Below are 54,718 nucleotides of genomic sequence, written 5' to 3'. Positions count from 1 at the left end.
CGCGACCAAAGAGTACAACGAACACCAGGCGAAGGTGTACTTCGAGGACCACGACGTCAGCCACGTCGGGCTCCGGCCGACGGTCGCGTACGGCCCGTACCGCGAGACGGGCGGCTCGGCGTTCCTCGCGAACATCGTCGAGAAGCCGGCGGTCGGCGAGCCGTTCGCGGTCGAGTACGGCGATCAGGTTATCGACTGGCAGTACGTCGAAGACATCGCCCAGGCGTTCCGGAAGGCGGCGTTCGCCCCCGAGTCGGCGCTCGGTCGGCGCGTCTACAACGTCCGGGGCGAGGTGGCGACGATCCGGGAGGCCGCCGAGACCGTCGAGCGCATCGTGCCCGACGCCGACCTCGAAGTGAGCGACGAGGGCGAACTCCCGTGGACCCAGACGCTCGATATGACCGCCGCACGAGAGGATCTGGGCTACGAGCCCGAGTACGACCTCGAAGCCGGGTTCCGGGAGTACGTCCGCGTGTTGCGCGAGGAGCGCGGGCTGGAGCCGGTGGCGTAGTCTCAGCCGTAAACTCGACCGAGGACCGAGAGCGCCCAGACCGCGACGTGCGCCCCGACGACCGGGACCAGCGACCGGCGGCGGAGATAGACCACGGTGAACACCGCCGCCACGGCCGAGATCTGGACGAGATTCCCGAGCGGCCACGCGACGGCGTGGGCGGCGGTGAAGGCGCCCCACGTCACGACGCCGGCGAGAAGCGGGCTCTCGGCGTACTCTACGAGCCGTTCGATGGGGTACCCCCGGAAGAGGACCTCCTCGACGACGCCGGTCGTGACCGCGCGCACGAGCGCGACCGAGAGGCCGACGCCCGTGGAGAGCGTCCCCGAGTCGCCTCGAACCGGAAGTCCGAGCGCCGTGACGAGCGGGTCGGTGGCCGCGAAGACGAGCATCGCCGCGGCGGCCGCACCCGCGAGCGCGAGCGCGTCTCCCCGCCTCGCGCGGCGGAACCCGACGCTGGCGAGCGACCTGCCCTCGACGCCGACCGCGACCGCGACCACGCCGACCGCGACGGTCCACTGGACGGCCACGGTGACGAGCGGCGGGGCGTTCAGTCCGAGGGCGGTCGACGCCCACGCGTATCCCGGCAGGGCGAGGAGCGAGACACCGAGGGTGGCGAGCGTCACGGGCGGGACCTGTGCGACCTTCGAGAGCGACGTTCGAACGTCGGTTGCCATCGCTTCGACCGTGGGTCGGCGACTACCTAAAGCGGGGACGCGAGTCGCCGGCCCTGCGACCGCCCCGTGTTTTTAAGTGGGACGTCGCGGACGCGGCGGCCGTTGGCCCCGCTCTCGGTCGCGCTCGTCGGACTCTTCGGGCGCAGGCGCGTCGACCGGACAGTTTTTTCCGAGCGTCGACCAACGAACGCGTATGGAGAAAGTCGCGATCGACGCGGTCGACAACGAGCCCAATCCGATGAACGTCCACCGGATGCGAAAGCCCGTCTCGCGCGCGCTCGGCACCGATCACGTCGCGATGAACTACTTCGAGCTCGACGCCGGCGAGTCGTTTTCGGGCGGGCTCCACCGTCACAACGATCAGGAGGAGGTGTTCTACGTCGAGTCGGGCACCGCGACGTTCGACGTCGGGATCGACCGCGAATCGGTCACCGTCGCGGCCGGCGAGCTGATCCGGTTCCGGCCCGGCGAGTTCCAGAAGGGGTACAACGACGGCGAGGCGACCGTCGAGGGGTGGGCGATCGGCGCGCCCGGCCCGACCCACGACTGGGACGCGCTCCAGTCGCGGGCCTACTGCCCCGAGTGCGAGGCCGAACGGACCCACGACGTCGCGCTCGCGGACGGCGCGTTCGAGCTGACCTGTACCGACTGCGGGACCACGCAGGGCTGATCGGGCCGGCCTCCCTGACGGCGTCCTCGCGGGTGAGCCCTCGGCCGCAGTCCGGACACCCGACGTCCGCGAGGAGCGCTATCAGAACGTGTAGCCGTGTTTCTCGGTGATGTGATACGCGCCCGTGCCCCAGATGTAGTTCTCGCCGGGCCACCACGTCCGGGCGTTGTTGAGCCCGCCGACAAGCACGCCCGCGTCGGGGTTCTCGGGGTCGGGGTGGAAGTTCACAGAGCCGCTGTCGCCGTCCGAGAACCCCGACTCGCGACCCCACTTGATCTGGCCGTTCTTGCAGATGGCGCCGTACGCGCAGGTAAGCCCGTCGACGGCCTGAATCTGTCCGGCGGAGTGGCCGGTCTTCACCCCGATCTTCTGGAGAGGTTCGCCCTCGGCCTTTAGATCGGCGAGCCCGGCCCGGGTGAACTGCCCGAGCACCCGACCCGGCGACACGTCCCGAATTCGGTGGAGGGGCTCGAACTCCTCCTCCGGGGTGGCACAGACCAGATCGGCCTTCGGGAACCCCGCCGAGACCGTCCCGATCCGGGTCCGTTCGCCGTCGAGGAGGTAGAACGGCTCGCCCTGATTGTCCGACCCGCCGAAGACGTGGTTCGCCGTCGCAAAGTACGTCGAGCCGTCCGCGGGGTCCCGCAACGCGGGCGCGAGCGTGCCGAACATCTCGCCGTTGCTCACCGCGACGCTCCCCGGGACGCCCGGGTCGGTCGGCGCGCTCGGGTTCGACAGCTCCTCGGGGTCGGTCTTCCGGCTCCGGGAGTCGACGCGGGTCACCTCCACGGGCACCTGATCGATCGCCTCCGGGACCGCACCCCGGGCCTCCTCGGCGGTGACCTCGACCCGGATGGCGGCGTTCGCGCCGCCGTACTCGCCCGGCTCGACCGCCGAGTTCGCCACGCCCTCCGTGGCGATCGCGCCGAGTCGGTCGTGGGCCGCCAACGCCTCCCGGAAGTCGTCGTACCAGTCGGCCGGGACGGTCTTGTGCCGCGGTCGGAGCTCGCCGTCGTCGCGGGTCAGCCCGTAGACGACCGGTACCTCGTCGTCGTCGGCCGCCAGTACGTCCTCGGTCGTCAGAAACAGCGACGACAGCAGGCCGAACCCGAGCGTCCGTAGCGTGTCCATGAACCGCCGTCGCCCCATCGTCGACACCCGCTCGTCGTGGATTCCCCCCGTTCGTGGTGTGCTCTCTGCGTGCATCCCCCGGTCCCCCAACACCGTACACCGGACGGTCACTTCAAACTGCCTGCCGGGCGTTAGGACGGGAAGCCGATGGTGGCGTCGGTCTCGACCGCGCTCGCGGCGTCGAGGGTACAGACCGCCCCGACCCGGTCGTGGTCGACCGCGACGAGCAGGCGGTCGAACGGGAGTTCGTCCACCACCTCGCCGAGCGGGTCGAGCGCCGCGCGGAGGTCGGCGATGTCGGCGTCGTCGGCGGCGGTCACCACGAGCCGGACCGTCTCGCCCGGAATCGGCTCCTCGCGGATCGACCGGACAGCGTGGCTCACGTACGCCATCGGCTCAGAGCGGTTCCCACGTCCGGGGCGAGTCGTTGAGTCGCTCACAGCCGTCCTCGGTCACGACCACGAGGTCCTCGATCCGGACGCCGAACGCCCCGTCGAGGTAGATCCCCGGCTCGACGCTGAACACCATCCCGGGCTCCAGTTCGGCGTCGTTGCCGTCGACGACGTACGGCGCCTCGTGGACGTCGAGCCCCACGCCGTGGCCGGTGCGGTGGACGAACCGATCGCCGTAGCCCGCCTCCTCGATGACCTCGCGGGCGGCCCGATCGACCGCCTCCGCGGGGACGCCGGGCTCGACGGCTTCGACGGCGGCCCGCTGGGCCGCCCGGACCGTCTCGTGGACCGTCTCGTACTCGGCCGGGGACTCGCCGTCGAACACCACGGTCCGGGTCTGGTCGCCCGGGTAGCCGTCGACGTACGCGCCGAAATCGAGGACCACCGGGTCGCCGCGCCGGATCTCGCGGTCGCCGTGACGGTGGTGGGGCTTGGCGCCGTTCGGCCCGGCGCCGACCACGGTCTCGAAGGCGACGCCGTCGCCGCCCCGATCGGCGAGCATGCGGCCGATCTCGTCGGCGAGCGCCGACTCGGTCATCCCGACCGCCTCGGCGCCCAGTTCTCGGACCGCGACGCTGACCTCGTCGGCGAGGGCGGCGGCCCGCCGGAGGGCGTCGAGTTCGGCCTCGTCTTTCCGGATCCGGAGGTCGTCGAACACCTCACTGGCGAGCCCGAACGTCGCGTCCGGAAGCGCGGCCCGGAGGTCCTGTGTGAACCGCGCCCACATGGTGTCGTCGACCAGCAGGCGACCCCCGCGGAGCCCGAGCTCGTCGGCGATCTCCGCGGTCAGTTCGGCGGGGTCCTCGCCGTCGGCCCACAGCCGGACGTCCGGGACCCACGAGGCGTCCCGGATCTGCTCGTCGTACATCTCGGGCGCGAGGAAGACGGGATCGTCGCCGGGTGTCGCCGGGTCGTCCTCGTCGGCGCTCGGCACGAACAGGAACAGGTGGCGCTCCATCGGCTCCTCGCGGAACCCCGCGGCGTAAAAGAGGTTCGCGCTCGGGAACAGGACGGCCGCGTCGGCGCCGACCGCCGCGAGCCGGCGCTGACAGCGTCGGGTGCGGTCTTCGAAGACGTTCATGGCCGGGCGTTGGTCGGGGCCCGGCTTATCAGTACTGCTCGGCTTCGAGCTCTTCGAGGTGCTGTTCGAGGTCGGGGTACGCCTCGACGTCGACGAAGCCGTACTCGCCGCCGCCGTAGAACGTCTCGGGGAGTTCGCGCTCGACGAGCATCGAGTCGGGGTCGGCCTCGACGTGGTTGACCTTGTCCATCGGGACGACTCGGACGGAGTCGGTGCCGTCGAGACAGACCAGCGCGTCCTCCCGGACGAGGACCGCGTCGAATTCGAGGGGGTCGTACTCGTCTACCGCGTAGACGGTCGGTCGTGACGATGCCATGTGCGTGAGGGCGTCGGGAACACGTATAAATCCCGGGCTCGACCGCCGAGACCAACGGTCCGACGACGCGGCCCCGAGAACCTCGAAACCGGTATCGGAGTCCGCGGAGGGTTTATCTATCAAAGTCGCGTACGGTTATAGACTCATGACGGGGCCCATTCGCCAGCGCGAGCGAGAGCAAGCCGCCGAGACCACCGCGGAGGAGTCGGAGGGGGTCGAAACGTGTCCGGAGTGTGAGTCGAAATCGCTCGTGGCCGACGCCGGGGGGAGCGAGGTCGTCTGCGAGGACTGCGGGCTCGTCGTCGAGGAGAACAACGTCGACCGGGGGCCCGAGTGGCGGGCGTTCAACCACTCCGAACGCCAGGAGAAGTCCCGGGTCGGTGCCCCGACCACCAATACGATGCACGACAAGGGGTTGACGACCACCATCGACTGGAAGGACAAAGACGCCTACGGCCGGTCGATCTCCTCGAAAAAGCGGAGTCAGATGCACCGACTCCGAAAGTGGCAAGAGCGCATCCGCACCAAAGACGCCGGCGAGCGCAACCTCCAGTTCGCCCTGAGCGAACTCAATCGGATGTGCTCGGCGCTCGGCGTTCCCCGGTCGGTTCAGGAGGTCGCGTCGGTGATCTACCGGCGCGCGCTCAAGGAGGACCTGATTCGGGGGCGCTCGATCGAGGGCGTCGCGACCGCCGCGCTGTACGCCGCCTGTCGGAAGGAAGGCATCCCGCGAAGCCTCGAGGAAGTCGCCGAGGTGTCGCGGGTCGAACGCAAGGAGATCGGCCGCACCTATCGGTACATCTCCCAGGAGCTCGCGCTCGGGATGGAGCCGGTCGACCCCAAAAAGTACGTCCCCCGTTTTTGCTCGGAGCTCGAACTGACCGAGGAGGTCGAGAGCAAGGCCAACGAGATCATCGACGTGACCTCCGAGAAGGGCCTGCTCTCGGGCAAATCCCCGACCGGCTACGCCGCCGCCGCCATCTACGCCGCCTCGCTTTTGTGCAACGAGAAAAAGACCCAGCGGGAGGTCGCCGACGTCGCGCAGGTGACCGAGGTCACCATCCGCAATCGGTATCAAGAGCAGATTAAGGCCATCGGACTTTACAACTGAGCGACCGTAGCCACCGTGGGCCCGGCCGTCTCCGACGGGACGGGGTCGACGACACCAAACGATGAACACAGAGACAGACGAGCGATTCGAACGACTGCTTGGCGAAGCCTTCGGGACCGACGCACCGGGCACGCGGGTGGTCGCGCGACAGGCCCGCGATCTGGCGGACTCGGGGCAGTTCCGAGCTGACGCGGGTCGAGAGCTGACCGCGGGCGAGGTCGTCGAGAACCTCGACGACGCGCCCGACGGGCTCTCGCTTCCCGAACGGTGGAACTGGTGGATGGGTGCGCTCGAACTCGCGTACGGCGGCTACGATCGGTTTCGGGTCGTCCGGTGGGCCGGCGCCTAGAGGACGGCGAGTCCGACCCCGCCGGTGGCGGCCACGTACGCGCCGTAGAACTGGACCGCGTTGAACGCGCCGTGAATGAGCGACGGCACAACCAGATTGTCGGTCGCCTCGTAGGCGAACCCGAGGATCGGCGAGAGGACCAGCAGGATGGCGAGGTACGCCAGTTTGCCCTGCCCCTGCAACGAGAAGATGTGGATGCCGGCGAAGATCACGCTCGCCGCGCCGATGGCGAGCGCGGGGCCGAACACCTCCCGGAGCCGGCCCTGCACCACGCCCCGATAGAGCAGTTCCTCGCCGGGACCGATGAACAGGAACGACATCGGGATCAAGAACAGGTAGACCCGGGGGTCCTGCTCGGCGTACTGTTCGACCGTGTTCGACGCCGATTCGACGCCGAGCGACGCGAACACCGCCGAGATGGCGACCAGCCCGCCCAACAGCGCGAGGAGCCCGCCGATCGACCACGCCACGTCCCGTAGCGTCGGGACGCGGGCGCGGACGAACCCGAGTCCGCGGTCGGTGTATCGGAGGTACGCGAGCGCGAACGTGCCGAACGCGACGCCTTGGCCCATGACGGTCGAGAGCCCGAGCAGGAGCGTCGGGCGCTCCATCAGCGGAATACCAGCGACGATCAGCGCCAGCGAGGCGACCGTGACCAGGACCGACGCGAACGCGAAGCCGCCGACCCCGAGGCCGGTCGCCGCCAGAATCGTCCGGCCCTTGGAGGATGCTACGTCCATTCGGCCGGGAGTACGAACCCCACTCACTTGAAGGCCACTCGTACGGTCCGAGCCGGGCGCGACAGGGGAAAAGCCTACAAGTGAGGCCGGAAACGTTGAGGTAGAGATGACGCAACTGATTCCGCTGTTCGGCCCGATTCCCGGCGGGATGGAGATGATGGTGATCCTCCTCATCGCCGTCCTGCTGTTCGGGGCCAACAAGATCCCGAAGCTCGCCCGCTCGACCGGCGAGGCGATGGGCGAGTTCAAGAAGGGCCGCCAGGAGATCGAAGACGAGCTCGACGAGATGAAAGACCCGGACGTCGAACCCGACGCCGACCCGACCGCCACCGACGCCAACGCCAACGTCGAAACGGAATCGTAGTTCCATACGTTTCGCGGCGTTCGTAACTGATTTCGGTTTCTTCGCGCCCGTATTCGGCCACGAAGTTAAGAGGCTTCGGTACGCAGTTACGCGTATGAGTACCGACGAGGAGCTTCAGGAGACCAACACCGAGGAGCGCTTCGAGTTCAAAAAAGAGGAGAGCTCCGCGGTCAAGTCCGGCAAGGGCCTTACCGAAGAGGTCGTGCGGCTGATCAGCGAGGACAAAGACGAGCCCGACTGGATGCTCGACCGGCGCCTGCGCGCGCTCGAGCACTACCAGAACATGCCGTTGCCCACCGACTGGCCCGGCCAGCCCGACCTCACCCAACTCGACATCGAAGAGATCGTCCCCTACATCCGCCCCGACGTCGACAAGCGCGAGGGCGCCGACAGCTGGGACGACCTCCCCGAGGACATCCAGGACACCTTCGAAAAACTCGGCATTCCCGAGGCCGAGCGCAAGGCCCTCTCCGGGGTCGGCGCTCAGTACGAGTCGGAGGTCGTCTACCAGAACATGCAAGAACAGTGGGAGGAGAAAGGCGTCGTGTTCTGCAACATGGACGAGGCCGTCCGCGAACACGAAGAGTTAGTGAAGGAGTACTTCATGACCTCCTGTGTCCCCCCGTCGGACAACAAGTTCGCCGCGCTCCACGGCGCCGTCTGGAGTGGCGGCAGTTTCGTCTACGTCCCCGAGGGCGTCACCGTCGAAATGCCCGTCCAGGCCTACTTCCGCATGAATTCGGAGGGCATGGGCCAGTTCGAACACACCCTCATCATCGCCGAAGAGGGAAGCGAGGTCCACTACATCGAAGGCTGTAGCGCGCCCAAGTACGGCAGTCACAATCTCCACAGCGGCGGCGTCGAGGTCTTCGTGGGCGAGGACGCTCACGTCCAGTACTCGACCGTCCAAAACTGGAGCAAGAACACGTTCAACCTCAACACCAAGCGCGCGCTCGTCGAGAAGGGCGGGCGCATGGAGTGGGTGTCCGGAAGCATGGGGTCGAAGGCGACGATGCTGTACCCGTGTTCGGTGCTGAAGGGCCGAGGCGCGTCGGCGAACCAGATTTCGATCGCGTTCGCGGGCGAGGGCCAGAACATCGACACCGGTGCGAAGGTCTATCACAACGCGCCGCATACGAACTCGACGATCGAGTCGAAATCCATCAGCAAGGACGGCGGGCGCACCAACTACCGAGGGCTGGTCCACATCTCGGAGGGTGCCGAACACTCCTCGACGTCGGTGGAGTGTGATGCTTTGATGTTCGACAACGAGTCGACGTCGGACACGATGCCGTACATGGAGATCGACGAGTCGAAAGTCGACGTGGCCCACGAGGCGACGGTGGGGAAGATCGGCGACGAGGACGTCTTCTACCTCCAGTCTCGAGGGCTCGACGACGACGACGCAAAACAGATGATCGTCTCGGGGTTCATCGAACCAATCACCGAGGAACTCCCGATCGAGTACGCGGTCGAACTCAATCGGCTCATCGAACTCGAAATGGAGGGGAGCCTCGGATAGTCTCCGAGTCGGCCTCGTCGCCCGGTTTCCTCACGCGGTACGAGGACGTTTCGCTTCTTCTACGGCCAGTTACGCGCGTATTTCTCGCTCGGGTGATCGCCGACAGAATGCGATAACCGTTTAGGCGAGAAAGAATTTGAGTCGTGTATGCCAGACGACCCCGCCACCGACGAACCCGAGCAGACCGACGGCGGGGCGGACCTCGAACTCGACGAGATCCTCTCGTTACTGAGCGAGCGTTACCGCCGCCACGCGCTCGCGGTCGTCGACGGCCAGCCCGAGCCGATACCCATCGAACGGCTCACCGATCAGGTCGCCGGCCGAGAGTTCCAGCGGCCGCCCGACGACGTCTCGATGATAACTCGGACCCAGATCGCCACCGCGCTCCACCACAACCACCTCCCGAAGCTCGAGGAGTCGGGCGTGCTCACCTACGACAGCGACGAAGGAGAGGTGACGGCGGTCGCGGTGAGCGGCACGCTCGCGAGCTTCCTCGACAAGATTCGGCGCCACGAGGGGTGAAAAGCGGGGTCGGGACGCCCCAACCCCAAAGTCACTCTCGTCCGTGGGCTACGACATGGGAGATCAGACCCACGACGAGGCGGGACGCTCGTCGGTCGGCCGACTGCTCGCGCTCGCGCTGGCGTTCGGGATCGGATACGCTGTGGGATCCCGGAGCGCCGGCGACGCCGGAACGCGCGACCGCGCCGCGCGGGAACCGACCGAGATCACGATCGACGGGGACGCCGGGGAGCCGGCGGGCGACGAGGAGGCGGGCGTGTAATCAGTAGCCGGACGCGGAGCCGTCTTTTCTCGGTTCGGTCGCGCCCGACAGCGTCTCGCCCTCCCGGCGGGTGATCTGGGCGCCGCCGAACGAGACCGGCGGGAGCACCCGCACGTCGTGGCCCATCCGGGCGAGCTTCGACTGGACGTTGCCGTCCATTCGTCCTTCGACCGCGAGCGAGCCGTCCTCGCGGTAGCGCCACCGGGGCTGGTCGAGCGCGGCCTGCAGGGGCATGTCGTAATCGACGATGTTCGAGATGACCTGAACGTGGCCTTGGGGTTGCATGTACCCGCCCATCACCCCGAACGCGGCCCAGTCGTCGTCTCCGAAGTCGGCGACAGCGGGGATCAGTGTGTGGAAGGGTCGCTTGCCGGGTTCGAGGCTGTTGGGGTGGTCGGGGTCGAGCGAGAACGACGAGCCGCGGTTCTGGAGCGCGATGCCGGTGTCGCCCGCGACCAGCCCGGAGCCGAAGCCCGCAAAGCGGGAGTTGATGTACGAGACCACGTTGCCCTCGTCGTCGGCGACCGTCAACAGGACCGTATCGGCGTCCTCGGCGTTGGCGTTCGGAACCCCGAACGAGACGTCCGAGGCGGTGTCGTCGACGTCGGCCGCGCGCTCGGCGGCGTACGACTTCGATGCGAGCGGCGGGATCTCCTCGTACTCGGGGTCGGTGATGTAGCGGTGGCCGTCGTGGAAGGCCCGCTTGGTCGCCTCCGCGAAGTAGTGGACGCGCTCGGGCGAGTCGATCGGGTGCTCGCCCGCTCCGAGCTCCTCGGCGATGTTGAGCGCCTCTAAGGCGATCAGGCCCTGATTGTTCGGCGGGAGCTCGTAGATCTCCGCGCCGTTGTACGTCGTCGACACCGGATCGAGAAACTCCGGCTCGAAGGCCGCGAGGTCCTCGACGGTCATGAACCCGCCGTGGGACTGTATCTCGTCGGCGATCTGCTCGGCGATCTCGCCCTCGTAGACGACGTCTGCGCCCTCCTCGGCGATCCTGCGCATCGACTCGCCGAGCTTCGGGAGCCGGGCGGTCTCGCCGACGCTCGGGGCCTCCCCGTCGAACAGGTAGGCCTCGCGGGCGTTCTCGTCGGTGAAAAGCTCCTCGGCGCCCTGCCAGTAGGAGGCGATGACCTCCGACACCGGGTACCCCTCGGTGGCGTATCCGATCGCGGGTTCGAGCGCGTCGGCGAGCGTGAGCCGGCCGAGCTCTTGGACGGTCGCCTCCCACCCCCGGGCGGTGCCGGGGACCGTGACCGCGTGGGGGCCGTAGAAGGGCATTCCGGCCTCCTCGGTGTCGTCGACGGCGTAGCCGCCGTCGTCGGGGTAGTACGAGGAGATGTCGTCGGCCTCGCGCAGCGACTCTCGGACGTTCTCGATGGTGGCGTCGGCGGGCGCGCCGCCGCACGAGCGCATCGCGCCCACCTCGCCGTCGGCGGTCCGGTAGAGCGCGAACACGTCGCCGCCGAGGCCGGTGCTGGTGGGTTCGACTACGTTCAGCGCCGCCGCCGTGGCGACGGCGGCGTCGAAGGCGTTGCCGCCCGCCCGGAGGATCTCGACGCCCGCCTCCGCCGCGAGCGGTTGACTCGTCGCGACGAGGCCGTTGGGCGCGTACGTCGTCGATCGTCTGGACACGAATCTGTCGAGATCGGGGTCGGACATGGGTAACGATTAGCGAGACGGGGCTAAAAACGACCGGGAAGGGGCAGAGAACGAGTCGCCGGGCGACTCAGACGCGCCGGAGGACCGCGAGCGACCCCGGAACGTCGGTGTCGTTGGTCTCGAACCGAACCTCACGCAGGTCCCGGACGCGCCACCCGTCGGCGAACGCCTCGCGAACGTCGGCGCCGGCGACGCGGTTCGGCCCCCAGTCGGCGGGCGCTCGCTCGGCGAAAGAGAGGACGTACGCGCGCCCGCCGGCCGGGAGCACGCCCGCGAGGCTATGGGCGTAGGCGTCGCGCTGGACCGGATCGAGCGCGTGGAACAGGCCGCAGTCGAACGCCGCGTCGAAGGGTCCGAGGTCGGGGTCGAGGTCGAGCGCGTCGCCGACCCGGAAGGTCGCGTCGAGGTCGCGCTCGCGGGCCGTGAGACGCGCCCGCTCGACCGCGCGCTCCGAGACGTCCACGCCGACGACCGAGCGCCCGCGCGCGGCGAGATAGCAGGCGTGGGTACCGGCGCCACAGCCCGCGTCCAGGATCCGGCCGTCGAGGGCGCCGGCCTCGACGAGGTCGACGAGCGCCGGTTGCGGGCGGCCGTTCTCCCACGGGGGGTCGCCCTCGTACGCCTCGTCCCACCACGTCGCGGGATCGTCGGTCATGTGTTTTACACGTTCTCCGAGCCACTAAAGCCGGGCGATCACGCGGCGCTCGGTCGGTCTGGCGCGCGGTCGTTGTCGGCGAGGGTGAGGTCGGTCGCGCCGAGCGCGGAGACGCAGACGAGGTTGTCCGCGATAGTGGCATTCGGGACGGTCGCCGAGCCGTGCTCGACCGCGACGCCGGTGGTGTGGCTCTCGGCGCGGCCATCGAGGACGTGGCCGCCGCCGTCGAACGTCACGTCGGCGACGCGGATCTCGACGCACGACTGGGAGATGGCGGTGTCGCCCGCGCCCTCGACGTCGGCGGTCAGCAGGTACGTGCCCGAGTTGGTGATGGTGGTACGGGAGTCGACGGTCAGCTGGGTCGGCGCGGCCGCGTCGGGGCCGGAGACCGAGAGGGCGTGTCCTAACGACGACCCCGCCGAGGCCGAACGGTGAGTCGGGGTTAGCGCGGGGTACGGGAGCGTCTCGGCCGCAGGACGCGAGCGGGGACGACGGGTCGGTGCGAGCGACCGGTGTTAAAGGAACTCTCGAGCGCGGTCGCCGAGCGAGCCCGCTCACCGGCCGTCGGTGCGACACGACTCGCAGACGGCGACCGACGCGGAGATCTGGTCGTTGCCGGCCGCGACTTCGACGACGGTTATCGGCACCCACTCTCGGCAGTACGCACACCGCTCGATGGCCGCAGTTCCCGTTTCCATACTGGCTCACTCAAACTCGGGGTATTCAAATGTTACCCTGACTGTCAGCTAGTATATATAAGCCTTGTGGCCTCGTGTCGGCGAGGCAACGGGCGGGTCCCCGCGACGGTTCGGAAGCTGAGACGGCCGGCGACGGCCAGAGCGCAAGCCGTTTGTCCGTGCCGGCCCTACCGCGTGCCAGTGACCGACACCGGAGACGAGGCCGGCGGCGAAGTCGCCGACGGGGACGAGAGCGCGGTGGACGATGCCGAGGGCGAGCGCGCCGAGGCGGTCGACGTCTCGGCGTTCCACGACGCCGTCGAGGAGTTCGGACGCCCGGTCGTGACCGCCGAGGAGGTCGCGCGGGCGCTCGATCGCACGCAGGCCGAGACCGCCGAGGAACTGGCTGGGCTGGCGGGCGAGGAGGGCGTCGAACGCCTCGACGTCTCGACCGACCCGGTGGTCTGGTATCCGACCGACTGGGGGGCGGTCGCCGACCGCGAGCGCGTGGTGGTGTTTCCGAAGCGCCGCGAGCTGGTGGTCGACCAGCCGACCCAGTTCACCCGGGCCCAGCTCTCGCAGTTCGCTCACCTCGTCGAGACGACCCGCGAGGGCGGGTACCTCTATCGAATCCGACAGGAAGACGTCTGGGCCGCCCCGTACGACGACCTCGACGCTCTGCTCGGGACCGTCCGGGACGTGGTTCCCGAGCGGTCGGCCCACCTCGAAGACTGGATCGAGAGCCAGTGGAAGCGCGCCCGCCAGTTCGTCCTGACGACCCACGAGGACGGCTACGTCGTCCTCGAAGCCGCAAGCGAGGACCTGATGGGCAACGTCGCACGCCAGAAGCTCGACGAGGGCCAGCTCCGGGCGCCGATCTCGGACACCGAGAGCTGGGTCGCCGAGGGGGCGGTCGCCGAGATCAAGCGCGTCCTCTACGAGGCGGGCTACCCCGTGCAGGACGAGCGGGACCTCGAAACCGGCGAGCCCCTCGACGTGGCGCTGACTCTCGATCTCCGGCCGTACCAGCGCGAGTGGGTCACCGAGTTCGTCGAGACCAAATCGGGCGTGCTGGTCGGGCCGCCCGGGTCGGGCAAGACCGTCGCGGCGATGGGCGTGCTCGAAGCGGTGGGCGGCGAGACGCTGATCCTGGTCCCCAGCCGGGAGCTCGCCACCCAGTGGCGCGAGGAACTGCTCGCACACACCACCCTCGACGAGAGCCAGATCGGGGAGTACCACGGCGGCACCAAGCAGGTCCGGCCCGTCACGATCGCCACCTACCAGACCGCGGGGATGGATCGGCACCGCCAGCTGTTCGACAAGCGCGAGTGGGGGCTGATCGTGTACGACGAGTGCCAGCACATCCCCTCGAACGTGTTCCGGCGCTCGGCGGACCTCCAGAGCAAACACCGGCTCGGGCTCAGCGCCACGCCCGTCCGGGAGGACGACCGCGAGGAGGAGATTTTCACCCTCGTCGGTCCGCCGATCGGCACCGACTGGGACGCGCTGTTCGAGGCGGGCTACGTTCAGGAGCCGGAGGTCCAGATCAGATACGTCCCGTGGGACGACGAGACCTACCGGAACGAGTACGGAACCGCCCACGGCCACGAGCGCCGCCGGGTCGCGGCGAGCAACCCCGCGAAGCTCGACGAGATCCGCCACCTGCTCGCCCAACACCCCACCTCGAAGGCGCTGATCTTCGTGGAGTACCTCGACCACGGGACGGCGATCGCCGAGGCGCTCGACCTCCCGTTCATCAGCGGCGAGATGCGCCACGCCCGCCGGGAGCTGTTGTTACAGGAGTTCCGGACGGGAGAGCGCGACGCGCTGGTGGTCTCGCGGGTCGGCGACGAGGGGATCGACCTGCCCGACGCCGAACTGGCGATCGTGGCCTCGGGGCTCGGCGGGTCGCGCCGGCAGGGCTCCCAGCGGGCCGGCCGGACGATGCGCCCGACCGGCAACGCCCGGCTGTACGTGCTCGCGACGCTGGGCACCACCGAGGAGGAGTTCGCGCGCCAGCAGATGTCTCACCTGTCCTCGAAGGGGGTCCGGGTGACCGAGCGCGACGCCGAAGCGGTCGACGAGCGCGACCGGACCGAGTAGCCCGCTGGCCACCCCCGACCGTACGGTGCGGTTACCGAGCCGGTACGCGCGGCGTTCGATCAGTTCTTGCAGGAGCTACTCGCGCGTAGCCGATGCCAAATTCTCCGACAGCAAGTCCATAACAAAGGGAAACAGCGGAATACGGTCGGTATCATCGCATGCGCGTAGATAAGATAGCGAGCGTCGCACTGACACTGCTGGTCGTCGCGTCCGTCCTCCCGACGGGCATGGTCGGAACCGCGGGCGCACAGGAGGCTTCGAACCGGTACGTGATCACACAGGGCGACGAGTGCTGGGAAGTGACACCGTTCGAACCGGGCGATCAGAACCCCGAGTACCCCGAGGAGACGATCCGACCGCACGTCGAGATCGTCGACGAGACCGAGGAGTTCGGCTACGTGCCGAACCGAAGCTGGGACGGCTCGCCGACGATCGAGTCCGTGATGGACTACCGGTACCGGGATCCCGAGGGCAACGTGAGCGACAACGGTCAGGCGTGGGGCCAGATACCCCACTACGCGCCGTGGCTCTCCGAGCCCTACTGGAAGGAGCCGTGGGCGTACGGCACCTACGGACTGTGGAACTGGTCGACGAACCAGGAGAGCCACATGTTCTTCTACGACGGCCCGGAGGGCGACAGCCTCGTCGTCCGCCACGACAAACTCTACGACGACACCGGGATCGGATCCCACGGCCCGTACAACGGGGAGCACTTCCATAGCACTCGCGAGGGGTTCATGAGCCCCCAGCCGGGCGGCGGGGCGGTGTCGTTCGTCTTCCGCGACCTGCCCGCGGGCGAGTGGGCGTACATGGACGACCTCTACCCCGAGGACATGGACGCGCTCTACTACGACTCGGGCGAGTTCGACTACGACGAGGACCGCCACACCCGCTACGGCCACCGCGACAACAACTACGGAGCCGTCCCGATCGAGAGCTACGACGGCAACAGCGACTTCACCGCCCACTGGCGGTGGGGCGACCACGGAACGGACGGCGGCGCGTACCGCGGGCTACAGAACCTCGGATACGGCGAGAGCATCACCATCGAACCGTACTTCAACGAGGAGTCGTACCACTGGAGCAACTACTGGTGGCGCTACGACGAGCAAAACGACACCGTCACCGACTGGGTCGTCCGGCGGAAAGGCGACGACAACGTCCGCCTCGACATGGACGAACCGGTCACCATCACCCGCGGGGGCGAGTGTACGAACGCGGACCTGAGCGCCGACTACGACGACCCGGAGGTCGGCGGGCCAGTCACGTTCGACGCGGGCACGGACGCCGCCGAGTTCTACTGGGACCTCGACGGCGACGGCGAGTACGAGCGAAACCGGACCGACCGAACGATAACCCACCGATACGACGCGAACCGGACGGGCGAACGGACCGTCGAGGTGCTGGCAGAGTCCGCGGAGGGCACCGAGAGCACCGACTCGATACCGATCACCGTCCGACCCGCCGAACCGCCGACCGCGGCGATGAGCGTGGCGTCCGGAGACGTCGGCCTCCCCGACTACCACGTCGAGGGCGAACGGCTGGTGTTCGACGCGAGCAACAGCACCGACAACGGCCGCATCGACCAGAGCTCGGTGACCTGGACCTTCGGCGACGACAACTCGACGGTGACCGGCGAGACGCGCACCGCCCATCGGTTCGACCAGAACGGGAGCTACGAGGTGTCGCTGACGGTCGCCGACCGCGGCGGACGCGAGGCCACCGTCGAGCGGACCGTCGAGATCGAGGCGCCCGACACCGCGGACCCCGAGGCGTCGCTCGACGCCTCGCCGACCGCGTTCGAGGCGGATACGACGGTCGAGTTCGACGCGAGCGCCAGCGACGACAACCGCGGCATCGCCGAGTACCGGTGGGACCTCGACGGCGACGGCGAGTACGAGAACGCCACCAGCGACCCCGTGACGAGCGCCGTCCCGCCGTACCGCGCGAACGGCACCTACGAGGCCGCCGTCGCGGTCGAAGACGGCAACGGAAACACCGACAACGCGACGGTCGCGCTCGACGTGACGCCGGCCGAGGCCCCCGCGATCGGGAACGTGACCGCCGACGGCGACGCGCCCGCCGCGGCGACGATCACGGCGGGCGACGTGGTGGACCTCTACGCCAACGCCACCGACAACGTCGGGATCACCGAGTACGCGTGGGACCTCGACGGCGACGGCGAGTACGAGCGGACCACCGCCGGCGCGACGCTCTCGCGGGAGTTCGACGCCGGGACGTACGACGGGAGCGTCCGGGCGAGCGACGCCGCGGGCCACGCCGCCACCCGCGGGTTCTCGTTCACCGTCGACCCCGGTCCGGACGCCGAACTGGCGGTCAACGCGAGCGAGGTGAACGCCACCGACCCGCTCCGGTTCGACGCGAACGGCTCGACCGCGCCCTCGAACGTGACCGAGTACCGGTGGGACTTCGACGGCGACGGCGACCCCGAGCGGACGACGGGCGCGGGCGAGGACGCCGTGATCCACCGCTACGACGCGAGCGGGACCTACACCGCAACGGTCACCATCGGGACCGAGCGCGGGAACGCCAACGAGGCCGCGGTCGAGGTCACCGTGAACGAGGGCGAGCGCGCCATCGACGACGAGGACGACGGCGGCTCGACGGGCGGCTCCATCGGCGGCGGTGGCGGCGGTGGCGGCGGTGGCGGCGGTGGCGGTTCGGCGAGCCCGCCGGCGGTCGTGACCCAGATAGAGCGCGCCGGGGCGAACGCGACGCTGGTCGACGTCAGAAACGGCCGCGCCGACGAGACGGTGTCGGCCGATCTGCGCGAGACCGGCGTCGCGAACGCGACCGGCGTCCGTTTCGACCGCCTCGACGTGAACCTCGACAGCGACGACGCCCACGTCGCCTTCGAGGCGGTCGCGAGCGCCAAAGCGCCGGGCGAAGCGCCGGCGCCGACCGCGAGCGACCGGACGCTCGCGTCCCTCGACGTGAGCGCGAAGTACCTCGAAGGCGGCGTCGAGAACGCGACCGTGTCCTTTGGGGTCGAGCGCGCCGCGCTGGGCGAACTGCGCGGCGCCGCCGACGTGTCGGTGTACGGCTACGACGGCGCGTGGGAGCGCCTCGACGCGACGATGGTCGAGGAGACCGACGGCGGCTACCGCTTCGAAGCGACGACCGACGGGCTGGGCGCGATCGCGGTCGGCGCCGACCGGACCGTCGAAGTAGCCGACGCCGCGCTCGCCGAGACCGCGGTCGGCCCCGAGGGCGCGGTCGAAGCGACCGCGACCCTCCGGAATCCGGGCGCGTCCGACCGGACCGTCCCCGTCAGCCTCGCGCTCGACGGCGAGACGGTCGCGACCGAGCGCGTCTCGGTGCCCGCCGGCGAGCGGACGGAGGTGACCCTGCGTGCCGACGACGTCGAGCCCGGCACTTACGAGGCGACCCTCGGCGGCGACGAACTCGGCGACCTGACCGTCGAGGAGGGCGCGACCGGCCCGTCCGACGTCTCGGTCGTCGATCTCTCGCTGTCGTCGTCGAGCATCGAGGCGGGCGAGACCGTCGCGGTCACCGCCACGGTCGAGAACGCCGGCGGCGAGCCCGGCACCGTCGATCTCACCCTGTCGATGTTCGGCGAGGACCTCGAAACCGAGACCGTCGAGGTGCCCGGCGGCGAGCGACGTGAGGTCACCTTCGAACAGCGCGTCGACGCCGGCGGAACCTACACCGTCGGCGTCAACGACGAGACCGCGCGCCTCGAAGTGACCGGCGAGGACGACTCGGACGCGGACGGCCAGACGCCGAGCGTGCCCGGATTCGGCGTCGGGACCGCGGCGGTCGCGTTGCTCGCGGCGGCGCTGCTCGCGCGACGAGCCAAGTAACGCCCCCGCGACATTGAAACAGCTCGCGCCCCAACTACCCCACGAATGCACTCGAACGACCCCGACGAACCCGCTTGCCCGGTCTGTGGCGAGCCGTACGACGAGCGGCTCCTCGTCGAACGGGGCGACCGGTGGGCCGACGTCTTCGGCGGCCAGCCGCTGTCGTTCCTGAAACGCTACCGGCGGCGGTGCGCGAGCAGGCAGGACGTCGAGCGCGAGACAGCGACCGGGGAGGGCGAGCGCGTCGTGTACTTTCACAACGACGGCGCCCCGGCGGGCGCCCGGTAGTCCGACAGCGGCTCACCGCCCCGCCCAGTCGAACTCCGACGCGAGGAGTTCGACGTCCCGTCGGAAGTCCGCCGCGGTCTCGAACCGCGCGCGCTTGTCGGCCGCGAGCGCCCGCGCCACCAGATCGTCGACCGCCGCGGGGACGCCGGGAACGTGGTCGGTGACCGGCGGCGGCTCCGCGACGGGCGAGTCGCGGACGATCTCGCCGGCGGCGTCGACGAACGGGGGCCGACCGGCGAACAGCGCGTACGCGAGCGCGCCCAACTGGTAGACGTCGGTGGCCTGATCGGGGCGGCCGAACGCCTCGGGGTCGAAGTGCTCGGGCGCGGCGAACGCGGGCGGGACCGGCGGGGAGGCGACCGCGGCGAGGGGCTCGCCCAGCCCCCAGTCGCCGACCTTCGGCGCCGGCCACGCTCCGAGCACCGTCGAGAGCCCGACCGCACCGGGCCGAAGCGCGCCGTGGACGACTCCCCGAGAGTGGGCGTGAGAGACCGCCCGCGAGAGGCAGTGGACCGTCCAGAGCGCCCGCTCGAAGCCGACGGAGCCGACCGCATCTCGGAGCGTGCCCGCGTCCATGAACTCGGTCGCGATCCACGGCCGGGGCCGGTCGCCGCGGGCGAGGACCGGCGCGACGTGGTCGTGGTCGTCGATGCGGTCCCACGCCCGGAACGCCTCCGCGACCCGGTCGGCGTCGACGCCCGCCTCCGATCGGGCCGTCCGGAGCGAGACGACGACGGGCCGGTCGTCCGCGCCCGCGGCCGGCGCTCGCGCCTTCCGAGCGGTCGTCACGGGGTCGCCGCCCCGGTCGGCGAGCCGATCGAACCCCCGGAAATCGGCGTCGATCGGCGGCGGCGAGGGGATCGCCTCGGGCGGGCCGGTCTCGTCGGGCGAGTCGCGGGCGTCGGAATCGACCGCCGATTCGTCGTCCGCCGCGGCGTCGGTCCGGACCCGGATCGACCCGGTCGCGCCGCCCTCGTCGGTCACCGCGACCACGCCCGCGTCGTCGGGCAGGAGATCCGCGATCTCCCCGCCGGCCTCGACGGTCTCCGGGAAGCCGTCCTCGTCGAGTTGGCCCACGAGCCGTCGGAGCGCCTCGGCGGCGTACTGCCGGACGAGCCCGTCACCGTCCCGGACGAGGTCGGCGAGCCGCGACAGCGCGGGCTCGGCGGCGTGGGGGTACTCGGCGGCCACGGCCGAGAGCGCGAGGACGTTGTTCTCCCGGACGAGCGGGTCGTCGTCGGTCAGCGCGCGCGCGAGCGCCTCGGCCGCGGGGCGGCCGCGCTCGGGGCGGCGGTCGGCGACGATCGCCAGCGCCCACGAGGCCCCGCGCCGGACCCACTGGTCGTCGTCGTCGAGAAGCGGAGCGAGCCGCGACTCGACCGGGAGCCGGACCGATCGGTCGGGATCGGACGCGAGCTCGGCGAGTCCCCACACCGCCTCGGCCCGGACCTCGGGGTCGTCGCTGTCGAGGCGCGAGGCCAAGGCGTCGGCGTCGTCGTCGGCCCCGCTCCAGCGCTCGCGGGCCGCCTCCCGGAGCCGTCGGATCCGCTCGCGCTCGTCGGTCTCCTCGGCCATCGTCGGACGGGAGGTGACCCGGACACAACAAAAGTGTTCCTTCGGCGCCCTACTCGTCGAGGAGCGCCGCCAGCAGTTTGCGCTCGCCGACCCGGAGGTGCTGGTGGAACGTCGGCGCCGAGACCCCGAGCGACTCGGCGACCTCCTCGCCGGTGCTCTCGCGGGGCCACTCGAAGAAGCCGGCGTAGAACGCCGCCTCCAGCGCCGAGCGCTGGCGGTCGGTCAGATCGTCCTCGATCGCGGCCCGGAACTCCTGGACGGTGCGGTCGGGACGCTTGCGCTCGCGCTGGGCGACCACCTCCGCGCCGGGGATCCGGTCGGTGATCGACTCGATGGCCGCCCGCACGTCGGCGTTCATCGGGAGCTCGACCACGCTCCGGCCGCCGTCGGCGGTGAACCGCGACTCCCGGAGGGTCCCGCCGTGATCGAGCAGGGTCGAGAGCAACGACGGCCCCGTGTACACGAGCTCGAACAGGTGGCCGTCGTCGTGTTCGTTGACGAGACGGGCGCGCTCGATGTCGGGGTCTGGCTCGGCGCGCTCGCGGAGTCGGTCGGGGTCGATGCCGTCGACGGTCACGAAGTGGACGAACGACCCGTCGGTGTTGATCGTCACGCCTTCGAGGGTGAATGTGCAGTCTTCCTCGCGGGCCGCCCGCGAGAAGAACCCCTCGCCGTCGGTGACGTCGAACTCGACCTCGACCACGTCGTCGGCCAGCAGGGCGCGCTTGTTCTCGACCGCGTTGATGGCGTGGCCGATGGTCTCGCCGAGCTCGGAGAGGACCGCGGTCTCGCGGTCGTTGAGCGCGTTCGCCCGGTCGGCGTAGACACAGAGGACCCCGTAGGTGGTGTCGCGGTACCGGAGCGGGATCGCCGCCATCGACCGGAAGCCCCGCGCGAGCGCCGGCTCGCGCCACGGTTCGAACACCGCCGAGTCCGCGATGGACTCGATCACCTGCGTCTCGCCGGTCCGGACCGCCCGCCCCGCGGGACCGGTCCCGTGGTCGTCGTGGTCGACCGGGACGGTCACCGCGTCGAGGTAGCCGTCCGCGGGCCCCGTCGAAGCGGTCGGTTCGATCCGGTTGCCGACGATGGTGGTGCCGGTCCACGCGAACCGGTAGTGGTCGGAGTCGGCGAGCCGGTCGCAGACCGCCTGCTCGATCTCCTCGCGGGTGCCCGCCCGGACCAGAAGCTGGTCGATGTCCCTGATGACCTCGTTGATGCGGTCGAGTTCGGCGAGCTGTTCGCGCTGGTCGGCGAGCTCGGCCTCGTGTTCGGCGCGGTTGAGCGCGACCTCGGCGTTGGCCGCGAGCACCTTCGTGAGGTCGATCTCGTAGTCGTCGAACGCCCCGGGCGTCGTCGACACGATGGTGAGCACTCCCCAGTCGCCGAGCGGAAACGCCGCGAACGCCCGGACTCCCGACGCGCCGTCGTCGTGGGCGCGCGGGTCGTCGTAGGCGTTGTCGAAGTGCTCGGGCTCGCCCGACTCGAAGACGCTACCGACGATCCCCTCCCCGGGCGCGAAGTCCGGCGTCTCGCCGATCTCGGCGGTCGTCTCGGGCGGAACGATGTAGGGTTCGAGCACCCCGGCGTCGTCGTTCCACCGGAGCACCGTCGTGTGGGGGATGTCGAGCACCTCGGCGGCGGTCTCGACCGCGGTCTCGGCGATCTCGCGCTGGCTCTGGGCCGCCATCAGCCGCCGGCTCGCGCCGTGGAGCGCGTCGAGCATCTCCTCGCGCTCGGTGCGTTCGGTCACGTCGTAGTAGAGCTCGACCCGACCGCCGGCGTACAGCCCCGACTCGATGGGGCGGCTCCGGTGCTGGAGGTACCGCTCGGCCCGGCCCTCGGCGGGCGTGACCCGACAGGAGAACTGTTCGACGCCGGTGTTGTCCTCGTACGTCCCGACCACCGTCTCGGCGAAGTGCGCCGAGTCCTCGACCGTCGGGGCGATGCGCTCGTCGACGAGCGTCTCCTTGTCGCGGCCGAGCAGGTCCTCCCGGTCGACGCCGAAGTACTCCTCGACCGTCGCGTTCGCCCACGCCACGTCGAACTCCTCGTCGAGGACGAAGATACCCACGTCGGTGTTGTCGAGCACGTCCTCGGTCATCGACCGGTGGCGGCGCTCGCGTTCCTTGCGCTCGGTGATGTCGGTGTAGATGACGTAGTTGCCGGGGCTCCCCGAGACCTCCGCGTTGCGCAACAGGAAATCGCGGATCCCGTCGGCGGCCTCCCGGCGCACCTCGGCGTCGACGCGCTCGCCGGCCCGCACCTGCTCGTTGAGCCGCTCGGCCGCCCCGCGTTCGCCGTCGGGGGTGATGAGGTCGTCGAGCGACCGGCCGACCGCCCGGTCGGCGTCGTAGCCGAACACCGCCTCGAACGCCTCGTTGACCGACCGGACGATGGGTTCGCCGTCCCGGAACTCGTAGTCTGCGATCGGTTCGGGGACGTTCTCGAACAGCGCGGCGAACCGGTCGCGCTCGGCCCGGAGCGCCGACTTCGACTCGACCCGGACCAGCGCCTGGACCGCGTGTGAAAGGAGCAGTTCGGCCAGCCGGGCGTCCTCGCCGTCGAACTCCCCGACCGACCGCGAGGCCGCCTGAAACACCCCGCGGTCGCCGACCGGGACGCTCAGGAACGACCGGTACTTCTCGTCGAGCACCTCGGGGCCGTCGGGGCTCTGGGCGTCGTCGACGACGTAGGTCTCGCCGGTCTGGTAGGTCTTGCCGGCGAGCCCCGCGTCGGTCCGGAGGTCGGGGTAGTCGTCGGTTTCGAGCTCCGAGGACGTCGCCCTCGCGACGAACCACCCGTTCTCGTCGACGTCGATGCTACAGCTGTCGAACTTCAGGATCTCCTCGGCGGCGTCGACGGTGCGCTGGTAGATCTCGTCGGGCGACTCGGAGCTTTCGAGCCTGACCGCGACGTGGTGGAGCCGCTCGATCTTCTCTTTCTCGCGCGAGAGGTCTCGCTCCAGTTGCTTGCGGTCGGTGATGTCGGTGTAGATGAGATAGCCCGCGTTGTCCTCGCCGGGCATGTCGGCGTTTCGCAACAGGAAGTCCCGGTAGCCCTCGGCGGTCTCCCGGCGCACCTCGGCGTTGATCTGCTCGCCGGCCTTGACCTTCTGAATGTGGTGTTCGGCCTCCGCGCGGGCCTCTTCGGGGACGATCAGCTCCTCGGCCGCCTCGCCGACCGCCTCCTCGGCGTCGTAGCCGAACACCGCCTCGAAGGCCGGATTGACCGCCTCGATGAGACAACGGCCGTCGCGGATCTGGTAGTCGACGGTCGGTTCGGGGATGTGCTCGAACAGCGCGGCGAACCGGTCGCGCTCGGCGGCCAGCGCGCGCTCAGACCGGATGCGCGCGAGCGCCTCGCGCATGTGAGCCACCAGCAGTTCGGCGAGCTCGCGGTCGCTCTCGTCGAAGGAGTCGGACTCCTTCGAGACCGCCTGAAACACGCCGGTCTCGCCGATGGGAACGGTCAGCGCCGACCGGTAGCCGGTCGCGGCCGGGTCGACCCCGGCCTCGCGGAGGTCGCCGGTCCGGATCGTCTCGTCGGCCCGGAGCGCCCGCGCCGCGAGCTTGTCGTCGGCGTCGATCGGGGTGGTCGTGTAGTAGCCGTCGGAAGGTATCCCTTTCGAGACGGCCCGCGGGACGAGCACGTCGTCTTCGACTATATCGACCGCCGCGATGTCGAATTCGAGCAGTTGCTCTGCGGTCTCGACCGCGAGCCGACACACCTCGTCGGCGGTGTCGCAGGCTTCGAGCATCACCGCCACGTCGTGGAGGTCGCGGGTCTTGCGCCGCTCCTCGCCGAGGCGCTCTTCGAGGCGCTTTCGCTCGCTGACTTCCCTCACGATACACGAGTAGTAGCGCCGGCCGTCCCGGACCGACTCGGTGACCGAGACCACGAGCGGGATCTCCTCGCCCTCGCGGTCCCGTCCCGGGAGCTCGACGTACTCGCACTCGGCGGTCGCGTCGGCCTCGCGCAGTTCCGCGATCGCCGCCCTGACCGACCCGCGGACCCGCTCGGCGAGCAGGCGGCCCACCGAGTCGCCGACCAGCTCGGCGGGGTCGTAGCCGAACACCCGTTCGGTCGCCGCGTTGGCGAACAGGATCGTGCAGTCGTCGTCCAGCGTGAGCATCGCGTCGGGCGAGCACTCGACCAGCGTGCCGAACCGGTCGGCGAGCAGGTCGCGAGACCGCTCGGTCTCGCGGCGATCGAGCACGCGCGCGACACGGCGAGCGAGCCGAGCCGGGCGGTCGTCGGACGGCCGGGCGGAGACGAACTCGACGCCGTCGGGCGCGTCGGCCACCGAGTCGGCCACGAGGACGCGCCCGACCGCCGGGAACAGCTCGCCGACGGTTTCGAGCAGGGTGATGCCGTCGGTCTCGGGGAGGTCGGGCCCCGCGATCACGCAGTCGAACCGCTCGGCGTCGAGACGGCCCAGCGCGTCGGTCGCCCGCGACTCGGTTTCGAGCGTGAACGACGGGGCGTCCGCGACGCCGTCTCCGTCGCCGGCGTCGACGTACAGTACGCGACGCAGGTCCCCGTCGTGAGGGCCGCGTTCTACCGACTGCGGGAGCATGTTAGTCGTGACAGATCCGCCACGGTTGTAACGGTTTCGTCTGCACCGGGGCGACCGGCTCTTGTGCAAACGTTAAGGCCCGCCGGCGTCACGCCTCGGACATGCGACTGCAGGAGTACTGGGGCGTCGGGCCCAAGACGAGCGAGCGCCTCGAAGCCGCGCTTGGCACCGAGCGCTCGATCGAGGCCATCGAGTCCGGCGACGTCGGCGCGCTGGTGGCGGCGGGGCTGGCCCGCGGGCGCGCGACCCGCATCCTGCGCCGCGCGAACGGCGGCGAGGGGATGTCGGTGCTCGCCACCAGAGACGCCCGGTCGGTGTACAAGGACCTGCTCGGGATCGCGAGCGACTACGCCCTGACCGAGTCGGCGGCCGACCGCATCCGGGTGCTGACCCCGCTCCGCTCTCGGGACGACGCCGAGGCGCGCCTCGACGCGGTGGTCGACGCCAGAGCGTCGTGGGAGGCCCTCGACGGGACGACCCGCGAGGCGGTCCGCGCGGCGTTCGAGACCTACGCCGACGACGGCCTCGACCGCGACGAGGCCGCGGTCCGGACAGCGCTGGCGATCCGGGACGCCGGCGTCTCCGGCGGGGCGTTCGCCGACGTGACGGCGATCAACCGCGACGCGCTCGAAACTGCGGCCGACGCGCTCGCGGACCTCGACGGCGGCGAGGTGGCTCGCGGGGTCGACGACGAACTCGACTCGCTCCGGGACGCCCGCGACGCGACCGAGGCGCTGTCGGCCGACTCGCTCGACGCGATGGAGGAGATCCGGTCGGAGGCCCGGGCCGGCGCGGAGTTCGGCGAGGTGGTCGTCGACTACGTCGCGAGCGAGACCGGCGCGGGGTTCCAGCGGGTCAGAGACGCCGCCCCCGACGACGCCGCCGACGCCGCTGACTTCGTGAACGCGACGCTCCGGGAACTGCTCGCGGCGCTTCGGGAGGCCGCCGACGAGCGCGAGCGGTCGGTCGCCCGCCGGCTCCGGGGCCGGATCGCCGACGCCCGGGCGGCGATCGACGCCGCGGCCGAGGCGGTCGAGGACCTCGCGTTTCACCTCTCGCTCGCTCGGTTCGCGGTCGCGTTCGACCTCTCGCGCCCCGAGTTCGTCGACGACGGGTTCGCGGTTCGGAACGCCCGGAACGTCGGACTCGAAGCCGCCGACGAGGACGTCCAGCCGGTGACCTACGCGATCGGCGACCACGACGTTGCCGACGGGTCGGCGGCCGACAGCGAGCGGTCCCCGCCGGCCGGCGACCGGGTAGCGGTCCTGACCGGCGCGAACTCCGGCGGGAAGACGACCCTGCTGGAGACGCTGTGTCAGTGCGCGTTGCTCGCCCAGATGGGCCTGCCGGTGCCCGCCGAGCGCGCCGCGATCTCGCTGTCCGACGACATCGTGTTCCACCGGCGCCACGCCAGCTTCAACGCCGGCGTGCTCGAATCGACGCTCCGGAGCATCGTCCCGCCGCTGACCGGCGGGGAGAACACCCTGATGCTGGTCGACGAGTTCGAGGCCATCACCGAACCGGGAAGCGCGGCCGACCTGCTCCACGGGCTGGTCCGGCTCACGGTCGACCGGGGCGCGCTCGGGGTGTTCGTCACCCACCTCGCCGACGACCTCAAGCCCCTGCCCGAGAAGGCCCGCAAGGACGGCATCTTCGCCGAGGGGCTCGACGACGACCTCGAACTCGAAGTCGACTACCAGCCCCGCTTTGGCACGGTCGGCCGGTCGACCCCGGAGTTCATCGTCTCGCGACTGCTCGCGGGCGCCGACGGCCGGGCCGAGCGGGCGGGCTTCGAGACGCTGGCCCGCGCGGTCGGCGAGGAGGCCGTCCAGCGCACCCTCGACGACTGGTCGCCCGAGGCGGCCCGCGAGGCCGAGGACTGAGCGTCGCGACGCTCCCGATTCGCCCGTTCGACGACTGCCGACCACACCATGACAGACGACGCCCCGCCCTCTCCGTGGCCCGCACGCATCGTCCTCCTCGCAGGCGTCCTGCTCGGCATCGCCGGCGCCGAGGCGACGCTCGCCCGCCGAGCGTCGCTCGTCGGCGTCGACCTGAAGGTGTACCACCTGGCGGCCGAGACCGCGCTGGCCGGCGGGGACTTCTACGCCGCCTCGCCGGCCGGCCACCCGTACAGCTACGTCTACCCGCCGGTCACGATCCCGGCGTTCTACCCCTACGCGCTACTCGACGGGTGGGAAGCCGCGTTCGCGGTCCACACGCTCGTCAACGTCGCGGCCGCCGTGGGCGTGGCGGCGTTGCTCGTGGCGTTCACCGAGCGGTATCGCGGGACCGAGCTACCGTGGGTCGACCGCGCGCTCGTCGGGGCGTTCGCGGTCGCGTCGCTCCACTCGGTGCCCTCGATCCTGTACGGCGAGACCAACTTCCCGCTGTTGCTCGCGATCGCGGCGGGGTTCTGGTGGCTCGAAGTCGACGGCGAGCAGACGAAGGCCGGCGTCGCGTTCGCGCTCCCGGCGGTCGTCAAGCTCTTCCCCGCGGCGGTGGGGCTCTGGCTCCTCCGCCGGCGGGCGTGGCGGGCGATCGCGGCCGCGACCGCGACCGGCGTCGGGGCGTTCGCGGTCGGGGTGGCGGCGTTCGGCGTCGACACCCACCTGACGTACGTCGAACGGGCGCTGGTCCCGCGGCTCTCGAACGACCAGTTCGTCGGCGGGCTCGACCCCGCCGCCCAGCTGGTCACAGTGCGCCGGCCGCTGTCGGTGCTGTTCCCGTCGCTCCCGTCGAGCGCCTACACCGCGCTCGGGTTCCTCGCGCTGGCGCCCGTCGTCGCGTACACCTTCCGGCGGATCGAGACGCCGATCGAGCGCCTCGTCGCGATCTTCGTCACGATGGCGGTGATGGTCGTCGGGTTCCCGTCGCTACTGCTGTACTTCGCGTTCCTGTTTTTCCCGTTGGTGCCCCTGCTCTACCTGTTCGAGGCCGGGCCCGAACGGGCGCTGTTCGCGACCGGCGCGTTCGTCTCGAACGTCGCGCTCACCGCGTCGAACGTCGAGACGCTGGTGACCGAGACGCCGATCCCCGACGCGGCGTTCGAAGCGCTGGCGCCCGCGCTCGCGCTGGCGACGCCGCCGCTGTACGGGACGGCGCTGATGCTCGCCGGCTGTGTCCTCGCGGTCAGAAAAAGAGCACCCACGCCAACAGCCCCATCGTGAGGATCGAGAGGATAGCGGGTAGCAACGCCAGCAGGGTCGAGACGAGCCGGCTCAGTCGGCGCTCGTTGTCGACGGGCGTGAGCACGCTGTACCCACACGAGACACACTGCTTGCGGTCGGTGCTGTGCTTTCGCCCGCAGTCTTTGCACTGCCACTGCTTCGGTCCGAGCGCCATCAGTGTTGGCAGACACCACGAACCCGGGGGTGTTATGCTTTGGGTCCGGCCGGCGCGCGCTCCGCCCGTGAGCCCGCCGAACCGCGGGTCGCGCGGCGCGGTCACACGTCCGGGCGCGGGTGGATCGGCCCCTCGCCGCGGGTGAGCCGACCGCCCTCGCGGCCGTTCGCGACGGCGAGCGCCTCCGCGACGACGCTCAGGCCGACCTGCGCGGGGTCGTCGCTCCCGAGGTCGAGGCCGACCGGCGAGGCGATCCGGTCGCGGTCGGCGTCCGAGAGGTCGCGTCCGTCCTCGGCGAGCGCCTCGGCCAGCGCCCCGAAGCGCTCGCGGGGCCCCATCACGCCGACGTAGGGAACGTCTGTGTCGAGCAGGGACGCCAGCGCGAGTCGGTCGGCCTCGAAGTCGTGGGACAGGAGCACGGCGTAGGTGTCGGCGGGCCGCCCGACAGCGTCGGCGAGGTCCGCGGGCCGGATCGCGAGGACCCGGTGGGCGGCCGGAACGTCGCCGGCGTCGATCCCGGTCCCGGTCGGGGTCGCGACCGTCACCCGAAAGCCCGCCTCGCGGGCGAACCGCGCGACGGGGCGCACGTCGAGGTCGCCGGCGAGCGCGAGGAGTTCTGTCGCGGGCGCGTAGCCGTCGACGAACACCGTCGCCGTCCCGCGGTCGGTCTCGGCGGTGATCCGGGCGGATTCGCCGGCGGCCGCGAGGTCGCCGGCCGTCGGCCGAACGTCGGCCAGCACGTCGTCGGGGATCGGTGGCCTCGCGTCGGCGGCCTCGACGCCGCCGTCGGGGGTCGCGATCGCTCGCGCGCCGACCGGCGCCCGGTCGCCGCCCGTGACCGTCACCACGGCGACCCGCTCGCCCGCCGCGATCCGGTCGAGCGCCGGCTCGACGCTCGCGTCGATCGGTTCGACCAGCAGGTCGACGACGCCGCTGTACCCCAGTCCCCGGCCGAGCGTCCCCCCGTCGGCCGTCAGGTCGAACGTCCGGGCGAGCGGACCGTCGTCGAGCGCCGCCGCCGCGAGGTCGGCCAGCGGGTCCTCGGTGTCTCCGGCCCGCGCCGCGTCGGACTCGACCACCCGCTTTGCGCCCGGGCGGCGGTAGGCCGCCCCCTCGGCGCCGGCGACGGTCGCGAGGACCGCCGGCGAGTCGGCGTCGAGGCGGCCCGGAGCGCGTTCCGGGCCGCGAGACCGCCGGCCAGCCACGGATCCGTGTCGGCGTCGCTCATGGCGTTCGCTATCGAGCGCGTCCACTTAGCGCTGGCGTCGATGCCGAAAAATGAGCGCCTGCGCGTGACCGAACTGCGAGGGCTACTCGCTCTCGGTCGTCGTCATCTCGCCGTCGCCCTCGGTCGTCATGCTCTCGCTTTCGGTCGTTGTCATGCTCTCGCCTTCCGCCGTCGTCGTCATCTCGCCGTCGCCCTCGGTCGTCATGTCCTCGCCCTGGGGCGCCGATATCTGCTCGCCCTCGCCGGCCGGGACTATCCGGTAGACGACGCCGGTCTCGCCCTGGGGCACGCCGCTGTCGTTGCCCATCACGTAGAGGCGGCCGTCGTTGTCCCGTCCGAACGAGAGGACGTACATGTTGAGCTGTCCGTTCGGCGAGCCCTCGAGCTGGACCTCCTCCAGCGACCAGAGTTCGCCCTCGCTCTCGGACGGCGTCGCCGCGAAGATCCGGCCCGCGGGGTCGGCTCCCGTCTGGCTGTAGTCGCCGAAGACGTACTTGCCGTTCAGCCCGGAGATGGCGTCGTTGTTGTACATGTACCCGCCGATGATCGACACGCCGACCCCGCGACCCTCGTAGGTGTGGGGGTACTCGATGACGGGGTCGAGCAACGGCTCGCCGCCCCGGACGTCGTCGGGCGTGCTGTCCGGACAGTCCTCGGGCGGGTCGTTGGGGCTGTCCGTGCTGAAGCAGTGGGTCGCCTCCTTGACGTTCCAGCCGTAGTTGCCGCCCTTCTCGACGATGTCGACCTGCTCGAAGAGGTTCTGCCCGTTCGACGCGACGTAGAAGTCGCCGTCGTTGAACGACGCCTTCCACGGGTTGCGCAGTCCCCACGCGTAGTACTCCGGTAGTCCGTCGTAGTCGGCGAAGTCGCCGCCCTCCGCGAACGGGTTGTCCTCCGGGATGGCGTACGGCAGGTCTTCGCCCTCGTTGTCGACGTCGATGCGGAGCACGCCGCCCATCAGGTTCTGGGTGACGTCCTGCCCGTTGCCGCCCTCGTTCGCGTCGTACCAGTCTTCGACGTGGCCGAGCCCCGTGTCGTCGGCGTCGCCGCCGTCGCCGGTCGGCACGTAGAGGTAGCCGTCGGGTCCGAAGGCGACCGCCCCCGCGTCGTGGTTGAACTGGGGCGAAGGCATCTCGAGCAGTCGCGTCTCGGACTCGGAATCGGCGCTCGAGAGGTCCTCGCTTGCCTGGAACTCCGAGAGCACCTCCATGTGGTCGAACTCGCCGGGGCGCTCGCCCCACTCGGCGGAGCTCACGTACGGCGGGTCACCGAGCGGCACGCTCAGCCGCAGGAAGAACCGACCGTTGTCGGCGAACTCGGGGTGGAACGCCAGCCCGAGCAGTCCGCGCTCGTCGAACGGGCCGCTCTCTCGGCCGCCGACGTCGACCAGCATGTCCGAGACGTCGAGGAACGGCTCGTCCTGAAGCTGTTCGCCGTCGTGGACGTAGAGCCGGCCGGGCTGGTCGAGGATGAACACCCGCCCCGAATCGTCGGGCGCGGGTTCGAACCCGACCGGTGAGACCAGCCCTTCGGCGACCTTCTCGACGCCCGCACCGGCGCCGAACGGCATGAACCGCTCCTGGGACTCCTCGGCTTGGGTCGTCTCCCCGCCGAAGCTGATCGAGCCCCGCATCGACGCGGGGTGGACCTCACAGACGTACTCGGCCATCTCCTCGGTCGCCGAGAACTGCAGGGTCTGTGTCGCGCCCTCCTCGTTGATGATCTCGGTCGATTCGAGCGCCTCGCCCTCGCCGTCGAGGATGGCGACGTTGTGGGGTCGGCCGTCCGTGTTCTCCCAGGTGAACGCATACTCCTGTCCGGGTTCGAGTTCGAGCGTCGGGTTCGTCGTGTCCGCGATCTCCGAGGGCTCTCGGCCCATCCAGCCCGCGACCTCGCCGCCGAAGACGAACTCCTGGCGCTCCTGTCCCGCCGCGACGCCGCCTACCCCGACGAGCGCTCCCGCGGCCGCGGTGGCCTTGAGGAACGTTCGCCGCGAGGACGGGTCGCCGATTCCGCTCGTCTGTTCGTTGTCTCGTGACATCCACTCATCCGCCGACGCCGACCCATATAGTCTCCGAATACCGTTTCCGAGACAAACACCTGATTTCCTGCCCGTCAGCCATATTACGGCGGAGCTACCGATTCGCAACACGAGATTTCGGCCGACCGAACTTTCCCGGTTCGGCGGCGGGACTCAGGAGACGTCGAACGCCCGAGAGAGCCCGACCGCCGGGAGGAGAAACGCGAGCGCGACCGCGGCCCACTCGGCCCCAGCGACGGCCGCGAACGCCGCGTCGAGGGCGACGAGCCCGAGGACGCAGGTGCCGACCGCGGGGCCGACGGTCTCGGGCGTCGGGTCGCGGTACGCCGCCCGGAGAGCGCCGCCCGTCCACGCGAGGAAGCCGACCGCGGCGAGCCCGCTCGCCCCGACGGCGACCGCGCCGGGCCCGACCGCCCAGACGAGCGCGGGGGCCACGACGCCCGCCGCGACGGCGGCCGCGCCCGCGAGCGCGATCGCCCGCCGGTCCCCGCCGGTCGCCTCGTCGGCGGCCATAGACGTCACCGCCGCGATGTAGCCGGCGACGACGACCGGGACCGCGAACAGCCACGCCGGGGCCACCGAGGGCGCGAGCCCGGCGGCGGTCGTGCCCAGAAAGACGTTGAGCCCGCGCGTCGATCCCATCGTCAGAAATCCCGGAGCGCTACCCTTCAGCCCGGCGTCGTACAGCACCACCGCCGCCGCGAGCGCCGCCGCGACCAGCCCCCCGCGAGCGCCGCCGGCCGCGGCCGCCACCGCGACGCCGCCGCCCAAAAGCGAGAGGCCGACGCCGAGCGCGGCCGCCCGCGAGACCCGTCCGGAGGGGATCGGGCGCTCGGGGCGCTCGGCGGCGTCGACCGCGGCGTCGAAGTAGTCGTTCAGCGTGGTGCCCCCGGCGTAGAGCAGGGCGGACGCGACCGCGAGCCCCGCGGTCGCACCGAGCGGGACCGTCGCGCCGGCGGCCGCGGCCAGCGCCGCGCCGACGATCACGTCGGGCGGCGCGGTAAAGAGGTTCGGGACCCGGAGCAGTTCGGCGTACGCGCCGACCGCGGCCCGGAGGCCGGTCGCGTCGCTCCGAGTCACGCCCACCTACGCCCACCCGCGCTCGTCGAGGTACGCGTACGCCTCGCGCGCGGTCTCGGCGGCGGTCTCCCGATACGGGTAGAGCTCCACCGTGACGAACCCGTCGTAGCCCGTCGACGCGACCGCGTCGAGAAAGCCCTCGATGTCCATCGCGCCCTCGCCCAGTTGGGTGTGCTCGTGGCTCCGGTCCTCGGGGATGTCCTCGACGTGGTAGTGGCCGGTGTGGGCTTCGAGGCGCTCGACCGCGGCGGCGGGGTCCTCGCCGACGCAGAACAGGTGGCCCGCGTCGAAGTTACAGCCGACCGCCTCGGAGTCGATCCGGTCGACGAAGTCGAGGAAGTGGTCGGTGGTCTCGATCAGGAGGTCGGGTTCGGGCTCGACGAGCACGTCGACGCCGAGTTCCTCGGCGGCCGGGACCACCTCGCGGATGCTCTCGGCGAACGTCTCCATCCCCCACTCGCGGGACTTGCCCTCGGGGATCGGCCCGCCGGGCTGGACGGAGATGTACTCGGCGCCGAACGCGTCGGCCAGTTCGAGCGCGCCCAGCGTGTACTCGACGCGCTCGCGGCGGTACTCGGGGTCTTTCTCGATGTACGACGGATGCTGGAAGTCCTCCTCGGACACCATAAACGCGTTGCAGTTGCTGATCGCGAGCCCGGTCTCCTCGAGGGCGTCCTCGACCGCCCGAATCTCGTCGGGGCCGGTGTCGTCGGGGTGGAGGTGCGAGCCCCCCAACAGCAGTTCGACGCCGTCGTAGCCGATGGCCGCGAGCTCCTCGACGGTCTCGACCGGAGTGTACTCCTGAAACGCGTTGGCTGAGAATGCGAACTCCATCGTCACCGCTCGTAGTCGAAGTTCGGCGACTGGTCGAAAAACTCGTAGGGGTTGTCGAAGACGACCTTCCGGACCGCATCGCGGTCCCAGCCCCGATCGAGCATCTTGTCGCGGGCCTTCGGGACCGCCAGCGGGTCGGAGGGGTCCCAGTCGGCCGCGCTGTTGAGGATCATCTTGTCGGTGCCGTGCTCTTCGAGCAGGTCGATGGCGGCCTCGGCTTCGATCTTGCCGGGGTAGAGAGTGAACCCGACCCAGCAGTCGGTCGCCACCGCGGTTTCGACGGTGTCGACGGTGTTGTGGTCGATGATGATCCGCTCTTGGGTCGCGCCCTCGTCTTCGATCAGTTCGACGAGGCGCTCGGTCCCCTCGGGCTTGTTCTCGTGGGGCGTGTGGACGATGACCGGGAGCTCGCGCTCCTCGGCCATCCGGAGCTGGCGCCGGAACGCCTCTTCTTCTTCGTCGGTGCCCTGATCGAGTCCGATTTCGCCGACTCCGACCACGTTCTCGCGGTCGAGGTACTCGGGAATGCGTTCCATGACTCGGTCGGCCATCTCGGGGTAGTTGGCCTCTTTCGGTTCGAGCGCGATGGTGACGTAGTGGTCCATCCCCGCCGCCCGCTCGGCGCGGTCGGTCTCGAAGTCGATGATCTGCTCGAAGTAGTCGAAAAACGACTCGGCGTGTCGCTTGTCGGTGCCGCTCCAGAACGCCGGTTCGATACAGCACTCGATGCCCGCGCGTCGAGCGCGCTCGTAGTCGTCGCTCGACCGGGACACCATGTGCATGTGTGGGTCGATGATCCGCATCGTCGGGATACCGGCCCGTAGCCACTTTGTTATGGAGTTGTTTCCTCATCGTAGTGATACTATACTGCCGGCAGGAACGGCCGCGACTTGCCGGGGTCGTATTTTCCGCCCGGAAAAACATCTCAGGTAGCCCATAAGAACGAAGGGGCTCGCTGGCGTACTCGGTTGGGATGACGAAAACAGGGGTCTGGCTGATCGGGGCGCGCGGCAACGTTGCGACGACTGCGATGGCGGGCGCGCGCGCGATCGCGCACGGTCGGACGGACGAGACGGGGATGGTGACGGGCCGCGAACCCGCGTCGCGCCTCGACCTGCCCGCGGTCGAGGAGTTCGCGTTCGGCGGCCACGACATCCGGGAGACGGGGCTGGTCGAGACCGCCCGGTCGCTCTCCGAGAGCGGGGTCCCGACCGCCGAGACCGTCGAGGCGGTGGCCGAGGACCTCCGCGAGATCGACGGCCGGATCAAGACGGGGACCGCCGTCAACTGCGGCGAGGCGGTCGCGGATCTCGGGGACGGGCCGCCGCTCGAAGACCGCTTCGGCGTCGAGGAGGTCGTCGACCAGATCCGGGACGACTACGAGTCGTTCCGCCGGGCGGTCGACGCCGACCGACTGGTCGTGGTCAACGTGGCCTCGACCGAGCCAGAGCTCGCGGCCCCCGACCGATACGACACCCGCGAGGCGGTCGAACGCGCCATCGCGGACGACGATCAGGACCTCCCCGCGAGTTCGCTGTACGCCTACGCCGCGATCGCCGACGGCCACCCGTACGTCAACTTCACGCCCAGCACCGGGTCGGCGCTCGACGGGCTCGACGACCTCGCCCGCCAGGAGGGCGTCCCCCACATGGGTCGAGACGCGAAGACCGGCGAGACGCTCGTGAAGTCGGCGCTCGCGCCGATGTTCGCCGGGCGGAACCTCCGGGTCATGTCGTGGGAGGGCCACAACATCCTCGGCAACACCGACGGGCAGGTGCTCGAAGACGAGGCCAACGAGGCCGGTAAGCTCGCCAGCAAGGGCGGCGTGCTCGACTCGATCCTCCCGGACATGGGCCACAACCGGGTGCGGATCGACTACACGCCGTCGCTGGGCGACTGGAAGACCGCGTGGGACTACATCCACTTCGAGGGGTTTCTCGACACCCAGATGACCATGCAGTTCACCTGGGAGGGCTCGGACTCGGCGCTGGCCGCGCCCCTCGTCCTCGACCTCGTACGGCTCGCGGCCCACGCCGACGAGGCCGGCGAGTCGGGGGTCCAGCCCCAGCTCGCGTCGTTCTTCAAGTCGCCGCTCGGCGTCGACGAGCACGACCTCTCCCGGCAGTTCGACCTGCTCGAAGCCTACGTCGAGCGCCACGCGGGCTCGTCCGGGACGGAGGCCGACCGATGAGCGGGGCCGGGGGCGCCGCGGGTCGGGCGATCGTCCTCGACGTGGTCGGGCTCCAGCGCGACCACCTCGGCGGCGGTCGCGCGCCCAACCTGACCGAACTGCTCGACGGCGGCCCGACCGCCGACCTCCGGCCGCCGTTCCCGGCGGTGACCGTCCCGGTCCAGACGACGCTCGCGACCGGCCAGTCGCCCGCGACCCACGGCGACGTTTCGAGCGGCGAGTACGACCGGGCGACCGACGACGTGGCGTTCTGGGAGCGCGACCGGGGCGACCGCGACCGGCTCTGGGAGACCGCCAGCGACGCCGGGCTCACGACCGGCGCGCTGTTCTTCCAGCACCTCATCGGGACGTCCGCCGACGTGGCGGTGACTCCCTCGCCGATCGAGGACGAGAACAACGACCTGATCGAGATGAACTGCTGGACCAACCCCGACGACTTCTACGACCACCTGGAGGCCGACCACGGTCACTTCCCGCTCCACCACTACTGGGGGCCGGGCGCCAACGAGCGGGGCACCGAGTGGATCCTGACCGCCGCCCGCGAGGCGGTCGAGCGCTACGACCCCGATCTGCTGTGGGTGTACGTCCCCCACCTCGACTACGACGGCCAGCGGTACGGCCCCGACTCCGACGAGCAGGCCGCGGCGGTCGAGACCGTCGACGCGATGGTCGGGGAGTTTCTCGAGTTCCTCCGGGGCGGCGACCGGTGGAACGAGACCGCGATCAACGTCGTCAGCGAGTACGGCTTCCACGCGGTCGAGACGCCCGTCTTCCCGAACCGCGCGCTCCGGGCGGCCGACCTGCTCGCCGTGCGGGACGACGGCGAGGGCGGCGAGGAGGTCGACGTAGCCGGGTCGGCGGCGTTCGCCATGGTCGACCATCAGGTCGCCCACGTCTACGCCGACGGAGGGGCGATCGGGGACGCCCGCGAGGCGCTCGCGGACCTCGACGGGATCGATCGGATCGCGACCGGCGACGACCGGGCGGAGTACGGCCTCGACCACCCGAACGCGGGCGACCTCGTGGTCGTCGCCGAGCCGACGGCGTGGTTCCAGTACTACTGGTGGACCGACCGCGCCGACGCCCCCTACTACGCCACGGACATGGACATCCACGCGAAACCGGGCTTCGACCCCTGCGAGCTCTTTTTCGGCGACGAGGGGCTGGCGTCGCTCGACCCCTCGAAGATTCAGGGCTCGCACGGGCGGGTCGACGACGCGACGCTCGGCGTCTACGGGTTCGGCGGCCCGGCCGCGCCCGACGAGTCGGTCGCCGACGGGGCGGTCGACGCCCGGGCGGTCGCGCCGACGCTCGCCGACCTGCTTGGCGTCGAGGGCCTCGACGCCGGCTTCGAGGCGCCGTCGCTACTCGATCGAGCGTGATCGCCGGACGGTCCCGGCCTGCCGGTTCAGTGTGTTTAATGGGACCACTGTTCGTTCGTGGAGCCATGGCGACGACCGACTCCGAGAGCCGGCTGATCCGGCTCCGGCGAGACCTGCACGAACACCCCGAGCTCAGCTGGTGTGAGTTCTACACCACCGCCCGCATCGTCGAGGAGCTCGAATCGATCGGCGTCGACGAGCTCCACGTCGGCCCCGAGATGCTGACCGAAGACCGGCTCCGACCGCCCGCCGACGAGGACCTCGAGCGCGAGCGCGAACGGGCCCGCGAGGCGGGCGTCGACGAGGCGTTCCTCGACGAGGTCGGCGACGGCTACACCGGCGCCGTGGCCGTGATCGAGCGCGGCGAGGGGCCGACCGTCGGGCTCCGGGTCGACATCGACGCGTTGCCCCAGCGCGAGTCGACCGACGACGACCACTACCCCGCGGCCGAGGGGTTCCGTTCGCGGTTCGACGACCGGATGCACGCCTGCGGCCACGACGCCCACGCCGCGATCGGAGTCGGGGTCGTCGAGGCGATCGCCGACAGCGATTTCGAGGGCACGCTCAAGGTCTTCTTCCAGCCCGCCGAGGAACTGGGCGCCGGCGCCGCCTCGATCGTCGGGAGCGGCCACCTCGAAGACGTCGACTCGCTGTTGGCGGTCCACGTCGGGCTCGATCGGGAGGTCGGGACCGTCATCCCGGGCATCGAGTCGTTCCTCGCGATCAACGGCTTCGACGCGGAGTTCGACGGCGAGCCGGCCCACGCCGGCAACGACCCCGACGGCGGGGCCAACGCCGTCCGGGCGATGGCGGCGGCGGTCGAGGACCTCTACGGCATCCCGCGCCACGGCGACGGCGCGACCCGGGTCAACGCGGGGGTCGTCGGGGGCGGCACCGCGACCAACATCGTCGCCGAGGAGGCGTTCATCGAGGGCGAGGTCAGGGGCGAGACCACCGAACTGCGAGACTACATGCAGGACCGGGCCGAGACCGTCCTGCGGGCCGCCGCCGAGAAGCACGGCTGTGAGGCCTCCGTCGAGTTCGGCGACGGCGCGCCGAGCGCCGAGTGCGACGACCGACTGGTCGATGCGGTCTCGGCGGCCGCCGAAGACCGCGGGGCGACCGTCCTCGACGGCGACGAGGACGCGCTCGGCGGGAGCGAAGACGCCACCCGGCTGATGCGGGCCGTCCAGCAACGCGGCGGCGAGGCGACGTACGTCGGCGTCGGATCGAGCAACCCGACCGGCCACCACACCGCGACGTTCGACGTCGACGAGGACAGCATTCCGCTGGCGGTCGACGTGCTCGCCGACGCGATCCGGTCGGCCGCCGCGGAGTCGTAGGTCAGACGTACCGGTTCAGTTGCTCCATCGACTCGCGGGCCGCCCGGTCGGGCTCGTCGGGGTAGGTGTACAGCTCCATCGTCACGAAGCCGTCGTAGCCGGCGTCGTCGAGCGCGTCGAAGATCGAGGCGAAGTCCAGATCGCCCTCGCCGGGGATCCGGTGGTAGTGTTTCCCGCGCCGGCCGCCGACGATGTCTTCGAGGTGGACCCCGGTGACGCGGCCGGCGGTGCGCTCGATGGTCTCGGCGAGGTCCTCGCCGTACACCGCGGCGTGGCCCAGATCGAGGTTCACCCCGAGCGCGTCGCGGTCGACCGTCTCGATCAGTTCGAGCACCTCGTCGGTGCACTCGATCAGGAGTTCGGGCTCGAACTCGATGCCGACCTCGACGCCGCGAGGCTCGGCGTAGTCGAGGATCTCGTCGAGCGACGCTTCGAGGTGCTCGCGGGCGCGCTCGGGCGGGTTTCCGGGCAACGGCCGCCCGGTCGCGACGCAGACCGCCGGCGATCCGACCGCGTCGGCGAGGTCGATCGCGCGCTTGGTGTACTCGACCCGCCACGACCGGCGGTCGTCGTCGGCGGTGATGAGGCTCGGCTCGAAGAACGCCGACGGCGGGGCGTCGTCGTAGTACCCCATCGCGGTGTTTGCGTTGACGTTCGACACCGCGAGGTCGGTCGCATCGAGCGCCGCCGTCAGGGCTCGGCGGTCCTCGTCGCCGAACTCGGGGAAGTACGCGTGGGGGGCGTCGCCGAGCAGTTCGACGCCGGCGTAGCCGTGGTCGGCGATCCGGTCGACGGCCTCGGAAAGCGAGTGGTTCGTGTAGGCGTTCGTCGAGAACGCGAGGTCGGCCATAGCCCACCCACGACGGCCTCGGACAAACCAGTTGTCACGGGCTCGGCGCCGAGCAGGCGGCCGACGGGCTCGGCGGGCTCACCGGAGGTCCCGCACGTCGTAGACGCCCGCGATCGGCGTCGCCTCGACGGTCGCGGTCACCTCCTCGCCCTCCTCGGGGTCGGCGTCGGCCACGAGCGTCACGGGTTCGATCGGGTCCCGGAGCAGGAACGACCGGACGCGCTCGATCAGCGAGGGCGCACCGCCCTTTCGACAGACGAGCACGTACCGGGACTCGGCGAGCCGCCTGAGGTCGTCGTCGAGGTCGTACTCGTCGAGCTTCTCGGGCGGGACGACGTGGAGCACTTCGCCGGTGAGCGTCTCGGCCATACGGGTCGAAGGGGCTCGACGGAGATGTGGGTTACTGGTCGGTCGCCTCGCGGCGGTGGACGGTCATCGGGATCTCGTGTTTCGGCCGGGCGGTGACCGTCGCCATCAGGTCGAGGTCGGTCCCGGGGACGAGTTCGAGGTGATACCGCTGGTAGACGGTCGCGAGCAGGAGTCGGGCCTCCAGGAGCGCGAACCGATCGCCGATACACCGTCGCGGGCCGGCCGCGAACGGGAAGTACGCAAGTTTCGGGAGCGACTCCTCGAAGCCGTCGGTCCACCGGTCGGGGTCGAACGCGAGCGGATCGTCGTACCACCGTGGGTCGCGGTGGACGACCCACTGGTGCATCCGAACGGTCGCGCCCGTCGGAATCTCGTAGCCGCCGATCACGTCGGGCTTGACCGGCTCGCGAACGATGCCCGGCACCGGCGGGTAGAGACGCATCGACTCCTTGACGACCCGCTCGGTGTAGGTCAGCTCCGACAGGTCGGCCATCGTCGGCGTCCGGCCGTCGAGCACCGAGTCGAGCTCCGCGACCAACTGGCGCTCTACCTCGGGGTGCTGGGACAGGGCGTACATCGTGAGCGTCAGCGAGAGCGCGGTCGTCTCGTGGCCGGCCAACAGTAGCGTCGTCACCTCGTCGCGGATCTGGTCGTCGGACATCGCGGTCCCGTCGTCGCCGGTCGCCGACAGCAGCATCGAGATGACGTCGTCCTCGCCGGGGTCCTCGCGGCGCTTGGCGATCATCTCGGTGACCACGCGGTCGAGGCGCTCGCGCGCGCGTCGAATCCGGCGACGCGACGGCGTCGGCACGCCCGGGGGCAACACGACGTTCGAGAGGCTCTCGGTCGCGACCATGAACTCCTCGAGCGCCGATCCGATGGTGTCGACGTGCTCGTCGATGTCGACGCCGAACAGCGCGCGGGCGACGATCCGGAGCGTGACCGACATCATGTCCTCGTGGACCGGGCGGGTCTCGCCGTCGGCCCAGTCGCCCAACAGCGCCTCGGTTTCGTCGGTCATCATCTCCGCGTAGTTCCGGATCCGGTCGGGGTGGAACGCGGGCTGGATCCGGTGGCGGTTGCGCCGCCAGACCTCCCCCTCGCTGTTCAGGATGCCGTTGCCGGTCACGGGCCCGAGCGTCCGCTGGAACTGCTCGCCTTTGACGTAGTTCTGATTGTTCTGGACCAGGACGCGCTCGATGTACTCGGGGTGGTTGAGCTGGTAGACCGGGCCGCCGGGGTCTTCCCAGTGGGCGATGTCGCCGTACTCTCTGGCGGTACGGGTCATGAAGTCGTACGGGTCCCGGACGTAGGCCAGTTGGTTGCCGACCAGCGGGAGGCCGTCGGGGCCGGGCGGCGTCTCGCCGGGGGCGCGAGTCGTGTCGTCGCTCATTGGTCTCGAATACCGGCCGGAGACACCTACGTGTGTATCCGAGCATCCTAGGTGTCTTTTTACGGGGCGGGGCCGTATCGTCCCGCGATGCGCTACGCGACCGTGACGCTGACGTGGACCGACCTGTCGGTCCTCCCGCTCGACGACGCGTTCGCATCGTCCGACGCGATGTCGGTCGAGGCGATCCGGTACGTGAGCCCGATCCGCGACGAGGCGTACGCCGAACTGCTGGAGCTCCGAGGCGATCTCGAGGAGGCGCGGCGACTGCTCGCCGACGACGAGGACGCCATCGCGTACGACGTGGCCGGCGACGGCGAGCGGGGCGTGGCGTACGTCCAGTGTCGGACCGCGGCGGTCGCCGGGGAGTTGCTCTCGATCCTCCACGAGCACGAGATCGTCGTCGACTGGCCGCTGTCGGTGATCGACCCGCCGAGCGGTCGGGGGTTCGAGCTCACCGTCATCGGGACCAGCCGGGCGATCCAGCGGGCGGCCGCCGACCTCCCCGAGGGGTTCCGACTCGACCTCGAGCGCACGGGCGAGTACGACCCCGGTACCGGCCGGCTGTCGTCGGTCCTGACCGACCGACAGCTCGAACTGTTCGAGCTCGCTGTCGCCGAGGGGTACTACGAGGTGCCCCGGGAGACGACCCACCGCGAGCTCGCGGCCGACCTCGATCTCTCGCCCGCGACGGTGAGCGAACACCTCCAGCGGGTCGAATCGAAGCTGGTCTCGACGTACGTCGACGGGCCGTAACCCCGGCCGTCGGCTCCGGTCGCGCCGGCCGACCACCGACCGTCGGTCGGGGTCGCCCGTCGGCGTGCGAACGCTAAAGAGAGCCGGTTCCGTTGTCCGGCGTATGACGGTAGCTCGAACGGTCGAACTCGAAGGCCACATCATCGACTCGGGGACGATGCAACAGTGCTTCGGCGCGGTGATGGACCTCGGGGGCGACTTCGACGTCGAGGTGTTCGACGTGGGCAAGCACAAGGAGGCCGAGTCGTTCTGTCGGATGACGGTGAAAGCCGACGACGAGCAGACCCTTCGGGAGATCCTCCACGAACTCCACCAGCACGGCGCCCACCTCGCCGAGCCCCCGGACGCGACTTTAGAGCCGGCCCCGGCCGACCGGGTCGTCCCGCACGGCTTTTACTCGACGACGAACCACCCCACGCAGGTTCGCTACGAGGGCGAGTGGCTCGACGTCGAGAACATCGAGATGGACTGTGCGGTCGTGGTCGATCCCGACGCCGACGGCGGCCCGCGGGCGTACACCAAAGTCCTCAACGCCATCGAGGAGGGCGACCTCGTCGCCACCGACGAGGCCGGCGTCCGGGTCGACCCGCCCGAGCGACCCCGGGGGTCTGGCGGCCCGTTCGGCTTCATGCAGGGCGGGGTGTCGGCCGAGCGGCCCTCCGGGTCGCTGATCCGGGAGGTCGCGGAGGCACTCGAGGAGACGAAAGCCGAGGGCGGGTCGGTGCTCGCGGTCGTCGGGCCCGCGCTCATCCACTCCGGGGCGGGCGACGCGCTCGCGCGGCTGGTCCGGGAGGGGTACGTCGACGCGCTGTCGGCCGGAAACGGCTTCGCGGTCCACGACCTCGAACGGGGTCAGTACGGCACCTCGCTCGGGATGGACGTCGAGACCCTCGAGAGCCCGCGGAAGGGCCACAAACACCACATCTACACGATCAGCGAGATCATCCGGGCGGGCGGGATCGAGCCGGCGGTCCAAGAGGGCATCGTCGAGGACGGCGTGATGTACGAGTGCGTCGACAACGACGTGCCCTACGTGCTGGCGGGATCGATCCGCGACGACGGCCCGCTTCCGGACACCATCACCGACGCGGTCGAGGCCCAGAACGCGATCCGCGAGCAGGCCCACGAGGCCGACATGGTGTTGATGCTGTCGACGCTGCTGCACTCGGTCGCGGTCGGCAACTGCCTGCCGTCGACCACCCGGGTCGTCTGCGTCGACATCAACCCCGCGACGGTCACCCAACTGCTGGACCGCGGGAGCGCACAGGCCATCGGGATGGTGACCGACGTGGGCACCTTCGTCCCGGCGCTCGCCGAGAACATCCTCGACGAGTGAACCCGCCGGCCCCGCGACTCGCGGATCGCCGCGACCCGCCGATTTAACCGCTCGGTCCTCCAACGCCCGCCCATGGAGGCCGCAGTCCTCGACGCGTACGGCGAACCGCTCGACATCCGCGAGGTACCCGACCCCGAGCCCGACCCCCGCGGGGTCGTGATCGAGACCGAGGCCTGCGGGATCTGTCGGAGCGACTGGCACGCCTGGCAGGGCCACGGCGAGTGGGCCGACGATCGGGTGCCGATCGGCCAGATCCTCGGCCACGAGCCCGCCGGTACGGTGCTCGCGGTCGGCGATCGGGTCGAGCGCATCGGCGTGGGCGATCGGATCGCCGTCCCGTTCAACCTCGGGCGCGGCGACTGTGCGCACTGCCGGAACGGCCACGGCAACGTCTGTTCGGACGGGCTGGCGCTGGGGTTCGAGGCCGACGCGCCGGGGGCGTTCGCCGAGCGTGTCGCCGTCCCGTACGCCGACTACAACGCGGTCCACCTCCCCGAGGGGGTCTCGCCCGCCGAGATGGCGAGCCTCGGCTGTCGGTTCGCGACCGCCTACCACGGGCTGGCCCACCGGGTCGACGTGGAGGCCGGCGACTGGGTCGCGGTCCACGGCTGTGGCGGGGTCGGCCTCTCGGCGGTCCACGTCGCGGACGCGCTCGGCGCGAACGTGATCGCGGTCGACCTCGACGACCAGAAACTGGCGAAAGCGACCGATCTCGGGGCCGACGAGACCGTGAACGCCCGCGAAGAAGCCGACGGCGGCGTTCCCGAGGCGATCCGCGGGCTCACGGACGGGGGCGCCCACGTCTCGGTCGACGCGCTCGGGGTCGCCGAGACCTGCCGCAACTCGGTCGCGTGTCTCCGCAAGCGCGGGCGCCATCTCCAACTCGGGCTGACCACCGACGAGGAGCGCGGGGCGGTCTCGCTCCCGACCGACGCGATGACGATGCGCGAGATCACGTTCCTCGGCTCGCGCGGGATGCCCCCGACCCGGTACGACGAGCTCCTCCGGATGATGGATCGCGGGACGGTCTCGCCCGCCGAACTGGTGACCGCGGAGGTGTCGCTCGGCGACGTTCCGGACCGCCTCGCGGCCATGAGCGACTACGGCACCGTCGGCATCGAGGTCGTGACGGAGTTCTGAACCGCGTTTGCGCAGACGCAAACGCGCCCGAGGCGACGTGCTAAAACTTAACACCCCCGCCCGAGCAGTTGGGTCCAGCAATGGAATCGGACCGACGACTCGACCGCGCGCTGACGCGGTGTGAGATACACCGGGCGCCAGACCCCCGGCTCACGGCGTTCGACGTCGCCGCCGAGCGCGGGCGGGACGCGGTCGTCCTCTCGGGGAGCGTGCTGACAGACCACCTGAAGACCCGCGCGATCGAGGCCGTCGCCGCGACCGCCGACCGCCCGGTCGCGGCGACCGATCTGACCGTACTCGAAGCCGAGGCCGCGGCCCGGACCGTCACCGCGCCGGTGGTGTCGGTCCGCGCCGACCCCGACCGCGACGCCGAGCAGGTGACACAGGCGCTGTACGGCGCGTCGATCACCGCCTACGACTCCGAGACCGACGCCGACGGGGTCGAGTGGCGGCGGGTCCGGTCCCCCGACGGGTACGTCGGCTGGATCGAGCGGGCCCACCTCGGCGTGGGGGCCGAGATCGACGCCGACGCCGCGGTCGGGGCCGGCCGACTCGACGTGGCGACCGACCCCGGAACCCTGTACGGTGGCACCGAGTGCGAGGTGCTCGACCGCGGCGAGCGCGTCCGGGTGCGATTTCGCACCGGCGCCGAGAACGACCTCCCCGCGGACGCGCTCGAACCGCTCCCCGACGCGCCGGCCGAGTCGGTCGGCGAGGCCGCGGTCGAGACCGCCCGAGCGTATCTGGGCACCGAGTACGTCTGGGGCGGGCTGACCGTCGAGGGAATCGACTGCTCGGGGCTGACGTGGATCGCGTACCGCCGGAACGGGGTGGCGCTCCCGCGGGACGCCGACCTCCAGCGCCGGGTGGGCCAGCGCGTCGAACGCGAGGCGCTCGCGCCGGGCGACCTCCTCTTTTTTCCGGGTCACGTCGCGCTCGGCCTCGGCGGCGACCGCTTCGTCCACGCCGACGGCGACGCGAGCGAGGTGGTCGTCGACAGCCTCGATCCCGACGACGACCGGTACAACGAGGCCCGCGCCGAGTCGTTCGAGTTCGCGACCCGGCCCGCGTGAGTCGGGATACGTCGGCGGTAACTCGGTTCAGTCGGATTCAGCCGAGTTGCGCGGCGGATAAGCGACGTATACCTTTGTCCGAGCGCGTTCCAGTCGTCGGTATGGGGAATCGAGAGACACGACGCGCGTTCTTGGGTCGGAGTGCGGCGGCGGCCGGGATCGCGGTCGCGCCGGTCGGAACGATCGCGGCGACGACCGACCAGTCGAACCGGCTCCGGATCGAGAGCGAGGGCGGCGGCGTCGCCGCCTACGAGTTCACGGTGAGCGGATCGGTCCGACAGGAGGACGGCGGCGATCGAGCCACCGGGGGCCGCGCGTACGGCCACGTCGGTCCCGACCGCGGGGTCGACGCGTTCGCCTACTCGGGCGAGATCACCGGGCTGTCGGTGGCGGGCCCGGCGCGAGTCCGCCGGGACGGTTACCGGCTCCGCCCGGCGACGTACCCCGCGCCCGAAGGAGTGGCGGCCACCCGGGACTTCCCGGCTCACGCCGGGACGAGCCGGCTCGAAATCGAGAGCGAGGGCGGGGGCGTCGCCGCCTACGAGATCGAGGCCGGCCGGTCGGTGCGCCAGCTCGACGACGGCGACCGCGTGGCTGGCGATCGGGCCGCCGGCCACGTCGGCCCCGATCGGGGCGCCGACGCGTTCGAGCTCGCGGGGGGCGTGACCCGGTTCAGGCTCGCGGGCCCGGCGTCGGTGCGCCTCGACGGCGAGGCGGTGGTCGCGGGCGGCGGCGCTCGCGAGGTCGTCCGGGCCAGCCCTCGGTCGGAGATCACCGCGGCGCCCGGGACGACCGTCGTGTTTCAGGCGCTCGCGCGGGGGTTTCGCGGGGACCGACCGATCGGAGCGTGGTACGTCGACGGCCGGCGTCGCTACGGACCGGACGCGTTTTACACCCACCTCAACACCGACGGTCGCCACACCTTCACCCGGACGTTCGAGTCGACCGGCACCCACCGGGTCCGGGCCGACCTCTACGACGGGGACGCGCGTCCGGACGACGGCGACTCACCGATCGGCACCGCGAGATGGACGGTCGAGGTCTCGCCCGACGGGAACCGAGCGCCGACCGTCGAGCGCGTGCGCCCCGCGACCGACGCGATCACCACCGCTCGCGACGCCGTCGATCCGCGGACCTTCGCGGTCAGGGCGACCGATCCCGACGGCGCGCTCGACCGGGTCGTCTGGTGGATCAGTCAGGGCGACTCGGTGGCGGCGGTCTCGCCGGTCGACGGGCCCGCCGCGCGAGCGAGCGCGGTCCACGACCCCGATCCCGGTCTCCCGTTCGGCGCGCGGGCGATCGACGAGGCGGGCGCGCTCTCCGCGCTGGCGTTCTGGACCGTCGACCGTGCGTAAGCGTTTGCGTTTGCGTTAACGTTACGTCTTCGACCCCCAGTCGGAGATCCCGAGCACCGAGTCACAGTCCGGGCAGGTCCAGACCTTCGGCGAGCTCGCGGCCACGCCGCTCTCCAGTCGCTCGGCCCAGTCGGTGATGTCGGACTCGCAGTGAGGGCACTGTGCCATGGGCGTCGATACCACGGGCCGAGAATTGAACGTTACGGCGGCGACTCAGACGTCGCCGGCGACGATGTCGGCGACGCGCTGGCGGTCGAACAGGTCCGCCTCGACGCCGTAGACCTGTTGGGCGGCGCGCTCGGTGAGGACGAGGTTCGTGATCGGCCCCTGATACAGCGGGCCGCCCCGGTAGACGTCGCCGTTCTGGACCGCGCTCAGACTGCTCGCGACGTCGTGGTCCGCCATGAACGAGACGACCGTGTCCCGGAACTCCGCGGCGGTTTTGGTCTCGTGGCCCCGGAGGAGCAACACGTCCGGGTCGATTTCGAGCAGGGTCTCGTAGTCGATCTCGCCGCGGTTGTCGTGGAAGTCCTCGACGTCGGTCTCCGCGAGCGCGTCCCGGACCCCGAGGTCGCGCCACTGCTTGAAGCTTGTCCCCTCGCTCACGACGTACGGCAGGAACGTCTCCGGTTCGTCGGCGCCCGCCCAGGCGATCGCGACCGCGGGGCGCTCGCCCTCCGGCGGGACGATTTCGGAGACCGACGACTGGAACTCCTCGTGGAGCGCGCTAAACGCCTCGTAGCGGTCGGTGCGTTGGAACGCCCGCGCGAGCTTCTCGAACGCCTCGTAGAGGTCGTAATACCGGTAGTCCTCGTGCCAGCCGTACCCCTGCGAGAAGATGCTGTTGCCGAAGAACGGACCGACCCGGTCGCGGATCTCGTCGATATCGGCCTGCTTCCAGCCGCCGAACCGGTTCATCAGGAAGTTGGGGTCGATGACGTGGACGTCGGCGTCGAGGTCGTAGAACAACTCCTTGCTCACCCCGTCCTGCGAGAGGTCGACCATGTCGCTCTTGTCGACCGAGACGCCGTCGATGGCGTCGTAGTACTGGGTGTGATACCGGCTCGTCAGCCAGACCGCCTTCGGCGGTTCGACGCCGAGCGCCGCGCCCATGTCGGCCCAGCTCCCGTTGTTCGCGACCCACGTCTCGGGCACCGACTCGAAGGTCACGTCGCCGACCGGAGCCATCGAGACCGTGTACGAGGAGTCTTCGGTGGTCGTCTCCTCGTCGGTCGTCTCGTCGGTTTCCGGTCGGGTCGTGGCGGCCTCGGTCGTCGCCGTCGTCTCGGTCGTGGTCGTCCGGTCCCCGGAGTCGCTCGCGCCGGTACAGCCCGCGATGGCGGCTGTCGCGGCGGTTCCGCCCGCGATCAGGAATCGGCGGCGCGTCGGGCTCTCGGCGTCGTTGTCGTCTGCCATAATTTTTAGGCCAGCCTAAAAGTTGAAAGCGGTTTCGGTTTAGGCCGGCCTAAAACATGCGTCGATCCAAACGACCCGACCGCTACTCGTCGTCGAGCGCCCGCTTCGGGAGGATGGTCACGCCCGAGTCTTTGGTGACCGCGGCGTCGACCGCGAACACGTCCGCGAGCAGTTTCTCGGTCACCACGTCCTCGGGCGGCCCCCAGTCGTACACCCCGCCGTCGTCGAGCGCGACGAGGTAGTCGGCGAACCGAGCGGCCTGCGAGAGGTCGTGAAGGACGACCGCGACCGTGACTCCCTCCTCCTCGTTGAGCCGACGGACCGTCTCTAACACCCTGAGCTGGTGGTGGAGGTCGAGGAACGTCGTCGGTTCGTCGAGAAACAGCACCTCGGTGTCCTGAGCCAGCACCATCGCGATCCACGCCAGTTGCTTCTGGCCGCCGCTGAGCGAGCCCACCTGCTGGTCGCGGAGGTGGTCGACGCCCGCGAGGTCGATGGCGCGCTCGACCGCCGCCCGGTCGGCGTCCGTGACCGACTCGAAGAACCCCCTGTGGGGGTAGCGACCGTGGTACACCAGCTCCTCGACGGTGATGCCGCCGGGCGAGTCGTTCTCCTGTGACAGGTGGCCGAGCTCGCGGGCGAGCTCTTTCTGGCCGAACTCTCCGATCTCCCGGCCGTTGAGCGCGACCACGCCCGCGTCGGGTTCGAGGTGGTCCGAGAGCGCCTTCAACAGCGTCGACTTTCCGGAGCCGTTCGGCCCGACGAGCGCGGTGATCTCGCCCTCCGGGACGTCGATCCGCGCACACTCCACGACCGGCTCGTCGGTCGTGGGGTAGCCGATCCGGAGGTCCTCGCCCAGGACCGCGCTGTGCAACTCCGCCGTGTCGTCGGCGCCGGTCCCGTCGCGGGGGATCGTCGCGTCGATACCCCGGTCGCCGGCCGCCGCGCGTTCTGCGTCGTTCGTCATAGCTCCCTCCGTGAGTCGGCTCGGACGCTCGCCGGACGTGTCGCTCGCATCCGTTATTAGGTACGCCTAAAACAACAGATATGGATTTCGGTTTGGTCACGTTCCGACCGCTCGCGCTCGGGGCGCCGACGCCCGCCGGGGACAAGCCTATGGGCCGACTGTGAGTATCCCGCGCGTATGGCCGGGTTGTTACCCTCCAGTTCGGACGCCGAGGCCGACGACGGCGATCCGCGCGTCATCGGCGTCGACAGCGAGGAGGCCGACGTCCTCCTCGGCGCCCTCCAGTCCGAGACCGCCCGAGACGTCCTCGCGGCGCTGTACGACGAACCCCGGACGCCCTCGGCCCTCGCCGAGGCCGCCGACACCTCGATCCAGAACGTCCGATACCACCTCCGAAAACTCGAAGACGCCGACCTCGTCGAGGTCGTCGACACGATCTACTCGGAGAAGGGTCGCGAGATGAGCGTGTACGCTCCGGCGGCCGCGCCGCTCGTGGTGTTCGCCGGGAGCGACGAGGACGCTCCCGGCGTCGAGTCGGCGCTCTCGCGACTGCTCGGAGCACTCGGGATTCTCGGGCTGGCGAGCCTCCTCGTCCAAGGGACCGTCGGCGGCGGCCTCGTCCCGCGACTCGGTTCCGGCTCCGGAGGCGACGCCGGGGCCGCGCCGACCGCCGCCGAGAACGCCACGGCGGGCGGCGACGCCGACTACCGCTCCGAGACCGTCACCGAGAGCGCCGAGGCGACGCCGGCCCCCGAGTCCACCGCCCACGACGGGACCGTCGCCGAGGAGTCGGTCCGGACGGTCGCCGAGGCGACAGAGTCGGCCGACGGCGCTGGTACAGTGGCCGACACCGTCGCCCAGTCGACGACGACGGCCGTCGAGGCCGCCGGTAGCGCGGCGGGCGGACCGCCGCCGGGGCTCGTGTTCTTCGTCGGCGGCGCGGTCGCGCTCGCCGCCCTCGGGGCGGCATGGTACGTGCGAACGCGGTGACGCCGGAGCGCCGCCACCGCCGCCAGCGGCGGGGAACGCCCCGAATCGGTGGGGCTTATGTATTATGGGGTGGAAGTGAGCGTATGCAACAACTACTCGAGAGCAGGGAGACCGCCGCCGACGTGGACCTCTCGCGAGACGCCGACAACTTCGACTCGCGACTGTTCTGTGGCAAGTGCGGCGAGCGGTTTCAGGCCTCCGAGGCGACCGACGACGGCTGGTACTACCGCTGTCCGAGCGCCGACTGCGACGCGGAGGGCATCCACGAGGAGCTCTACCCGGTAAAAGACGTGCTCCCGTCCTCGACGTAGGCCGACCCCTCACGATTGCCGAACGACCGCCGCTGGACGCCGATTCGGAGTCGTCGGGACGGCGACGCCGATCAGTTTCCCCGACGGACGAGCCGATTTCGGCCGGCGTCAGGCGTTTATACGACCGCCGCCTACGCCGGGTACATGATGGCGACCACCCACGCGCTGGTCGGGGTCGCGCTCGCGACCGCGGTCGCGCGCGTCGCCCCCGAGTTCACCGTCGTCGCGATCGCGGGCGCAGTCCTCGGGAGCGTGTTCCCCGACTTCGACCTCTACGCCGACCACCGAAAGCGCCTCCACTTCCCGGTGTACTACTCGATTCTCGCGGTTCCCCTGATCGGGATCGCGCTCGCGGCCCCCGGGCCCGCGAGCGTCGCGGCCGCGCTGTTCGTCGTCGGCGCGGCGCTCCACTCGCTGATGGACGCGCTCGGCGGCGGGCTCGAACTCGAACCGTGGCGCGGGACCTCCGAGCGCGCGGTGTACGACCACTTCCGGGGGCGGTGGGTCCCGCCGCGACGCTGGATTCGCTACGACGGCGCGCCCGAGGACGCCGCGTTCGCGGCCCTGCTCGGGCTCCCGGCACTCGCGGTCCACGAGAGCCCCGTCCGGGAGTTCGTCGCCGGGGCGGTGGCGATCTCGGCGAGCTACGCGCTGGTCCGCAAGCCGCTGGCGCGGGTGTGGCGCCGGACGGTCGCGCTGGTCCCGGACGCGGCCCGGCCGTACGTCCCGGCGCGGTTCACGGAGGCCACAGAAGCCGAGCCCGATCGCGACGGGGAGGTCGCGAGTGCCGACTGACCGGCCGGCCGGTTCGGAGAGATTTATAAGGGACGACCGATCCATCACACCCATGCGACTGGAGAACTCCTTCATCCCCGCTCGCGGGGTGGGCGAGAAGACCGAGCGGACGCTCTGGCAACAGGGAGTCACCCACTGGGACGAGTTCGAGGACGGACTCCTCGGGCCCAAGACCTCCGAGAACGTCCGAACGTTCATCGCCGACGCCCGCGACCACCTCGACGACCCCGACGCCTCGTTTTTCGCCGACTTCCTGCCCAGCGGGAGCCTCTGGCGGGCCTACGACAACTTCGCGGCCGACGCCTGCTTTTTCGACATCGAGACCACCGGCCTCGACAGCGGTCGCCACGAGGTGACGACGGTGAGCCTCCACCGCGCCGGCGACACCCGGACGTACGTGCAGGGCGAGGACCTCACCGCCGAGCGACTCCGCGAGGAGTTCGCCGAGTCGAGCATGCTCGTTTCGTTCAACGGCAAGCGCTTCGACCAGCCGTTCCTCGAGGACAACTTCGATCTCGACGTGACCACGCCCCACCTCGATCTGCTGTACCTCTGCAAGCAGGTCGGCCTCTCGGGCGGGCTCAAGGCCGTCGAGAGCGATCTGGGCATCGAGCGCGACGACGAGGACGTCGACGGCCGGGAGGCGGTCCGGCTCTGGCACCGCTACGACCGCGAGGAAGACGACGCCGCGCTCGACCGCCTCGTCCGGTACAACCGCGAGGACGCCGAGAACCTCCGAACGCTACTGGAGACGGTCCACGGCCGCCTCCGGTCGGACGTCTTCGAGCCCCACGTCTGAGCGACTACCGTCGCGGTCGCCCGCTCATCGCGGGCCGGACGCGTCTGGGTCCGCGACGCTGGACTCGCTGTCCTCGTCGGGCAGGCGCGATACACGGATGTGCGGGAGCGATCCGAACAGTCGCTCGACTCGCCGGTCGTCTCGACCCGAGTCCGATTCTGCGGGCATACCGATTCAGACGGCCTGCGGGGGCTTCAATCCACCTTACGGGTGGTCCGTACCGCCGGGGAGCACTCCGGAGCGCTATTGAGACGTCGCCTTCAGACCCGCTTCCCGCACCGATCGGCGGCGTCCGAGGAGCGTCGACGGCCGCTACTCGGACCGGAACGTCGAATTAGCGTCGGGTTCCGGGACCGTGGCTCAGTTCGACACTCGACGCCGGCCGTACTCCTCGCGGAGGTGGTCGAACACGTCGGCGACGACGCCGTCGTCGAACGTCCAGAACCCGCAGAAGACGTTCGGTTCGCGCTCGTCGGCGACCAGCGCGCAGTCGCCGTCGGGCTCGGGCGACTCGAACGCCACGAACCACGCGTCCCGGATCTCGGCGTCGTCGCTGGCGTGGACGGTGATCGAGTCGTTCGCCGGCGGCTCCCAGTCGGGTTCGCCGTAGACGTGGACGTCGACCCCGCGGTCCGCGATCCGGGTGTAGAGGTCCCACTGCTCGGCCAGCAGCGAGAGGCGCTGGAACCCCGAGTGGAGTTCGCCGCCCCGGGCGTACCACGATCGCTCTTCGACCTCGCGAGACGCGAGGATCATCTGGCGCTTGCCGTACGCCGTGAACGTCTTGTCGTCGACCGCGCCGATCAGGTCGGGGTAGGCGAGTTCGTCGAAGCCGGCCGCGTCGAGCACTCCCGAATCGAGCGTGACCGCCGCCCGAAGCTCCTCTACGTCCGCGGCCGCCAGAAACTCCCCCTCGTCGTGGAGCACCGCGAAGCCCTCGGGTCCGTCCGCGGTCTCGGCCTCCTCGACGGTCACGTTCTGGACCTCGAAGTAGTCGGCGATCTGTGAGACCGCGTTCGGATCGCTCGGATCGTAGACGGTAAGCGTCTGCGAGCTCCCGGTTACGTCGTCGACGATTGTAGAAATCGTCATATCACTTTGTCCGAGGAATGCGACTGGTTCACAATAAAGGTACGACATAGAATCAGCCGCAACTCCGACGAACGATAGGGGTGGCGCCGACCGGGACCGCGGTAGGCAAGCGACAGGTATTCAACGACGCCGTCCAAGACTCAACTATGACAACAGGGGTCGTCGTCCTCAACTTCGGAGAGCCGTCCGAACCGACCCGAGAGAACGTCGTCGCGTACCTCGAACGCATCTTTCTGAACAACGCCTCGCTCGAAGAGGCCGACACCGAGGAGGAGGCCCGCGAGCGGGCCCGCCAGCTCGCCGAGCGCCGCGCCGCCGGGCTCATCGAGGAGTACGAGGAGATCGGCGGGTCGCCGCTGAACCCGCAGGCCGAGGCCCAAGCCGACGCGCTGGCCGCCGAGCTCGACGACCGGGGCTACGACGTCGAGACGTACATCGGAATGCAGTTCACCGAACCGTTCATCGACGACGCGGTGGCGGCCGCCCGCGAGGACGGGGTCGACCAGCTGGTCGGGCTCCCGGTCTACCCCCTCTGTGGGGCCTCGACGACCGTCGCGGCGCTCGAAGAACTCACCGGCGCGGTCGACGAGCGCGACTGGGACGTCGACGTCGCCGAGATCACGGGCTGGCACCGCCACCCGCTGTACAACGAGATCCGGGCCGACAACGTCCGGCGGTTCGCCGACGCCCACGGGCTGGATCTGACCGACGAGGACACCGAGTTGCTCTACTCGGCCCACGGCACCCCGCGTCACTACCTCGACGAGGGGAGCCGGTACGACACCTACGTCGAGGAGTTCTGCGAGGTGATCGCCCGCAAGCTCGGGGTCGACTCGTACACCCTCGGGTTCCAGAACCACGAGAACCGCGACATCCCGTGGACCGAGCCCGACGTCGAGGACGCCATCGAGACCGTCGAGGCCGACCGCGTGGTGGTCGAGCCGATCAGCTTCATGCACGAGCAAAGCGAGACCCTCTCGGAGCTCGACGACGAGCTCGCCGAGGAGGCCGCCGAGCTCGGGCTGGACTTCTATCGGGTCCCGGTCCCCCACGACGACGATCGGTTCGGCGAGGTCCTGGGCGACATCGTCGAGCCGTTCGTCGGCGAGTTCGACCCCGGCTACTACCAGTTCCGGCAGTGTCAGTGCGCCGACTCGCCGAACGCGATGTGTCTGAACGCGCCCCGATGAGCGCCGGCGGCGGGTCGGAGCCGTCGGTCGGCGTCGTCGGCGGCGGCATCACGGGATTGGCGCTCGCCCACTACCTCGACCGCGAGGGCGTCGAGGCCGTCGTCTTCGAGGCCGCGCCCGACCCCGGCGGCGCGATCCGGAGCGAGCGCGTCGACGGCCGCGTGATCGAGTGGGGGCCACAGCGAATCCGGCGGACCGACCGGATCGACGACCTGATCGAGGCCCTCGGACTCGACGACGAGGTCCGGACCGCCGACCCCGACCTGCCGGTCTGCGTCTACGCCGACGGCGACCTCCACGCCGCGCCGTTCTCGATGGCGGCGTTCGGCGAGACCGACCTGCTGTCGGCCGAGGCA

At 70.4% G+C, this 54,718-nt stretch carries 54 protein-coding genes (2 of these 54 running past the window's edge); 28 read left to right on the top strand and 26 right to left on the bottom strand.

Annotated elements, in window-relative coordinates; translation table 11 throughout:
- Positions 1-511 carry the 3' portion of an NAD-dependent epimerase/dehydratase family protein gene (locus tag EPY72_RS11405; RefSeq protein ID WP_135806500.1) on the top strand. 458 nt of this gene lie to the left of the window's left edge, so 511 of the gene's 969 nt are visible here — the last part of the coding sequence; its start codon lies beyond the left edge, outside the window; it ends in the stop codon at positions 509-511.
- Positions 512-513: 2 nt separating this feature from the next.
- Here EPY72_RS11405 and EPY72_RS11400 read toward each other — a convergent pair whose 3' ends face one another.
- On the bottom strand, positions 514-1,188 hold the full coding sequence (locus EPY72_RS11400) for a CPBP family intramembrane glutamic endopeptidase (RefSeq protein WP_135806499.1): 675 nt from the start codon (positions 1,186-1,188) through the stop codon (positions 514-516).
- Positions 1,189-1,381: 193 nt separating this feature from the next.
- On the opposite strand from EPY72_RS11400, the gene EPY72_RS11395 reads away from it, so the two are divergent.
- A complete protein-coding gene (locus tag EPY72_RS11395; protein ID WP_134671618.1) occupies positions 1,382-1,858 on the top strand; it encodes a cupin domain-containing protein in 477 nt (158 codons plus the stop codon).
- 81 nt (positions 1,859-1,939) lie between these two features.
- Here EPY72_RS11395 and EPY72_RS11390 read toward each other — a convergent pair whose 3' ends face one another.
- From EPY72_RS11390 to EPY72_RS11375, 4 genes are read right to left on the bottom strand one after another with little or no spacing between them, the layout of a single operon-like run.
- Entirely contained in the window at positions 1,940-3,064 is a 1,125-nt protein-coding gene (locus EPY72_RS11390; RefSeq protein ID WP_135806498.1) for a hypothetical protein, read from the bottom strand.
- Between the two features lie 56 nt (positions 3,065-3,120).
- Positions 3,121-3,429: a hypothetical protein gene (locus EPY72_RS11385; RefSeq protein ID WP_135806497.1), complete on the bottom strand. Its 309-nt coding sequence runs from the start codon at positions 3,427-3,429 to the stop codon at positions 3,121-3,123.
- Complete coding sequence (locus EPY72_RS11380; RefSeq protein ID WP_135806496.1) at positions 3,386-4,522, bottom strand: aminopeptidase P family protein; 1,137 nt, start codon at positions 4,520-4,522, stop codon at positions 3,386-3,388. Before EPY72_RS11380 ends, EPY72_RS11385 begins: the two co-directional genes overlap by 44 nt.
- Positions 4,523-4,550: 28 nt before the next feature.
- A complete protein-coding gene (locus EPY72_RS11375; protein ID WP_134671622.1) occupies positions 4,551-4,838 on the bottom strand; it encodes a hypothetical protein in 288 nt (95 codons plus the stop codon).
- A 145-nt stretch (positions 4,839-4,983) separates the two neighbouring features.
- Between EPY72_RS11375 and EPY72_RS11370 the strand changes: the two genes are divergently transcribed.
- Both EPY72_RS11370 and EPY72_RS11365 read left to right on the top strand, forming a co-directional pair.
- On the top strand, positions 4,984-5,949 hold the full coding sequence (locus EPY72_RS11370; protein WP_134671623.1) for a transcription initiation factor IIB: 966 nt from the start codon (positions 4,984-4,986) through the stop codon (positions 5,947-5,949).
- A gap of 61 nt (positions 5,950-6,010) precedes the next feature.
- Positions 6,011-6,298, top strand: coding sequence for a WNWW family protein (locus tag EPY72_RS11365; protein ID WP_134671624.1), 288 nt, complete (start codon positions 6,011-6,013; stop codon positions 6,296-6,298).
- Here EPY72_RS11365 and EPY72_RS11360 read toward each other — a convergent pair.
- Positions 6,295-7,038, bottom strand: coding sequence for a CPBP family intramembrane glutamic endopeptidase (locus EPY72_RS11360; protein ID WP_134671625.1), 744 nt, complete (start codon positions 7,036-7,038; stop codon positions 6,295-6,297). The two genes, EPY72_RS11365 and EPY72_RS11360, sit on opposite strands and share 4 nt — an antisense overlap.
- A gap of 106 nt (positions 7,039-7,144) precedes the next feature.
- Here EPY72_RS11360 and EPY72_RS11355 point away from each other — a divergent pair, with 106 nt between their 5' ends.
- The 4 genes from EPY72_RS11355 to EPY72_RS11340 all read left to right on the top strand — a co-directional run bounded on the left by EPY72_RS11355 (position 7,145) and on the right by EPY72_RS11340 (position 9,708).
- A complete protein-coding gene (locus tag EPY72_RS11355; protein ID WP_134671626.1) occupies positions 7,145-7,402 on the top strand; it encodes a Sec-independent protein translocase subunit TatA/TatB in 258 nt (85 codons plus the stop codon).
- Between the two features lie 94 nt (positions 7,403-7,496).
- Positions 7,497-8,924 carry a Fe-S cluster assembly protein SufB gene (gene sufB, locus EPY72_RS11350; RefSeq protein ID WP_135806495.1) on the top strand — a complete coding sequence of 476 codons (1,428 nt, stop codon included), beginning with the start codon at positions 7,497-7,499 and terminating at the stop codon, positions 8,922-8,924.
- Positions 8,925-9,071: 147 nt separating this feature from the next.
- A complete protein-coding gene (locus EPY72_RS11345; RefSeq protein ID WP_134672413.1) occupies positions 9,072-9,446 on the top strand; it encodes a DUF7344 domain-containing protein in 375 nt (124 codons plus the stop codon).
- Positions 9,447-9,501: 55 nt separating this feature from the next.
- The gene (locus tag EPY72_RS11340) at positions 9,502-9,708 is read left to right on the top strand and encodes a hypothetical protein (protein WP_135806494.1); all 207 of its coding nucleotides are present in this window, start codon (positions 9,502-9,504) and stop codon (positions 9,706-9,708) included.
- Here the strand turns inward: EPY72_RS11340 and ggt are convergent, their stop codons facing one another.
- From ggt to EPY72_RS11325, 3 genes are all read right to left on the bottom strand, one after another.
- Positions 9,709-11,367 carry a gamma-glutamyltransferase gene (gene ggt, locus EPY72_RS11335; protein WP_135806493.1) on the bottom strand — a complete coding sequence of 553 codons (1,659 nt, stop codon included), beginning with the start codon at positions 11,365-11,367 and terminating at the stop codon, positions 9,709-9,711.
- A 67-nt stretch (positions 11,368-11,434) separates the two neighbouring features.
- Complete coding sequence (locus EPY72_RS11330) at positions 11,435-12,022, bottom strand: class I SAM-dependent methyltransferase (RefSeq protein ID WP_135806492.1); 588 nt, start codon at positions 12,020-12,022, stop codon at positions 11,435-11,437.
- Between the two features lie 38 nt (positions 12,023-12,060).
- Positions 12,061-12,258: a hypothetical protein gene (locus EPY72_RS11325; RefSeq protein WP_134672410.1), complete on the bottom strand. Its 198-nt coding sequence runs from the start codon at positions 12,256-12,258 to the stop codon at positions 12,061-12,063.
- 34 nt (positions 12,259-12,292) lie between these two features.
- Here EPY72_RS11325 and EPY72_RS19445 point away from each other — a divergent pair, with 34 nt between their 5' ends.
- Positions 12,293-12,457 carry a hypothetical protein gene (locus EPY72_RS19445; RefSeq protein ID WP_168216029.1) on the top strand — a complete coding sequence of 55 codons (165 nt, stop codon included), beginning with the start codon at positions 12,293-12,295 and terminating at the stop codon, positions 12,455-12,457.
- A 119-nt stretch (positions 12,458-12,576) separates the two neighbouring features.
- Here EPY72_RS19445 and EPY72_RS19440 read toward each other — a convergent pair whose 3' ends face one another.
- Entirely contained in the window at positions 12,577-12,720 is a 144-nt protein-coding gene (locus EPY72_RS19440; RefSeq protein WP_167599511.1) for a hypothetical protein, read from the bottom strand.
- Between the two features lie 180 nt (positions 12,721-12,900).
- On the opposite strand from EPY72_RS19440, the gene EPY72_RS11320 reads away from it, so the two are divergent.
- The 3 genes from EPY72_RS11320 to EPY72_RS11310 all read left to right on the top strand — a co-directional run bounded on the left by EPY72_RS11320 (position 12,901) and on the right by EPY72_RS11310 (position 18,935).
- The gene (locus tag EPY72_RS11320; RefSeq protein ID WP_394346147.1) at positions 12,901-14,802 is read left to right on the top strand and encodes a DEAD/DEAH box helicase; all 1,902 of its coding nucleotides are present in this window, start codon (positions 12,901-12,903) and stop codon (positions 14,800-14,802) included.
- Between the two features lie 158 nt (positions 14,803-14,960).
- Positions 14,961-18,647: a PKD domain-containing protein gene (locus EPY72_RS11315; protein ID WP_135806490.1), complete on the top strand. Its 3,687-nt coding sequence runs from the start codon at positions 14,961-14,963 to the stop codon at positions 18,645-18,647.
- A 45-nt stretch (positions 18,648-18,692) separates the two neighbouring features.
- Positions 18,693-18,935: a hypothetical protein gene (locus tag EPY72_RS11310; protein WP_134672407.1), complete on the top strand. Its 243-nt coding sequence runs from the start codon at positions 18,693-18,695 to the stop codon at positions 18,933-18,935.
- Positions 18,936-18,947: 12 nt separating this feature from the next.
- Here the strand turns inward: EPY72_RS11310 and EPY72_RS11305 are convergent, their stop codons facing one another.
- Both EPY72_RS11305 and EPY72_RS11300 read right to left on the bottom strand, forming a co-directional pair.
- Positions 18,948-20,510 carry a HEAT repeat domain-containing protein gene (locus EPY72_RS11305; RefSeq protein WP_135806489.1) on the bottom strand — a complete coding sequence of 521 codons (1,563 nt, stop codon included), beginning with the start codon at positions 20,508-20,510 and terminating at the stop codon, positions 18,948-18,950.
- Between the two features lie 49 nt (positions 20,511-20,559).
- Entirely contained in the window at positions 20,560-25,089 is a 4,530-nt protein-coding gene (locus EPY72_RS11300) for a GAF domain-containing protein (RefSeq protein ID WP_135806488.1), read from the bottom strand.
- 101 nt (positions 25,090-25,190) lie between these two features.
- On the opposite strand from EPY72_RS11300, the gene EPY72_RS11295 reads away from it, so the two are divergent.
- Both EPY72_RS11295 and EPY72_RS11290 read left to right on the top strand, forming a co-directional pair.
- Positions 25,191-26,972 (top strand): MutS-related protein, encoded by a 1,782-nt coding sequence (locus EPY72_RS11295; protein WP_135806487.1) that lies wholly within the window; start codon positions 25,191-25,193, stop codon positions 26,970-26,972.
- A gap of 48 nt (positions 26,973-27,020) precedes the next feature.
- Positions 27,021-28,259 (top strand): glycosyltransferase family 87 protein, encoded by a 1,239-nt coding sequence (locus EPY72_RS11290; RefSeq protein WP_135806486.1) that lies wholly within the window; start codon positions 27,021-27,023, stop codon positions 28,257-28,259.
- On the opposite strand, the gene EPY72_RS11285 is transcribed toward EPY72_RS11290, so the two are convergent.
- The 6 genes from EPY72_RS11285 to EPY72_RS11260 all read right to left on the bottom strand — a co-directional run bounded on the left by EPY72_RS11285 (position 28,222) and on the right by EPY72_RS11260 (position 34,420).
- On the bottom strand, positions 28,222-28,434 hold the full coding sequence (locus tag EPY72_RS11285; RefSeq protein WP_134672402.1) for a hypothetical protein: 213 nt from the start codon (positions 28,432-28,434) through the stop codon (positions 28,222-28,224). The genes EPY72_RS11290 and EPY72_RS11285 overlap by 38 nt on opposite strands.
- Before the next feature lie 101 nt (positions 28,435-28,535).
- Positions 28,536-29,639: an XdhC family protein gene (locus tag EPY72_RS11280; protein ID WP_244605568.1), complete on the bottom strand. Its 1,104-nt coding sequence runs from the start codon at positions 29,637-29,639 to the stop codon at positions 28,536-28,538.
- A 105-nt stretch (positions 29,640-29,744) separates the two neighbouring features.
- Entirely contained in the window at positions 29,745-31,703 is a 1,959-nt protein-coding gene (locus EPY72_RS11275; protein WP_135806485.1) for a PQQ-dependent sugar dehydrogenase, read from the bottom strand.
- Positions 31,704-31,856: 153 nt separating this feature from the next.
- Positions 31,857-32,783, bottom strand: a complete 927-nt coding sequence (locus tag EPY72_RS11270) for a UbiA family prenyltransferase (protein WP_244605567.1) — start codon at positions 32,781-32,783, stop codon at positions 31,857-31,859.
- A gap of 6 nt (positions 32,784-32,789) precedes the next feature.
- Complete coding sequence (locus EPY72_RS11265) at positions 32,790-33,617, bottom strand: sugar phosphate isomerase/epimerase family protein (protein ID WP_134672398.1); 828 nt, start codon at positions 33,615-33,617, stop codon at positions 32,790-32,792.
- Between the two features lie 2 nt (positions 33,618-33,619).
- Entirely contained in the window at positions 33,620-34,420 is an 801-nt protein-coding gene (locus EPY72_RS11260) for a TatD family hydrolase (RefSeq protein WP_134672397.1), read from the bottom strand.
- A gap of 170 nt (positions 34,421-34,590) precedes the next feature.
- Here EPY72_RS11260 and EPY72_RS11255 point away from each other — a divergent pair, with 170 nt between their 5' ends.
- From EPY72_RS11255 to EPY72_RS11245, 3 genes are all read left to right on the top strand, one after another.
- Positions 34,591-35,808 (top strand): inositol-3-phosphate synthase, encoded by a 1,218-nt coding sequence (locus EPY72_RS11255; protein WP_134672396.1) that lies wholly within the window; start codon positions 34,591-34,593, stop codon positions 35,806-35,808.
- The gene (locus EPY72_RS11250; protein WP_135806483.1) at positions 35,805-37,190 is read left to right on the top strand and encodes an alkaline phosphatase family protein; all 1,386 of its coding nucleotides are present in this window, start codon (positions 35,805-35,807) and stop codon (positions 37,188-37,190) included. Before EPY72_RS11255 ends, EPY72_RS11250 begins: the two co-directional genes overlap by 4 nt.
- Positions 37,191-37,255: 65 nt before the next feature.
- Entirely contained in the window at positions 37,256-38,533 is a 1,278-nt protein-coding gene (locus tag EPY72_RS11245; protein WP_135806482.1) for an amidohydrolase, read from the top strand.
- A 1-nt stretch (position 38,534) separates the two neighbouring features.
- Here the strand turns inward: EPY72_RS11245 and EPY72_RS11240 are convergent, their stop codons facing one another.
- The 3 genes from EPY72_RS11240 to EPY72_RS11230 all read right to left on the bottom strand — a co-directional run bounded on the left by EPY72_RS11240 (position 38,535) and on the right by EPY72_RS11230 (position 41,145).
- Positions 38,535-39,383 (bottom strand): sugar phosphate isomerase/epimerase family protein, encoded by an 849-nt coding sequence (locus tag EPY72_RS11240; protein WP_135806481.1) that lies wholly within the window; start codon positions 39,381-39,383, stop codon positions 38,535-38,537.
- A gap of 78 nt (positions 39,384-39,461) precedes the next feature.
- Positions 39,462-39,752 (bottom strand): DUF7526 family protein, encoded by a 291-nt coding sequence (locus EPY72_RS11235; protein WP_134672392.1) that lies wholly within the window; start codon positions 39,750-39,752, stop codon positions 39,462-39,464.
- 31 nt (positions 39,753-39,783) lie between these two features.
- Complete coding sequence (locus tag EPY72_RS11230) at positions 39,784-41,145, bottom strand: cytochrome P450 (RefSeq protein WP_134672391.1); 1,362 nt, start codon at positions 41,143-41,145, stop codon at positions 39,784-39,786.
- An 87-nt stretch (positions 41,146-41,232) separates the two neighbouring features.
- Here EPY72_RS11230 and EPY72_RS11225 point away from each other — a divergent pair, with 87 nt between their 5' ends.
- The 5 genes from EPY72_RS11225 to EPY72_RS11205 all read left to right on the top strand — a co-directional run bounded on the left by EPY72_RS11225 (position 41,233) and on the right by EPY72_RS11205 (position 46,802).
- A complete protein-coding gene (locus EPY72_RS11225) occupies positions 41,233-41,898 on the top strand; it encodes a helix-turn-helix domain-containing protein (RefSeq protein ID WP_134672390.1) in 666 nt (221 codons plus the stop codon).
- Positions 41,899-42,001: 103 nt separating this feature from the next.
- The gene (locus tag EPY72_RS11220; RefSeq protein WP_134672389.1) at positions 42,002-43,234 is read left to right on the top strand and encodes an ornithine cyclodeaminase, nickel-pincer nucleotide-dependent; all 1,233 of its coding nucleotides are present in this window, start codon (positions 42,002-42,004) and stop codon (positions 43,232-43,234) included.
- Positions 43,235-43,306: 72 nt separating this feature from the next.
- Complete coding sequence (locus EPY72_RS11215) at positions 43,307-44,374, top strand: zinc-dependent alcohol dehydrogenase family protein (RefSeq protein ID WP_135806480.1); 1,068 nt, start codon at positions 43,307-43,309, stop codon at positions 44,372-44,374.
- Positions 44,375-44,454: 80 nt separating this feature from the next.
- Complete coding sequence (locus EPY72_RS11210; RefSeq protein ID WP_135806479.1) at positions 44,455-45,447, top strand: C40 family peptidase; 993 nt, start codon at positions 44,455-44,457, stop codon at positions 45,445-45,447.
- 101 nt (positions 45,448-45,548) lie between these two features.
- Positions 45,549-46,802: a hypothetical protein gene (locus EPY72_RS11205; protein ID WP_135806478.1), complete on the top strand. Its 1,254-nt coding sequence runs from the start codon at positions 45,549-45,551 to the stop codon at positions 46,800-46,802.
- Between the two features lie 21 nt (positions 46,803-46,823).
- On the opposite strand, the gene EPY72_RS19435 is transcribed toward EPY72_RS11205, so the two are convergent.
- The 3 genes from EPY72_RS19435 to EPY72_RS11195 all read right to left on the bottom strand — a co-directional run bounded on the left by EPY72_RS19435 (position 46,824) and on the right by EPY72_RS11195 (position 49,185).
- Positions 46,824-46,970, bottom strand: coding sequence for a hypothetical protein (locus tag EPY72_RS19435; RefSeq protein ID WP_167599510.1), 147 nt, complete (start codon positions 46,968-46,970; stop codon positions 46,824-46,826).
- 45 nt (positions 46,971-47,015) lie between these two features.
- Entirely contained in the window at positions 47,016-48,218 is a 1,203-nt protein-coding gene (locus EPY72_RS11200) for an ABC transporter substrate-binding protein (RefSeq protein WP_135806477.1), read from the bottom strand.
- 82 nt (positions 48,219-48,300) lie between these two features.
- Positions 48,301-49,185, bottom strand: a complete 885-nt coding sequence (locus EPY72_RS11195) for an ABC transporter ATP-binding protein (protein ID WP_134672384.1) — start codon at positions 49,183-49,185, stop codon at positions 48,301-48,303.
- A 177-nt stretch (positions 49,186-49,362) separates the two neighbouring features.
- On the opposite strand from EPY72_RS11195, the gene EPY72_RS11190 reads away from it, so the two are divergent.
- The 4 genes from EPY72_RS11190 to EPY72_RS11175 all read left to right on the top strand — a co-directional run bounded on the left by EPY72_RS11190 (position 49,363) and on the right by EPY72_RS11175 (position 52,080).
- A complete protein-coding gene (locus EPY72_RS11190; RefSeq protein ID WP_134672383.1) occupies positions 49,363-50,175 on the top strand; it encodes an ArsR/SmtB family transcription factor in 813 nt (270 codons plus the stop codon).
- Between the two features lie 83 nt (positions 50,176-50,258).
- The gene (locus EPY72_RS11185) at positions 50,259-50,486 is read left to right on the top strand and encodes a recombinase zinc ribbon domain-containing protein (protein WP_134672382.1); all 228 of its coding nucleotides are present in this window, start codon (positions 50,259-50,261) and stop codon (positions 50,484-50,486) included.
- Positions 50,487-50,630: 144 nt separating this feature from the next.
- A complete protein-coding gene (locus EPY72_RS11180) occupies positions 50,631-51,281 on the top strand; it encodes a metal-dependent hydrolase (protein ID WP_135806476.1) in 651 nt (216 codons plus the stop codon).
- A 52-nt stretch (positions 51,282-51,333) separates the two neighbouring features.
- Complete coding sequence (locus tag EPY72_RS11175; RefSeq protein ID WP_135806475.1) at positions 51,334-52,080, top strand: ribonuclease H-like domain-containing protein; 747 nt, start codon at positions 51,334-51,336, stop codon at positions 52,078-52,080.
- Between the two features lie 24 nt (positions 52,081-52,104).
- On the opposite strand, the gene EPY72_RS19430 is transcribed toward EPY72_RS11175, so the two are convergent.
- Positions 52,105-52,248, bottom strand: a complete 144-nt coding sequence (locus EPY72_RS19430; RefSeq protein WP_167599509.1) for a hypothetical protein — start codon at positions 52,246-52,248, stop codon at positions 52,105-52,107.
- Positions 52,249-52,440: 192 nt separating this feature from the next.
- Complete coding sequence (locus tag EPY72_RS11170) at positions 52,441-53,172, bottom strand: DICT sensory domain-containing protein (RefSeq protein WP_135806474.1); 732 nt, start codon at positions 53,170-53,172, stop codon at positions 52,441-52,443.
- 146 nt (positions 53,173-53,318) lie between these two features.
- Here EPY72_RS11170 and hemH point away from each other — a divergent pair, with 146 nt between their 5' ends.
- Positions 53,319-54,362, top strand: a complete 1,044-nt coding sequence (gene hemH, locus EPY72_RS11165; RefSeq protein ID WP_134672378.1) for a ferrochelatase — start codon at positions 53,319-53,321, stop codon at positions 54,360-54,362.
- Positions 54,341-54,718: the 5' portion of a protoporphyrinogen oxidase gene (gene hemG / locus EPY72_RS11160; RefSeq protein WP_244605566.1), read on the top strand. Its footprint extends 945 nt past the window's final position; the window shows 378 of its 1,323 coding nt (coding positions 1-378); it begins with the start codon at positions 54,341-54,343; its stop codon lies off the right edge, out of view. Before hemH ends, hemG begins: the two co-directional genes overlap by 22 nt.

The organism is Halorussus marinus (genome assembly GCF_004765795.1).
Classification (GTDB): domain Archaea; phylum Halobacteriota; class Halobacteria; order Halobacteriales; family Haladaptataceae; genus Halorussus; species Halorussus marinus.
Note: the sequence above shows the minus strand (reverse complement) of the source record. Positions and strands in the feature narration are given on the sequence as shown.

What these genes read in the sequence shown, in the direction of transcription:
- EPY72_RS11400 (WP_135806499.1), bottom strand. Translation starts at nt 1,188, where the DNA reads ATGGCAACCGACGTTCGAACGTCGCTCTCGAAGGTCGCACAGGTCCCG.
- EPY72_RS11395 (WP_134671618.1), top strand. Translation starts at nt 1,382, where the DNA reads ATGGAGAAAGTCGCGATCGACGCGGTCGACAACGAGCCCAATCCGATG.
- EPY72_RS11390 (WP_135806498.1), bottom strand. Translation starts at nt 3,064, where the DNA reads ATGCACGCAGAGAGCACACCACGAACGGGGGGAATCCACGACGAGCGG.
- EPY72_RS11380 (WP_135806496.1), bottom strand. Translation starts at nt 4,522, where the DNA reads ATGAACGTCTTCGAAGACCGCACCCGACGCTGTCAGCGCCGGCTCGCG.
- EPY72_RS11375 (WP_134671622.1), bottom strand. Translation starts at nt 4,838, where the DNA reads ATGGCATCGTCACGACCGACCGTCTACGCGGTAGACGAGTACGACCCC.
- EPY72_RS11370 (WP_134671623.1), top strand. Translation starts at nt 4,984, where the DNA reads ATGACGGGGCCCATTCGCCAGCGCGAGCGAGAGCAAGCCGCCGAGACC.
- EPY72_RS11365 (WP_134671624.1), top strand. Translation starts at nt 6,011, where the DNA reads ATGAACACAGAGACAGACGAGCGATTCGAACGACTGCTTGGCGAAGCC.
- EPY72_RS11360 (WP_134671625.1), bottom strand. Translation starts at nt 7,038, where the DNA reads ATGGACGTAGCATCCTCCAAGGGCCGGACGATTCTGGCGGCGACCGGC.
- EPY72_RS11355 (WP_134671626.1), top strand. Translation starts at nt 7,145, where the DNA reads ATGACGCAACTGATTCCGCTGTTCGGCCCGATTCCCGGCGGGATGGAG.
- sufB (WP_135806495.1), top strand. Translation starts at nt 7,497, where the DNA reads ATGAGTACCGACGAGGAGCTTCAGGAGACCAACACCGAGGAGCGCTTC.
- EPY72_RS11345 (WP_134672413.1), top strand. Translation starts at nt 9,072, where the DNA reads ATGCCAGACGACCCCGCCACCGACGAACCCGAGCAGACCGACGGCGGG.
- EPY72_RS11340 (WP_135806494.1), top strand. Translation starts at nt 9,502, where the DNA reads ATGGGAGATCAGACCCACGACGAGGCGGGACGCTCGTCGGTCGGCCGA.
- ggt (WP_135806493.1), bottom strand. Translation starts at nt 11,367, where the DNA reads ATGTCCGACCCCGATCTCGACAGATTCGTGTCCAGACGATCGACGACG.
- EPY72_RS11330 (WP_135806492.1), bottom strand. Translation starts at nt 12,022, where the DNA reads ATGACCGACGATCCCGCGACGTGGTGGGACGAGGCGTACGAGGGCGAC.
- EPY72_RS19445 (WP_168216029.1), top strand. Translation starts at nt 12,293, where the DNA reads ATGGCGGTGTCGCCCGCGCCCTCGACGTCGGCGGTCAGCAGGTACGTG.
- EPY72_RS19440 (WP_167599511.1), bottom strand. Translation starts at nt 12,720, where the DNA reads ATGGAAACGGGAACTGCGGCCATCGAGCGGTGTGCGTACTGCCGAGAG.
- EPY72_RS11315 (WP_135806490.1), top strand. Translation starts at nt 14,961, where the DNA reads ATGCGCGTAGATAAGATAGCGAGCGTCGCACTGACACTGCTGGTCGTC.
- EPY72_RS11310 (WP_134672407.1), top strand. Translation starts at nt 18,693, where the DNA reads ATGCACTCGAACGACCCCGACGAACCCGCTTGCCCGGTCTGTGGCGAG.
- EPY72_RS11305 (WP_135806489.1), bottom strand. Translation starts at nt 20,510, where the DNA reads ATGGCCGAGGAGACCGACGAGCGCGAGCGGATCCGACGGCTCCGGGAG.
- EPY72_RS11300 (WP_135806488.1), bottom strand. Translation starts at nt 25,089, where the DNA reads ATGCTCCCGCAGTCGGTAGAACGCGGCCCTCACGACGGGGACCTGCGT.
- EPY72_RS11295 (WP_135806487.1), top strand. Translation starts at nt 25,191, where the DNA reads ATGCGACTGCAGGAGTACTGGGGCGTCGGGCCCAAGACGAGCGAGCGC.
- EPY72_RS11290 (WP_135806486.1), top strand. Translation starts at nt 27,021, where the DNA reads ATGACAGACGACGCCCCGCCCTCTCCGTGGCCCGCACGCATCGTCCTC.
- EPY72_RS11285 (WP_134672402.1), bottom strand. Translation starts at nt 28,434, where the DNA reads ATGGCGCTCGGACCGAAGCAGTGGCAGTGCAAAGACTGCGGGCGAAAG.
- EPY72_RS11275 (WP_135806485.1), bottom strand. Translation starts at nt 31,703, where the DNA reads ATGTCACGAGACAACGAACAGACGAGCGGAATCGGCGACCCGTCCTCG.
- EPY72_RS11265 (WP_134672398.1), bottom strand. Translation starts at nt 33,617, where the DNA reads ATGGAGTTCGCATTCTCAGCCAACGCGTTTCAGGAGTACACTCCGGTC.
- EPY72_RS11260 (WP_134672397.1), bottom strand. Translation starts at nt 34,420, where the DNA reads ATGCGGATCATCGACCCACACATGCACATGGTGTCCCGGTCGAGCGAC.
- EPY72_RS11255 (WP_134672396.1), top strand. Translation starts at nt 34,591, where the DNA reads ATGACGAAAACAGGGGTCTGGCTGATCGGGGCGCGCGGCAACGTTGCG.
- EPY72_RS11250 (WP_135806483.1), top strand. Translation starts at nt 35,805, where the DNA reads ATGAGCGGGGCCGGGGGCGCCGCGGGTCGGGCGATCGTCCTCGACGTG.
- EPY72_RS11245 (WP_135806482.1), top strand. Translation starts at nt 37,256, where the DNA reads ATGGCGACGACCGACTCCGAGAGCCGGCTGATCCGGCTCCGGCGAGAC.
- EPY72_RS11240 (WP_135806481.1), bottom strand. Translation starts at nt 39,383, where the DNA reads ATGGCCGACCTCGCGTTCTCGACGAACGCCTACACGAACCACTCGCTT.
- EPY72_RS11235 (WP_134672392.1), bottom strand. Translation starts at nt 39,752, where the DNA reads ATGGCCGAGACGCTCACCGGCGAAGTGCTCCACGTCGTCCCGCCCGAG.
- EPY72_RS11230 (WP_134672391.1), bottom strand. Translation starts at nt 41,145, where the DNA reads ATGAGCGACGACACGACTCGCGCCCCCGGCGAGACGCCGCCCGGCCCC.
- EPY72_RS11225 (WP_134672390.1), top strand. Translation starts at nt 41,233, where the DNA reads ATGCGCTACGCGACCGTGACGCTGACGTGGACCGACCTGTCGGTCCTC.
- EPY72_RS11220 (WP_134672389.1), top strand. Translation starts at nt 42,002, where the DNA reads ATGACGGTAGCTCGAACGGTCGAACTCGAAGGCCACATCATCGACTCG.
- EPY72_RS11215 (WP_135806480.1), top strand. Translation starts at nt 43,307, where the DNA reads ATGGAGGCCGCAGTCCTCGACGCGTACGGCGAACCGCTCGACATCCGC.
- EPY72_RS11210 (WP_135806479.1), top strand. Translation starts at nt 44,455, where the DNA reads ATGGAATCGGACCGACGACTCGACCGCGCGCTGACGCGGTGTGAGATA.
- EPY72_RS11205 (WP_135806478.1), top strand. Translation starts at nt 45,549, where the DNA reads ATGGGGAATCGAGAGACACGACGCGCGTTCTTGGGTCGGAGTGCGGCG.
- EPY72_RS19435 (WP_167599510.1), bottom strand. Translation starts at nt 46,970, where the DNA reads ATGGCACAGTGCCCTCACTGCGAGTCCGACATCACCGACTGGGCCGAG.
- EPY72_RS11200 (WP_135806477.1), bottom strand. Translation starts at nt 48,218, where the DNA reads ATGGCAGACGACAACGACGCCGAGAGCCCGACGCGCCGCCGATTCCTG.
- EPY72_RS11195 (WP_134672384.1), bottom strand. Translation starts at nt 49,185, where the DNA reads ATGACGAACGACGCAGAACGCGCGGCGGCCGGCGACCGGGGTATCGAC.
- EPY72_RS11190 (WP_134672383.1), top strand. Translation starts at nt 49,363, where the DNA reads ATGGCCGGGTTGTTACCCTCCAGTTCGGACGCCGAGGCCGACGACGGC.
- EPY72_RS11185 (WP_134672382.1), top strand. Translation starts at nt 50,259, where the DNA reads ATGCAACAACTACTCGAGAGCAGGGAGACCGCCGCCGACGTGGACCTC.
- EPY72_RS11180 (WP_135806476.1), top strand. Translation starts at nt 50,631, where the DNA reads ATGATGGCGACCACCCACGCGCTGGTCGGGGTCGCGCTCGCGACCGCG.
- EPY72_RS11175 (WP_135806475.1), top strand. Translation starts at nt 51,334, where the DNA reads ATGCGACTGGAGAACTCCTTCATCCCCGCTCGCGGGGTGGGCGAGAAG.
- EPY72_RS19430 (WP_167599509.1), bottom strand. Translation starts at nt 52,248, where the DNA reads ATGCCCGCAGAATCGGACTCGGGTCGAGACGACCGGCGAGTCGAGCGA.
- EPY72_RS11170 (WP_135806474.1), bottom strand. Translation starts at nt 53,172, where the DNA reads ATGACGATTTCTACAATCGTCGACGACGTAACCGGGAGCTCGCAGACG.
- hemH (WP_134672378.1), top strand. Translation starts at nt 53,319, where the DNA reads ATGACAACAGGGGTCGTCGTCCTCAACTTCGGAGAGCCGTCCGAACCG.